The sequence below is a fragment of the Acinetobacter sp. BIGb0102 genome (assembly GCF_003815055.1).
Classification (GTDB): domain Bacteria; phylum Pseudomonadota; class Gammaproteobacteria; order Pseudomonadales; family Moraxellaceae; genus Acinetobacter; species Acinetobacter vivianii.
In genome coordinates this window covers 1-57,671 of sequence record NZ_RKQE01000014.1, presented here as the reverse complement: position 1 = coordinate 57,671, position 57,671 = coordinate 1, and the positions used below count along the sequence as shown (strand labels likewise).

At 41.2% G+C, this 57,671-nt stretch carries 44 protein-coding genes and 1 tRNA gene (1 of these 45 running past the window's edge); 19 read left to right on the top strand and 26 right to left on the bottom strand.

The genetic code is table 11. From position 1 onward, the window contains the following. Window positions 1-270, top strand: the 3' portion of a protein-coding gene (locus EC846_RS13590; RefSeq protein WP_123775479.1) for a hypothetical protein. The gene continues 39 nt to the left of window position 1, outside the view; 270 of the gene's 309 nt are visible here — the last part of the coding sequence; its start codon lies beyond the left edge, outside the window; it ends in the stop codon at window positions 268-270. A 225-nt stretch (window positions 271-495) separates the two neighbouring features. Here EC846_RS13590 and EC846_RS13585 read toward each other — a convergent pair whose 3' ends face one another. From EC846_RS13585 to EC846_RS13575, 3 genes are read right to left on the bottom strand one after another with little or no spacing between them, the layout of a single operon-like run. Further along, entirely contained in the window at window positions 496-1,734 is a 1,239-nt protein-coding gene (locus tag EC846_RS13585; RefSeq protein ID WP_123775478.1) for a tetratricopeptide repeat protein, read from the bottom strand. A gap of 35 nt (window positions 1,735-1,769) precedes the next feature. Beyond that, window positions 1,770-3,335 (bottom strand): CAP domain-containing protein, encoded by a 1,566-nt coding sequence (locus EC846_RS13580; RefSeq protein ID WP_123775477.1) that lies wholly within the window; start codon window positions 3,333-3,335, stop codon window positions 1,770-1,772. A 30-nt stretch (window positions 3,336-3,365) separates the two neighbouring features. Then, entirely contained in the window at window positions 3,366-3,974 is a 609-nt protein-coding gene (locus EC846_RS13575; RefSeq protein ID WP_123775476.1) for a hypothetical protein, read from the bottom strand. A gap of 1,048 nt (window positions 3,975-5,022) precedes the next feature. Between EC846_RS13575 and EC846_RS13570 the strand changes: the two genes are divergently transcribed. After that, complete coding sequence (locus EC846_RS13570) at window positions 5,023-5,358, top strand: hypothetical protein (RefSeq protein ID WP_123775475.1); 336 nt, start codon at window positions 5,023-5,025, stop codon at window positions 5,356-5,358. Between the two features lie 151 nt (window positions 5,359-5,509). Here the strand turns inward: EC846_RS13570 and EC846_RS13565 are convergent, their stop codons facing one another. Beyond that, on the bottom strand, window positions 5,510-7,939 hold the full coding sequence (locus tag EC846_RS13565; RefSeq protein WP_123775474.1) for a MobA family protein: 2,430 nt from the start codon (window positions 7,937-7,939) through the stop codon (window positions 5,510-5,512). Window positions 7,940-7,977: 38 nt separating this feature from the next. Then, a complete protein-coding gene (gene mobC, locus EC846_RS13560) occupies window positions 7,978-8,547 on the bottom strand; it encodes a plasmid mobilization relaxosome protein MobC (RefSeq protein WP_123775473.1) in 570 nt (189 codons plus the stop codon). A gap of 1,077 nt (window positions 8,548-9,624) precedes the next feature. On the opposite strand from mobC, the gene EC846_RS13555 reads away from it, so the two are divergent. Next, window positions 9,625-10,833: a site-specific integrase gene (locus tag EC846_RS13555; RefSeq protein WP_123775472.1), complete on the top strand. Its 1,209-nt coding sequence runs from the start codon at window positions 9,625-9,627 to the stop codon at window positions 10,831-10,833. Window positions 10,834-10,849: 16 nt separating this feature from the next. Here the strand turns inward: EC846_RS13555 and EC846_RS13550 are convergent. After that, window positions 10,850-10,939 (bottom strand) — tRNA-Ser (locus EC846_RS13550). 96 nt (window positions 10,940-11,035) lie between these two features. Beyond that, entirely contained in the window at window positions 11,036-11,524 is a 489-nt protein-coding gene (gene greB / locus EC846_RS13545; protein WP_004774855.1) for a transcription elongation factor GreB, read from the bottom strand. A gap of 376 nt (window positions 11,525-11,900) precedes the next feature. Here greB and EC846_RS13540 point away from each other — a divergent pair, with 376 nt between their 5' ends. Further along, window positions 11,901-13,010: a transglycosylase SLT domain-containing protein gene (locus EC846_RS13540; protein ID WP_005259142.1), complete on the top strand. Its 1,110-nt coding sequence runs from the start codon at window positions 11,901-11,903 to the stop codon at window positions 13,008-13,010. Between the two features lie 55 nt (window positions 13,011-13,065). Here EC846_RS13540 and EC846_RS13535 read toward each other — a convergent pair whose 3' ends face one another. Beyond that, window positions 13,066-13,449 carry an SCP2 sterol-binding domain-containing protein gene (locus EC846_RS13535; protein WP_004651955.1) on the bottom strand — a complete coding sequence of 128 codons (384 nt, stop codon included), beginning with the start codon at window positions 13,447-13,449 and terminating at the stop codon, window positions 13,066-13,068. 196 nt (window positions 13,450-13,645) lie between these two features. Then, on the bottom strand, window positions 13,646-14,551 hold the full coding sequence (ttcA, locus tag EC846_RS13530) for a tRNA 2-thiocytidine(32) synthetase TtcA (RefSeq protein ID WP_004774851.1): 906 nt from the start codon (window positions 14,549-14,551) through the stop codon (window positions 13,646-13,648). A 497-nt stretch (window positions 14,552-15,048) separates the two neighbouring features. Here ttcA and EC846_RS13525 point away from each other — a divergent pair, with 497 nt between their 5' ends. Both EC846_RS13525 and htpX read left to right on the top strand, forming a co-directional pair. After that, window positions 15,049-15,915 (top strand): lytic transglycosylase domain-containing protein, encoded by an 867-nt coding sequence (locus EC846_RS13525; protein ID WP_123775471.1) that lies wholly within the window; start codon window positions 15,049-15,051, stop codon window positions 15,913-15,915. 217 nt (window positions 15,916-16,132) lie between these two features. Further along, a complete protein-coding gene (gene htpX, locus EC846_RS13520) occupies window positions 16,133-17,038 on the top strand; it encodes a protease HtpX (RefSeq protein ID WP_005259145.1) in 906 nt (301 codons plus the stop codon). Between the two features lie 58 nt (window positions 17,039-17,096). On the opposite strand, the gene EC846_RS13515 is transcribed toward htpX, so the two are convergent. From EC846_RS13515 to EC846_RS13505, 3 genes are all read right to left on the bottom strand, one after another. Further along, complete coding sequence (locus EC846_RS13515; RefSeq protein ID WP_005259146.1) at window positions 17,097-17,690, bottom strand: DUF4112 domain-containing protein; 594 nt, start codon at window positions 17,688-17,690, stop codon at window positions 17,097-17,099. Between the two features lie 78 nt (window positions 17,691-17,768). Next, window positions 17,769-19,106, bottom strand: coding sequence for a magnesium transporter (gene mgtE, locus EC846_RS13510; protein ID WP_004774844.1), 1,338 nt, complete (start codon window positions 19,104-19,106; stop codon window positions 17,769-17,771). Window positions 19,107-19,397: 291 nt separating this feature from the next. Next, a complete protein-coding gene (locus EC846_RS13505; RefSeq protein ID WP_123775470.1) occupies window positions 19,398-22,505 on the bottom strand; it encodes an efflux RND transporter permease subunit in 3,108 nt (1,035 codons plus the stop codon). Between the two features lie 333 nt (window positions 22,506-22,838). On the opposite strand from EC846_RS13505, the gene EC846_RS13500 reads away from it, so the two are divergent. Continuing rightward, a complete protein-coding gene (locus EC846_RS13500) occupies window positions 22,839-24,446 on the top strand; it encodes a phosphoethanolamine transferase (RefSeq protein ID WP_123775469.1) in 1,608 nt (535 codons plus the stop codon). A gap of 183 nt (window positions 24,447-24,629) precedes the next feature. Next, complete coding sequence (locus tag EC846_RS13495) at window positions 24,630-25,769, top strand: glycerophosphodiester phosphodiesterase (RefSeq protein WP_123775468.1); 1,140 nt, start codon at window positions 24,630-24,632, stop codon at window positions 25,767-25,769. Between the two features lie 39 nt (window positions 25,770-25,808). Here EC846_RS13495 and pnuC read toward each other — a convergent pair whose 3' ends face one another. Then, window positions 25,809-26,381 (bottom strand): nicotinamide riboside transporter PnuC, encoded by a 573-nt coding sequence (gene pnuC, locus EC846_RS13490; RefSeq protein ID WP_213071318.1) that lies wholly within the window; start codon window positions 26,379-26,381, stop codon window positions 25,809-25,811. Between the two features lie 386 nt (window positions 26,382-26,767). Here pnuC and EC846_RS13485 point away from each other — a divergent pair, with 386 nt between their 5' ends. Then, window positions 26,768-27,706, top strand: a complete 939-nt coding sequence (locus EC846_RS13485) for a DMT family transporter (protein WP_123775466.1) — start codon at window positions 26,768-26,770, stop codon at window positions 27,704-27,706. Between the two features lie 134 nt (window positions 27,707-27,840). Further along, the gene (locus tag EC846_RS13480; protein WP_123775465.1) at window positions 27,841-29,439 is read left to right on the top strand and encodes an alpha/beta hydrolase family protein; all 1,599 of its coding nucleotides are present in this window, start codon (window positions 27,841-27,843) and stop codon (window positions 29,437-29,439) included. A gap of 33 nt (window positions 29,440-29,472) precedes the next feature. Here the strand turns inward: EC846_RS13480 and EC846_RS13475 are convergent, their stop codons facing one another. The 7 genes from EC846_RS13475 to rlmE all read right to left on the bottom strand — a co-directional run bounded on the left by EC846_RS13475 (window position 29,473) and on the right by rlmE (window position 37,359). Beyond that, a complete protein-coding gene (locus EC846_RS13475; protein ID WP_032870273.1) occupies window positions 29,473-29,787 on the bottom strand; it encodes a DUF5713 family protein in 315 nt (104 codons plus the stop codon). A 121-nt stretch (window positions 29,788-29,908) separates the two neighbouring features. After that, the gene (locus tag EC846_RS13470) at window positions 29,909-30,829 is read right to left on the bottom strand and encodes a pyridoxal-phosphate dependent enzyme (RefSeq protein ID WP_123775464.1); all 921 of its coding nucleotides are present in this window, start codon (window positions 30,827-30,829) and stop codon (window positions 29,909-29,911) included. Window positions 30,830-31,059: 230 nt separating this feature from the next. After that, the gene (locus tag EC846_RS13465) at window positions 31,060-32,700 is read right to left on the bottom strand and encodes a vWA domain-containing protein (protein WP_123775463.1); all 1,641 of its coding nucleotides are present in this window, start codon (window positions 32,698-32,700) and stop codon (window positions 31,060-31,062) included. Window positions 32,701-32,835: 135 nt separating this feature from the next. Then, complete coding sequence (locus EC846_RS13460) at window positions 32,836-33,594, bottom strand: SIMPL domain-containing protein (RefSeq protein WP_123775462.1); 759 nt, start codon at window positions 33,592-33,594, stop codon at window positions 32,836-32,838. 97 nt (window positions 33,595-33,691) lie between these two features. After that, window positions 33,692-34,540, bottom strand: a complete 849-nt coding sequence (gene folP, locus EC846_RS13455) for a dihydropteroate synthase (protein WP_123775603.1) — start codon at window positions 34,538-34,540, stop codon at window positions 33,692-33,694. 136 nt (window positions 34,541-34,676) lie between these two features. Beyond that, window positions 34,677-36,572, bottom strand: a complete 1,896-nt coding sequence (gene ftsH, locus EC846_RS13450) for an ATP-dependent zinc metalloprotease FtsH (RefSeq protein WP_004651936.1) — start codon at window positions 36,570-36,572, stop codon at window positions 34,677-34,679. Window positions 36,573-36,708: 136 nt separating this feature from the next. Next, complete coding sequence (gene rlmE, locus EC846_RS13445) at window positions 36,709-37,359, bottom strand: 23S rRNA (uridine(2552)-2'-O)-methyltransferase RlmE (RefSeq protein WP_004774825.1); 651 nt, start codon at window positions 37,357-37,359, stop codon at window positions 36,709-36,711. 229 nt (window positions 37,360-37,588) lie between these two features. Here rlmE and yhbY point away from each other — a divergent pair, with 229 nt between their 5' ends. Both yhbY and EC846_RS13435 read left to right on the top strand, forming a co-directional pair. Beyond that, window positions 37,589-37,915, top strand: a complete 327-nt coding sequence (gene yhbY, locus EC846_RS13440) for a ribosome assembly RNA-binding protein YhbY (RefSeq protein ID WP_004774823.1) — start codon at window positions 37,589-37,591, stop codon at window positions 37,913-37,915. Window positions 37,916-37,920: 5 nt separating this feature from the next. After that, window positions 37,921-38,457, top strand: coding sequence for a DOMON-like domain-containing protein (locus tag EC846_RS13435; RefSeq protein ID WP_123775461.1), 537 nt, complete (start codon window positions 37,921-37,923; stop codon window positions 38,455-38,457). A 57-nt stretch (window positions 38,458-38,514) separates the two neighbouring features. On the opposite strand, the gene EC846_RS13430 is transcribed toward EC846_RS13435, so the two are convergent. Further along, entirely contained in the window at window positions 38,515-39,093 is a 579-nt protein-coding gene (locus EC846_RS13430; RefSeq protein WP_004774819.1) for a hypothetical protein, read from the bottom strand. Between the two features lie 359 nt (window positions 39,094-39,452). On the opposite strand from EC846_RS13430, the gene carA reads away from it, so the two are divergent. The 6 genes from carA (at window position 39,453) to EC846_RS13400 (ending at window position 46,077) form a co-directional block, all read left to right on the top strand. Then, window positions 39,453-40,592 carry a glutamine-hydrolyzing carbamoyl-phosphate synthase small subunit gene (carA, locus tag EC846_RS13425; protein ID WP_004774818.1) on the top strand — a complete coding sequence of 380 codons (1,140 nt, stop codon included), beginning with the start codon at window positions 39,453-39,455 and terminating at the stop codon, window positions 40,590-40,592. Window positions 40,593-40,606: 14 nt separating this feature from the next. Then, on the top strand, window positions 40,607-43,840 hold the full coding sequence (gene carB / locus EC846_RS13420; RefSeq protein WP_123775460.1) for a carbamoyl-phosphate synthase large subunit: 3,234 nt from the start codon (window positions 40,607-40,609) through the stop codon (window positions 43,838-43,840). Window positions 43,841-43,931: 91 nt separating this feature from the next. Further along, the gene (gene greA, locus EC846_RS13415; protein WP_005231898.1) at window positions 43,932-44,408 is read left to right on the top strand and encodes a transcription elongation factor GreA; all 477 of its coding nucleotides are present in this window, start codon (window positions 43,932-43,934) and stop codon (window positions 44,406-44,408) included. Between the two features lie 97 nt (window positions 44,409-44,505). Beyond that, on the top strand, window positions 44,506-44,721 hold the full coding sequence (locus EC846_RS13410; RefSeq protein ID WP_123775602.1) for a hypothetical protein: 216 nt from the start codon (window positions 44,506-44,508) through the stop codon (window positions 44,719-44,721). Between the two features lie 64 nt (window positions 44,722-44,785). Then, window positions 44,786-45,406 (top strand): CatB-related O-acetyltransferase, encoded by a 621-nt coding sequence (locus EC846_RS13405; protein WP_123775459.1) that lies wholly within the window; start codon window positions 44,786-44,788, stop codon window positions 45,404-45,406. 233 nt (window positions 45,407-45,639) lie between these two features. Beyond that, window positions 45,640-46,077 (top strand): universal stress protein, encoded by a 438-nt coding sequence (locus tag EC846_RS13400; protein WP_123775458.1) that lies wholly within the window; start codon window positions 45,640-45,642, stop codon window positions 46,075-46,077. A gap of 63 nt (window positions 46,078-46,140) precedes the next feature. Here the strand turns inward: EC846_RS13400 and EC846_RS13395 are convergent, their stop codons facing one another. Both EC846_RS13395 and EC846_RS13390 read right to left on the bottom strand, forming a co-directional pair. Further along, a complete protein-coding gene (locus EC846_RS13395; RefSeq protein ID WP_123775457.1) occupies window positions 46,141-46,653 on the bottom strand; it encodes a hypothetical protein in 513 nt (170 codons plus the stop codon). A 99-nt stretch (window positions 46,654-46,752) separates the two neighbouring features. Next, window positions 46,753-47,070, bottom strand: a complete 318-nt coding sequence (locus EC846_RS13390) for an MGMT family protein (RefSeq protein WP_004774808.1) — start codon at window positions 47,068-47,070, stop codon at window positions 46,753-46,755. Window positions 47,071-47,161: 91 nt separating this feature from the next. Here EC846_RS13390 and EC846_RS13385 point away from each other — a divergent pair, with 91 nt between their 5' ends. Beyond that, a complete protein-coding gene (locus EC846_RS13385; RefSeq protein WP_123775456.1) occupies window positions 47,162-47,890 on the top strand; it encodes a metalloprotease in 729 nt (242 codons plus the stop codon). Here the strand turns inward: EC846_RS13385 and EC846_RS13380 are convergent. From EC846_RS13380 to EC846_RS13370, 3 genes are all read right to left on the bottom strand, one after another. Next, window positions 47,887-49,614, bottom strand: coding sequence for a CapA family protein (locus EC846_RS13380; RefSeq protein WP_123775455.1), 1,728 nt, complete (start codon window positions 49,612-49,614; stop codon window positions 47,887-47,889). The two genes, EC846_RS13385 and EC846_RS13380, sit on opposite strands and share 4 nt — an antisense overlap. 19 nt (window positions 49,615-49,633) lie before the next feature. Beyond that, window positions 49,634-51,298, bottom strand: a complete 1,665-nt coding sequence (locus EC846_RS13375; protein WP_123775454.1) for a poly alpha-glucosyltransferase — start codon at window positions 51,296-51,298, stop codon at window positions 49,634-49,636. Between the two features lie 115 nt (window positions 51,299-51,413). Next, window positions 51,414-57,671: BapA/Bap/LapF family large adhesin (locus tag EC846_RS13370; protein WP_213071317.1), on the bottom strand; the 6,258-nt coding region annotated here is incomplete at its 5' end.

Here is a 57,671-nt window from a genome sequence, read left to right as displayed (position 1 = left end):
GTTACTACTAAAAATGGAACAATATTATTTTTAGGTAATTCAAAATTCACTAAAATTTTAAGCGAATCCACTGCATCTGCCGCCGCTGGAATGCGTTCATTTGCTCAATCTATGGCTCGTGAATTTAATCCAAAAGGCATTCACATTACTCATATATCCTTAACATGGGATCAGCAACCATATAATACTAAAGCTGTTGCCGATATGTGCTGGCAATTACACCAACAACACAAAAGCACATGGACATTTGAAATAGATTTAAATTCTTAATTTTTAATATAACTTTAACTAATTGATAGGATTTCTAAATTTGAAATCCTTTCAATATTTAGATTATAAAAACTAAGTTAAGTTCATTCTTTTCAAATGAATATCCTGTTACATCTATTGGCCGTTTACACCCTACTTGTATCTTATTTCTCATAATATCCTCCAATTCCTAATACCCAGAAACAGAAGGATAGACATCAATATAGTTTCCCTGATTTAAGAGTATTATTTCGGCTTCGAATAAAACTTACTCTTACTATCATACTGATAAAGTAAAATTTTATTTACTTTAACCATCCGATTATTGTCGTTCATATCCGTTCCCTGATAATGAATCTGGAATGGATAAAATGGTTGTCCATTTTTTTTGACTTGGATTGCTGAAGAATAGCCATACTCTGGTTGTTCTGAAATTTTTCCTTCTTCAAACATTTGTTGAAAAATATAGCCTTCTTCATTTAACAGAAGAAGTGACCATACGCTTTCCCCATAACCATTGCCGTAATAACCATCAATGTTATAGCTTCCTAGTGTATTGTTTCCAAAAGCTTGTAAGTTCTTTTTAAATTCCTGGGCGTTCCATGAGGTTCGACCATATCCCTCAATACTTTCAACTCCCCCTTGAGCTGTTTTTGAAACCATTTGGAATTGTCCATTGTCCAATTTTTTAAAGAGATATAATTCCAAAGTACCTCGTGTAACATGTGAAGTTTCTATCCTGCCTTCGATTACTAAAGTCACTTCCACAGGGACTAAATAACGGGCTTCCCCCTGCATATTCTGGTAGGTAAAAATAGGGGCGATACTGATCACAGCGTCTGTGAGATCGTCCAAGTCGCTAGGCTTATTAACATAGTAGTATTTGCCACTTCCCCAGTAATCATCTTTTTCTCTTTCTCTGGATGATGCTACCTTGTAAAAACTTCGGGCAATGGTATCCGTACTCAGATTAGGGAGTACAACTTGCTTAAAGTTCTTAGGTTCAAGCTTGGATGTATCATAATATTTAATGGCAGTTGTGGCTGTTTGTACTGATGGCGTTTGAATAGCATTGAGCTGCTGTGCTTTAGCCTGCAATGTATTGTATAACTTGACCGCTTCAGGTTGTCCCTGCCGTGCGGCACTTTGCAACAAGGTAACGCCCTTTTCTGCATCCTGTGGTACACCATCCCCATTAAGATACATGACTGCTAATGCGTACTGTGACGGAGAAAAACCATTCGCTGCTGCCTTGGAAAACCATTCAGCCGCTTTTTTATGATCTACAGGTACACCCTTCTTTCCTAAGTAGTAAAGCATCCCCATATTATGGTTACTTTGATTATTATCTCCTTTGGTCACGACTTGTGACAGTACATATTTCAGTCCTGCCGACAAGTTCACTTTCTTAGTTTCAGCAGATACTGTTGAACTGATCCCGACAATACCAATGGCTACAACAAGGTGTAGTATTAATTTTTTCATCTGATTCTTATCCTTTATTTGTTATCGACTTTAAATCAGTAGGAATATTCTTTAGGCTGACCATTCACCAAGACATTGCTGAGTTTGACATCGTAAATCACGTTCAGTTTTAAATCGTCGAAGTTAAACTGAATATGATTGGGAACTCCGATATTTTCATAGCGGATATTACTGATCTTCTGTTTAACCCCACTACTTCGTTCAGTGACAACAACAATGGCTTTGGCATAGTCCACATTGCGATTGGCAAATAAATTCTTTTGATCGGTTAAAATGGAAATAGAGAGGATCGAACCTGCCATATAATATTTTGCAGGGTAGTTGTGGTAGGGATAGGCAATCACACCAAGTGGTGCAGTGGTTGTATTATTAAAGGGATAAACCACTTTATAGGACGTACCGACTACATATGGGAATCGAGTATCCTTAAATGATGGAGCATTAACTGAACCATACGCCGATTTTTGTAAGAATGGGTTGAGCATCCAGAGTCGATGTCCTACATCTCCTGCAAACAGATTTAATTTGTCATGCACCATATTGGTAATGCTTTCGGCAGGTGAATAATCATATTTATTCTGTCTTACCCCCATTTCCAGACTACTGGTTCTTGCACCAACTGCACCAATATCTGAATAACAGTCTGTGTTTGATTCTGGGTAATGCGTCAAAATATTGTTGGCAGCAAGAATCAGTGCCGTCTGCATCATCTCATCTTCACGGGCATCGTCATAACTCACATGTGGTAATCCATGCAAGGTACGAACCGTATTGAGCTCATTTAAAAATTCATTTCTAAACTTTGCACTGAGCTTACCCGCATAACAGTTGTTGATATCGGGTGCCTCGCTCATGGATGAGGCTTTATATACATCAAAGCTGATGGTCTGGCTCTTTGCTGCCAGTGTTTTAGCATCCCCCTCTTGAGTGAGTTTAAGGGTACATGCCCCTGCGCCAATCCCCTTGAGTTCTCCCTGACTATACGTACAGGTTGATGAAGAAAGGCTACTAATCGTGACAGGAAGTTTGGCACTGGATTCAGCATCCAGTGAATACACACTATCCGTCAGGATGTATTTCATTTTAAGTGGGGTAATGGTTTGCTTGCCCTTAGTTACACACACATTATTTTCTAGATATTGATCGGCAGCACAAGTCACATTGACGGTCATGCTGCTATTGAGTGGTAGAACTTTTGATGTCCCTGCCTGTGTCAGTGCCAGAGTACACTGTCCAACTTTAAGCGCTTTGAGTTCTTTGCTACTTACACGACAGATGTTGGGTGTGTTACTGCTAAAAGTCACTGCCAGCCCTTGATCTGTCTGAAGCGATAATGGATAGCTTTGACCTTGAATCAGCGTACTCAATGGAAGTGACTGAATATTCTGCACTGCCTTATTTTTACATGTCCCCTCTTCTAGATATTGGCTTTCAGCACAGGTCACTGGCTTAGGATTGGTATTGCCACTATTAGGATTTTCCGTTCCACCACCATTGGATGAACCAGAATCTCCTCCCGAACCACCGCCTCCACATCCGACCATTGCGGTGCTGATTGCCAACATCAGCACAGATGGCATGAACGATCTTGAAATCATCATGATTGACTGCCTTATATTTATATATTGTTGTTATTGATAATGATCAGCCGAAAGGAGTTGACGGATTTCACTGGCCATTTGGGGGCTACGCCAAGGAAACAGCACTTTAAGGCTATAATTTGGCTTAAATTGATCTCGTGTTCCAATATTGACTTGGAACTCACGTTTCATCGGTGTCCGATGGACTTGTTGGTTAACATGGGTTCCCATCATTGGGTTACTGATCACAGTGGTTGTGGTTCTGAAGCGGTCTTCAACCAGATTGTAATGTCCGACAGAAGTTATATAGTCAAAAGGATACTTAACTAGGCGTTGATCGGGCTGATCAAACAGGATGATGGTTTTGTCCTTGCTGTTAATCCAGACGCCACGGTTTTGATAATTAAAGCTTTCGCCCTGACGTTTCAGTTGTTCGGTCATCCCGTCAAAGTAGGTATTTCCGTATTGATAGAGGTAGTAAATGACCACAAACCAGAATAGGTCAAAACCAAAGAAAAAGTAGCCAAACCATCCAAAGGAAAAGAGTTTGGCAATGATCAGAAAGATCACAATCGGCAGCACCACACATTTTAAAAATAGCTTGGATTTTTGTGGACGGTTTTCGATTGGAATAATTTTAGGTTTAGTGAGTTCAGACATGGTTGTTTCCAGAATGTTCAATGCAATTCACAATCACCAGCAGATATAAATATAAAAAGGTCTATTTTTTATAGGCGTGATTTAGCCATCCACCGTAGGATTGTTCTTGTTAAAAAGTTTTTTAATACAGCCTAAAAATTAAATTAGCCGTATAGTCCCCGTTGCAAAACACAACAGAGTTGAACAGGTGGCGAGGCACAAATGAGAAAAGATAGATACAGCATAAGAAGCTCCTAGATGTTTATAGAAGTTCTACCAATTACTGCTAAATAATGGTGGCAGAACGAAAAGGGGTTAGCAGACTGATCATCTAGGAATCAGCACACCCGAAGGTGTCCCCCTTCCGTCCTACCATAGAAAAAAAGGGGGACGAGAGGATTCCCACACTCAATTTATATCCAAAAATATAAATGTCATGTGCTAGATGAATACGGTCTGCTAAAACCGACTGGCAATGTAGGCCAGCGTGCTCATATTAGTTTTATCCAAGAATTTAGTCAATTTCACCATGCGATAAAATTCACATTATCCTTTGGAAAGAATCGAGTTAAGTGGTTGATTTTTCCCATAGGCTCAAATTGAACCCATCGATTTTGCTTATTTTGATTTTATGGATAAGCCTAAAATATGTATAAGAATAAATATTAGGCTGACATATCCGTCAGCAGATACTTTAGACAAACAGTTTTCCAGCCGTCAGAACTTCAATATTTCTTCAGGATAATCAATAAATTATTTAATGTTAAGATATGTAAAAAGATCATATTGGATCGTTGACAGGCTAAGGTATACCCAGTTACTCTAGAATCACACAGCAAAATCTGTGTTCAGGCGTAGGAAACCTGATAATATCACTGAGTGCAAAATAAAATGTCGCACTAGCGGCTATTTTTTTGCCTACTGTTTAGCAGTCGTTTTGGCAGCTTGACAGGGCAGCCTTGTGCTGGCCGAACTCAGTGATCGGTATTTCCTACCCTTGTTAAGCTGCCACCATCACCGTAGGAAAGTGATGTTGGTAAGTATTTAAACTTATCACTGAGAAATGACTATGAACGCAATTCTTCATGGTGCAAACACTTGCACCACTAAAAAACAAGCTTCTCAACTTATTGTTGAACTTGGCAAATCTATTTCAAATCCGCAACGCCAAACATTGGCAAATCTTTATATTGCGGTTGATACTGCAAATTCCTTACTCAACGAGCTCGAACAAGCACATCAAATCATTCGTCAGTGTATGTATGAAATGACTGATAAACAAATTCTCGAAGTTGCCAAACTCAATCAAAAGAGTAATTTGTCTTCATTGTGGGCATTCCGAACACACCAACGTCAAAAGATGCTTGAACGGGCACAACGTGTTTTGGGAATCCGTTCTATTTAACTCGCTTAATTATTAATGAATTTTTAGCTTGCTACTGTGCACTGTATAAATCGACTGCGTGATTATCGATTAAACAGAAATAACGTTGAATGCAATCAGTGACAGTAGCAACGCTAAAATAAATACAACTCTTATGTTTAAAAGTGATTGCTTAAAATTCAGGACCATCGTCATTTGATTTCTGCTGTTTAGAGTCAACTTGTGGTTGACGTTGAATGTTATATTGCTGCCCCAGCATGGTAACAATTAAGTTCATGATTAACCTGACAATTTCTTCAACGAACTTTGCAAGTTGCAGTATTGTTGCTGTAAGTTCTGCTGAATGCTCTCTATTATATTGGTATTGCTGTTGCATTGTTGCTGCATGCTCCTGATCTGCATCTGCTTGTTCTCTAAGTCGACGCATATGTTGTTTAAACTGTTCATATTCTGAGTGCAGTTCAGCATCATTTCTTTTAAATTCTCGTTTTGTTGCTGGTGTTGCAATTGTAAATTTTTCAAATTCATCTCCTGGTTCTCTAGACCATCCAAGCGCTTGATCAAGCTGGCTGTTAAGAGCTGTAGTTTGTTGATCTGTGTAGCGCATGAAATGCTCTGTTCTTGAAGTCGCTGCTCTTTCTGATGCTGTAACTGCTGCTGTTGCTCTAACTGTTCTAATTTTTCCTGTCTCGATTGTAATTCTCTGATCATCAATCCAATATTCTGAAATAAACTGATCTCGGCCTGGCTCAAGTCTGACTGACTGCTGAAGCCTAAGATTTTCAAGATCTTGTTCATGTCGTCTCTGTTGTTCTGCTCGTAATGCTCGATCACGCTGAGCCTTTTTTTCATCTTCTCGACGTTTTCTTGCAAGTCTTGCATAGTACTCAGCGAGGATGGCGTCAAAGCTAAACTCATTTGTTCGAGTAAATCCAAAATCATCTGCTGTGTGTCGCTGCCGTTGTGATGCTGAATAGTCGTATGTTGCTGTTCTTTCATGACTTATTTCTCTACAATGCATGGAAAGGTCAGATGAATATTCGGTTCTGTTGGATGGACTTTCTTTTTGCTCAAATTCAGAGTATTGCAATCGATCCATTTCGAGGAAGTAATTGCTCGGAAACGATTGCCCTTGCCATCCGTCAAGATTTCCGTCTCGTTTTTGGTTAAGATCGGCTGTGTCATATAATGAATGGCGGGCAATGTTATTAAAATAGCCAGCAGCCCCAAACCAAGCATCATAAGAAGGAACATTTTCAGGAGCAATTTTGGATTTTGAGTGATCGACTGTGTTATCGCTTGATCTACTTGCGTCTGTAATAGTTGCTTCTGATCTTCTAATACCAGTGTGATGCTCTGAGTATTGTTCTGAATCTGGTTTTTGATCAGGTTTTGATTGTCTTCGATCGTTTGTTGTAATTGTCCTTTGCTCTGTTGAAGATGCTTTTGCATGATCTGATCGATTTCGTTGAGATGCGATAACAGCGTCATTTGTATATTGTCGATCTTCTGCTTCAGCTCTCCTCGATATGATTTCAATCCTCTTATTAAAATCTGGGTCTCGTTCTTCTGGTGTTGTAGCAGATGCATAACGTTGTCTGTTGTAATCTGCTCTTGCTTGTCGAGCTCCTTGCAAAGCTTGTTCTGCTCGATCTCGAAGTTGTGCACAAGGCGTTCGAGTGTATTTTGAAATCTGATTAACTGTTCGCTGCTCATCATTTCCACGTTCTCGATCTGCTGTTCGAACTTGTTCAAGAGATTTGATACGCTCTCGAATTGTTCTTGAACATTTTTCGATGTTGAATTGTCTTTCATAGATCTCTCCTTGAAAATAAATAGGTTTTTTGCCAAAAGGTGGAACTAAGCTAAACTGTTTTTCTCGAATTTTGACTACTTCACTTGCCAGCTTGTTGATTAATACGAACTGCATAAAGTCATCACGGTTTCTGACTAAAAGTTCAGCAGGAATTACTTGAGCATGTTTTTTTTCTAGTTGTTTCAAAGATATGGATAAAAGATTTAAATACAGGTTTTCGATGTACTGTTTATAATTCTCTCGATCTTTTCCAACCTTTTTCAGCGCAGCATGCAAATATGTCTCATGACCTTTTTTTGTAAATCGAGAACGCTCAGGATCCTTCGGATCTGCCCAACCGTATTCAAAATTCAACTTGTCTTGCAAGGTATGAAAATGCTTTTGGAAATTGCCGGGAGGTGCGATATTCATCGACCGTCCCGATCGAAGTTCAAGTCGAGGGACAAGAATATGAATATGTTTTGAGCCATTCGGCTCTTGGTGCAACACAGCCGTCATATGATATTGATCAGGTTCAAGACCGCTGAATGCCAATGCCTCGAACTGTTTTAAGACATCTTTCATTTCAATATTAGTAGGTTGATCTTCTTCGGCAAAAGCAATCACGGCAGACGTATATTTATGTTTGAAAGGAGAACTATCTGCAATTTTTGCAAAGAGATGTGGGTCGCCGCAGAGCACTTCGACATGCGGACGGATAATATTCATGTGATCCTTTTCATCGAGGACATAGGCCGCTGCACGGGCAGCACTGCCCGTTCCATGCCTTAACATCTTAATCAACATGAACTACCCTCCCGTTTAAAATAAAAATGGAAATAAAATTAACTTTCTAAATGGTCATCAGAAAGATCAGCGTCTGAAACTGATTCAAGTTCACCGTCTCCAACGACTTGCATTTGTCGCAATAAATCGGCGAGATATTTTTGTTCAATATGCTGATGTCGGCGCTGAACAGTTTCATCAGAACGATGCAGTGACGGAGCACAAGGAAGTGGATAAAGTTGATAGATTTTTTTTAAATAGTCTTCGACAAGTAGATAAGTTCGAAGCAAGTCAATTGGCTTTCCGATTTTGTTGCTAATGTGAATTGCACGGGTAATCTGATTGAGATTATTGCCAATTTTTGCAAGTTGGAATGCAATGCTTTTGCTATCTTCTTCCACTCCGCGATGGGATACTTGCTTGGCAACGACATGCGATTCACGAATTGCAGATTGATCAACATTCAAAATATTTTGAATATAGTGATTAACGGAAAACCGAATAAAATCGCTAGTGGTTTTATTCAATAACTTTGCCGATTTTTTAATTATCCCTAATTCATCATCATTTAAACGTAATTCAAGCCGACTTAATCTTTTTGACTTCACAATAACATTTGCATCAATCATAATCACACCAAAACCATCAATCTATTTTTAAGCTATAATATTTTTTAAAATAAAAAAAGTGTTTTTGACAATAATTTTAAATTAGAATAAATAGTTACTCTAAAAATTCTAAATAGCTCACCCATTAAAAGTAGCGGTTTGGCTGCAAGCCAACCAGATCCCATTCGTACATAATCACAACTTTTGTTGTGATTATGTACGTACATGGGTAATCTGGCTCGACCGGTTAAAATCATATTTAATGTACTTTAGACTATTAAGTGTTATATTAAATTTTATAAAGATTAAGAGTATCATGATCATCAAAGAATAACTAAAAAATCTTCCCAAAGGATAAATATCCAAAGAAAATAATTCTAAAATATTTTTCAAAAGCGTGCACTTAGTTAAAAAAATACTGAATAAATTATTTCAATACTAAAAATCTATAAAATTAGTAAAAAATAATTCCATAGAGACAAACCAGGCATTAAAATTTAATAAAAATTAATCCAAATTCAATGAAATATTTATCTAAAAATAAAAAACGATATTTAGATATAAAAAACCAAGCATCCTCAATTTAAGAACCCCAACTTTAAATTAAAAAAACAACCTCGATCATACAAAAGATTAATTACTATTATAATAAACATAAAATCAGTTCAGAAAATAAACCTATTTCTTGATCTTTTATACCAAAATCATTTTTACATAAAAAAATATGCTAGCTTTTAAAGTATAGAAACTTGTTTTACTCTTCAGATCCTAATTACCAAAATGGGGATTTTAAGATAACAAGGCTTTCTTCAACTAAGTTAAAAATTGAAGAGGTCAAAATGATCAAAAATCTTTATCTAATAAAATTAATTATTAGATATACAAAAAATGTAGCAAGACTTTCAAATAAAAATGCGGAGGTTCAACAATGAATAAACATTTTGAACTCGTTGACTGGGTCACCGCGGAAAAGTTTTGCGAACTCACGGGCGAACAGATCTCGAACCTAAAGAACCTTAGACCTAATTGGGAGGAAGGCAAAGTTTGGGTGAAAGTGTCTGATCGTAAAATTTTATATAGCTTAAAAGGTTATAACAGATGGGTCGAACATGCCGCACAGGTCTACCAACTGGCACACGAGCAAGATCGGGGAAAATACAGATTAACTTTAAATGGAACGGTAAGCGCGAGTGGTTCACCCTCGACCTCACCGACACACCAGCCAACCTCATTAAGGCGGCTAAGATTAGAGAAGATTTCGTAAACAAGGCTAAATATGGAATATTAAAGCCTGAAGACATCGAAGCAGTCACCGTCAAACCCATCAAAAAAGCTGACGCTGCGCAAGAATTATTGCCAGCGTCACATGACCCAACATTTGCTCAGTATGCCCAAGAATACCTCTACAACCTAGCTGACCATAAGCAAGGCACCAAAAAAAAGTATCTTTCCATTTTGGAACGGCTTTGGATGCCGTTATTTGCTGACATGCCAATTAATGCGATCACCAGCCAGATGTTGCGTAGCGCCGTCAATGGACGTGAATGGTCATCGGCTAAGACTCGAAATGATGCGCTCATTCCTTTACGTGGGGCATTCGAATTAGCCCATGATGATGAGGTTATTGATAAGAACCCATGTGATCGATTAAAGAATCAGAAAACGCAGGAAGCTGAACCTGATCCATTTAATGAGATTGAACGAGAAAGAATACTGAACTGGTTAAGAGAGAAATATCTTGCAGACTATCCGACTGTGTATTGGTATTTTGTGGTGGCATTTTGGACAGGTTGCCGTCCATCAGAAATTATCGCGCTCACTTGGCAGGATGTAGATTTTTTGAATAAGCAGATTCACATCAATAAAGGTCGTGTGAACGGCGTTCAGCAGGAAACTACTAAAACCAATAAGGCCCGATTTGTAGATTTGAATGATTTTGCATTTGAAGCATTCCAACAACTCAGATTACTAACTTATCTCAAATACGAGCATGTATTTATTTGTGATGAGACTGGTGAGGAATTTACTACGCAAAAATCATTGAGTGAAAAGTTTGTGGCTGCATTGAAAGCGAACGGCATACGCTATCGCCCTGCCTATAACACTCGTCATACTTATGCGACTGTATGCTTAATGAATGGACTCAATCCAGTCTACGTGGCTTCACAGTTGGGTCATAGTTTGGTGATGCTCATGAAGCGTTATGCGAAGTGGATTAACTCGGATAAGAACAAAGAAGAGATTGCTAAAATTTCGAATAGTGCCAAAATTGTGCCAAAGAAAAAGGGAATCAAACTATGTATTTGATTCCCTTTCAGATATTTGGCGGAAGCGGTGAGATTCGAACTCACGGAGGACTCACACCCTCGTCGGTTTTCAAGACCGGTGCATTAAACCGCTCTGCCACGCTTCCAATGGCGGCTATCATATAAATAAAAGTTCGACTTGGCAAATCTTTTATTTAAAAACCTGCATCAAATGCTCAAAATAAAATCAACAAGCTGTATTTTTACGAATTTTCAGGCTTTTCATAGCGAATTGAGTTGATATACCACAATTTTTTGCCCAATGGTGTATGCACTTCCACTTCATCATCAACCTGTTTACCCAACAATGCACGTGCCATCGGTGACTCAATCGAAATATGTTGCGGATGGTGGTCATAGATTTCATCGACACCCACAAGACGCAATTTTTTTTGCTCCCCAACATCATTTTCGATTTCCACCCAAGCACCAAAATAAACCTTGCCTTCTTGCTCAGGCACATAATCTACAATTTTTAATTCTTCCAGGCGTTTGCCTAAATAGCGGACACGACGGTCTATTTTTCGAAGCAACTGTTTATTGTACTGGTAATCGGCATTCTCTGAGCGATCACCTAAACTCGCAGCCCAATTCACCTTTTTGGTAATTTCAGGACGCTCATCATGCCAAAGTTTCTTGAGTTCGGCGACTAATAGATCATGTCCAGTACGTGTAATTAAATTCGATTTCATAGGCTTAAAAATACGTTAAAACAACATTCCACTTACAAGTTTTTGCATTGTATTCCTTATTTCGCCACGACTAAAGTGTATAAATTTTATTCTTTTTCGAAATCATGTATTTGTGATGCAATTCTCATATTTTTTTAATCCAAAATTTGACAATCACATTTTTGACGCTTAATATGCGCGCCTAAGTTTGTTTTTGTCTATTTTTTGTACGCTTTATAAATGTTGTGAAACATTTGCGTCTTTTTTTCCTTTAATCAATGTCATTTTGAATGACGTTCATGATTTGCCCACCCCTTATTGAATTTATCAACTTTTAAAAGTTAAGGCAGTGTATTGCTGAACTTTTAGGGCATAAATTACCTGTAGCGGAGACAACATGCACAGTAATTCAAGTTCTGGGTCTAGGCCTAGCCTTAACTCTTTATCTTCCACGCTCCCGTTTCAAGCATTAGCTTTAACTATTGCGGCTTTACCTTTCAACAGCTTGAATGCAGAAAAATCGCATCAATACAACACTGTTGTAACCACCAATGTCCTTACTGTCGTTGCAGTTGAAAGTCCAACAACAGTATTTAACGATGGTCAATTTTTACATGGCTTTGGCTATGACCTAGCGCGTAACTATGCGCAAAGCTTAAATGTAAAACTTGATTTTAAAACTGTCCCAGACAATGCTACTGCATTGAAATGGGTTGCTCAGGGCAAAGCCAATCTTGCCATGACCACAGCAAATCTCGCTGCAATTGAAAACAAACAACTTGTTTCTTTTTCAGCAAGTTGTGGCGATCAGGCTAGCCTGAGCAAGAATGGTTTAAATCCTGAATTAAACTGGGTATTTAAACAAGCAGACGATCCACTCACTTTAACAGCGAGTGGTTATGTATGTCAGAGTAAGCAGACGGGTACGACCCAACAGCTAGCTTCATTTTATAATCGTAATGTTGTAAAACCAGAATCATGGTCAACGATTCAGAAAGATCTGAAACAACGCTTACCGATTTATAAAGCTAGCTTTAAACAAAGTGCATCTAGATACAATTTAGATTGGCACTTACTCGCAGCGATTGGCTATCAGGAGTCTTATCTTAAACCGACCTCAGTCTCTCCCACTGGTGTTCGTGGTTTAATGATGTTGACCAATAACACAGCTCGAGCCATGGGTGTGAGTAATCGTTCTGATCCGAACCAAAGTATTCAAGGCGGTGCCAAATATTTTGATTTGATGCTAGACCAGTTCTCTAACGTTCCTTACCCAGATCGTAACTGGTATGCATTGGTAGCTTATAATATGGGCCCTGGCGCAGTCAGCCAGATCCAGAAGCGTATCCGTGCCCAAGGCAAAGATCCGAATCAATGGGTGAACTTATACGATCACTTGCAGCGCAATCAGGCGCGTAATGGCCGTTATAAGCAAGCGCTACAATATGTCACGCGTATTCGTACTTATTTAGAGCATATCAAAACCAATAGTCGTATTGATGTCTAAATTTAAGGCAATAAAAAAGCTTACCTCAGGGTAAGCTTTTTTATATGAAAAGAATTTAAGCAGTTTGCTCAAGTACTTTCTTAAATAAATCTTTTTGCTCTTGGCTTGGCTTCGCTGTTTGTAAAGCCATAAGCTGAGACATATCACCTTGAACCTTGATTTTACCCGTCATGAATGCTTGCATTGCAGCAGCCATGTCAAACTCAAGGAATACTTTACGTAAAGTTTCAGCATCCATGTTCAAAGTTGTTTTAGCATTTGAAGATAAACCTTTTTGGATTTTACCCGCATCTAAAGCTAACTCTGTATTACCAGCTGCATCTGTTACAACCAAGTTAATCGCTAAATTCGCAAGCGCAGGTGGCAAGTTTAAATCACCAGCTTCAGCAGTAAGTTTTTCAACAGTTGCAAACCAATCATCAGTTAAAAATGCAGCCATGATTATTCCTCAAATGTATTTGTTCAATTTCTTGTGTCATCTATCCAGACGACATCTCATGAAGCAATTTGCTTGTGCCCTGTTATAGCATGTAATTTTTATTTTAGGCTATGATTTTTTGTACGCGGGATTCAATTTTTAAATTTTTTATAAAAAAAAGGTACTTAACCAGTACCTTTTCAAAAAGTTTTACACTTTACTCTGCTGCAAAACTCAGGTTGACCACATCAAGACGGTTCTTCATCTCTTCTGGATCCTTCATATCAAACTCGCGTTGACCATCTAAAGCCTCAAAGTCGAATAACTCACGGTCTGCCAGTTGCGATGGAGAAACGTTCTGTAACGCACCGAAAATGCTGTGCAAACGTTTTGGATGTTGCTTGTCCCATTCACGTAACATGTCATTGATAATGGCACGCTGTAAGTTTTCTTGTGAACCACACAAATTACATGGAATGATCGGGAACTGACGTAATTCAGCATACTTGATGATGTCCTTCTCTTCGACATAAGCCAAAGGACGGATCAAGATATTCTTTTTATCAGAAGATAGAAGTTTTGGCGGCATCGCTTTCAAACTGCCACCATGGAATAAATTCAAAAAGAATGTTGCCATGATGTCATCGCGATGGTGACCCAACGCCACTTTAGTCGCGCCGATTTCCTGTGCAAAGCCATAGAGTGAGCCACGGCGTAAACGTGAGCATACCGCGCAATAGGTCTTACCTTCAGGCGTTAAACGCTTGGTAATGGTATAGGTATCTTTTTCCAGAATGTAATATGGAATATTGTTCTCTTCCATATAACGTGGCAAGACATCTTCAGGGAAACCCGGCTGTTTCTGATCCAGATTGACCGCAACAACATCAAAGTTAATTGGCGCAATACGCTTGAATTGCAACAAGATATCAAGCATGGTATAGCTGTCTTTACCACCAGACACGCACACCATGACCTTGTCACCCTCTTCGATCATGTTGTAATCACGAATTGCATGCCCCACCTGACGACGAAGTTTTTTCAACAGGCGATAATACGCCGAACTTGTCGGAAGCTCTGGCTTGAAATTAAATCCTTGGTTGGACTCCACTGGCGCGTACATAGACGTGATTTACTCATAAACAAAAATACCGCGCGATTTTATCTCATTCCGAAAAAATGCGCATCTAAAGAATTTTTCAATTTCTTTCAATCGTCATATTTCAGTTTCATACTGGTAAAATTCTGATCAAAATAATCCAGAATGGCCTAGATCGCTTATATTTCAAACTTTTCCACAGTTGTCCACAAAAGCTGTGGATAAATTTGTGGATTTCTTAGCTATTGACAAACTGCTTTTATCTTAAAATAAGGCTTCCCATTAAATTGATCATTTTTTAACCAATCATTTTATGCAATTAAAATCAATAACTTATATAAGTCAAGACTTACTTTTTAAAAAAAATTTTTTAATTTTTTTTGCTGAACATTCGAACAAATTGACTTGATTTTTGTCTGACACTAAAAAATAAAAAAATTGTAGCAAAAGATCTTTTTTTACATTTTTTTGTTAAACTGCCACATGAAACTTATGCTCATCCTTTCGCGAATATTATAACGATGAACAAAACAACTTATTTTTTTGCTGTTTGCTTGGGAACAATCGGTTTTTTTAATGGTACAGCATCAAGTTATGCTGGGCAGACGATTTATCAATTTAAAGATGATAATGGTACAACGCTACTCACCAATAAGAAGAAAGCAGAGTACAGTCATTTAAAAGTCGTTAAAGCAACTTATTATCCCGACAGCAATATTCATAGCTATAGTAACTGGGGTGCGAGTGAAGCCTCTGTACTGCCAAGCTATAGCCGTAATAAAAATGCATTTGACCAACTGATCCGTCAGGCCGCTCAACAGCACGGGATTTCTGAGGGCTTAATCAAAGCGGTCATGCATACCGAGTCTGGATTTAATATCAAGGCCCGTTCTCCCGTGGGCGCTCAGGGTCTCATGCAGCTTATGCCTGCAACAGCGCGCCGATTTAATGTCAGTAATGCTTATGATCCGCAACAAAACATTTTTGGCGGTGCCAAGTATCTAAGCTGGTTACTGAAACGTTTTAATGGTAATACCCAATTGGCCATTGCTGCCTATAATGCGGGTGAAGGCAATGTGGATAAATATGGCGGCATTCCCCCATTTCGCGAAACGCAAGATTATGTCCGTCGTGTCACCAGCCGTTATCAAAATCTTTATGCTTCTGGCTTAGGCACTTTTACAGATTCAAGTAACAACAACCAAGTACTGGCTCAATCAGCAAATTACAGCTCATCATCGAATAATATTGCTGAACGGCCCCCAGCACCCAAACAATATAACCGTCAGATCATTACCCTTGCAGATGGAACCTTTACCGATGCCCCATCTGGTACCTATACCACCACCAATGCCACTGCATCGGCCCGAATACGTCTCAGTAATTAACAATTCAGGCCATCCATTCTCATAGAATGATTTTGCCTGTTATTTTTTAGACAAAACAGCTTTTAAGTCCCTGTTTCACAGCCAGTTCATAATTTTATTGACTAAATGTATCTACGCCCATTTTTTTCTTGAATTTTTAGGGTTCGCCCTGCATATTAGCGTTATGATTTATAATTTATAAATCAGATCACTTTTTCTTTATAAGAGGGTTTTCTCAATGATGCGGATTGGTTTGTTCTTGCTAACCAACCTCGCGGTACTGGTTGTAGCTGGCATTATCTTGTCACTCTTCGGTGTCGGTAGTTACCATGGCGCGGGTGGCTTGAATCTAGGCAACCTACTGGTCGTCTGTTTTGTCTTTGGTATGGTGGGTTCTATTATTTCCCTATTCATGTCGAAGTGGATGGCTAAAAAAACCACTGGGACAGAATTAATTGACCCAAATGCACCCCGTAGTCAAGCAGAAGCTTGGTTATTACAAGAAGTGGCGCAATTATCTCAACGTGCAGGTATTAACATGCCTGAAGTGGGTATTTTCCCTTCTTACCAATCCAATGCATTTGCGACAGGTTGGAATAAAAATGATGCTTTGGTAGCTGTTTCAACAGGTCTACTCGAGCGTATGAACAAAGATGAACTTCGTGCTGTACTGGCTCACGAAATCGGTCACGTTGCAAATGGTGACATGGTGACCCTTGCGCTGATCCAAGGTGTCGTCAACGCCTTCGTGATGTTCTTTGCACGTATTGCAGGTGACTTCATCGACCGTAACGTATTTGGTCGTGAAGATGGTGAAGCACCAGGTCTTGCTTATTTTGCCATTACGATTGTACTCGACATCGTATTCGGTATTTTGGCTTCTACCATCGTGATGTGGTTCTCTCGTCAACGTGAATATCGCGCAGACGAAGCTGGCGCACGTTTAGCTGGTAAACAGGCCATGATTTCTGCACTACTTCGCTTACAAGCAGAGTCAGAAATGCCAGATCAAATGCCGAAAGAAATGAAAGCATTTGCGATTACGGAAGGTAAGGAACAAGGCTTTAGCTTAGCGGCTTTATTCCAGACCCACCCAACCATTGAACAACGTGTTGCTGCATTACAGCAATTAAACGTTCAATAATCAGTATCAGATAAACGATAAAGCCTCCACAATGGAGGCTTTATTTTTGCCTAATCATCTAGTGCGATTGGAAGGATTGATAAAATTGCCACAGATAACTAAAGCCAGCCCACACCGCCAGCACCAGTAAAATCACCACTGCAATTCCCAATAGATCTGGAATTCGTAACCAGATCCAGCTCACCACCGGATTACGCCAAAAGGCAGAAGTTTTCTGTTTTTGCTCAAGTGACTCATGTAGAAATGGATGAACCACATGAATATCGCTGTGTACCTGATATTCATCACGAATATGTGCATGCACAATCTCAAGTGTCTTGCGGCTCGGACGTATAAATACGTCAAATACGGTCCCGACAATCGGTACGAAACCGACCAGCATATCCATGATCGCCAGTTTCACCACGCCTTTGAGCTTATGTTGTGGTACGCCCACTTCTCTGGCTTTTTTAAAGGCATATAAGGTCAGGATAAAACCGGCAATATCTCCGGCAAATGGAATCGTACTCAATGCAGCATCCGCCCCCACGCCCTGCTTGGTAAATGGTATGCGAACCAAGCTGTCCATGGTGTTGGCGAATTTTGCCAAATCACGCTCTACTGCGATGGCTTGCTGCTGAGTTAGTTTTTTTTGTTCTGGATAATCAGTCATTCACTCAACCTAAAAACGATGTTTATCTTTGAGAATAAAGTAGTTTTTAGGTTTTGTCGGTACAATTATTATTACGGCCTAGAATAAAATCATCGAGGCAATAAATAAGTAAACAATTACCCCTGTCGCATCACAAATCGAAGTGACCAGAGGCGCTGAAGCACTGGCTGGATCAAGCCCTGCTTTATTTAAAATAAAAGGTAAGCTCATCCCGATCAGACACCCCATCAACACAATTCCCATCATACTTAATGCAAGAACTAGAGCCACCATTTCGTCACCGCGGAAATAACCCAGTAGTGAAACAGCCACCGCCATGGTTCCACCTAAACACAGGGCTACCAGACTTTCCCGACCTAGTAACGAGAACCAGTCTTTAAATTGAACATCTCCTGTTGCCAAAGCACGTACCATCAATGTGGAAGATTGAGAACCCGCATTTCCGCCACTCCCCACCAGCAATGGCAAGAAGAATACCAGTACTAAATTCTGCGCAATTACATCTTCATAGTGCGCAATCCCGATCCCAGACAATAAACTTCCAAACACCAAGAAAACCAGCCAGAACACGCGTTTCTGGTAAAGCTGTAAAATTGGTGCAGATTTAATGCTAAGTTTGGATGATGCATCAACCGCCCCGACTTTTAAGAAGTCTTCGGTGGCCTCTTCACTGGCAACATCCATCGCATCATCGTAGGTCACGATCCCGACCATCATGTCATGGTGGTCAATAATTGGTAACGCCAATAGATCATAACGTGCAATAGTTTTGGCGACTTCATCCTGATCGGTATCGACATACGCGGTCAGGACATTGGTTTCCATCAATTCATTAATATTCTGTTCTTCAGCCGCCAGAATTAATTGTTTAAGAGATAAAACCCCAAGGATTTTTCTGGCCTGGTCCAGCACATAGGCAAAATAAATCGTTTCAGTATCAGGCGCTTCCAGACGCAACATTTTAATCGCATCTTTCACGCTGATATTAGGCTTGAGCGTGGCGTATTCAGAACTCATGATCGCCCCTGCTGTTCCTTCCAGATAAGAAGAAAGCTGGCGAATATCTTCCCTTTCAGCCTGAGCTAAAGCAGGCAATAAGGTATTTTGTTGCTCCTGATCCAGACACTTGAACACATCGGCGCGCTTATCCGAAGACATCTCGCCAATAATTTCTGCCAGAATATGTCTCGGCATGGCTTTGGCAAGTTTGACCTGTTCATTGGGTGGAAGATAAGAAAAAACGTAAGCACGCTCAGGTAAATGGGTGAGCAATAGTTGGCTTTGCTCTACAGAGAGCTGGGTTAAGACATCGGCAATATCCACTGCCCGAAAAGTCTGTACAGATGCGAGTGCAAGTTCAATATGATTATTTTTGAGTGCGTCGCTTAATAGATATAAAAAATTATTGTAGCTCATGTCAGCCTCTTCACTACAAATGATCTGCAATGAAGAACTACAAGCAGCTTATTGGTTTACTGCTAAATAGAAAGCTTCATGCAGATTTTGATGAATATAAAAATGTGTAATCTGGGATAAATTACAACTCTGCGTGTCCATTTAGGCAATCAAACCTCATTAGACCGTTTATACGGCACGGCAATACTACAAATTTTTTTTAATATTCTCAACTTACTCAACAAAAATGAACAATTCCTGTCTCATCTTGATCAATAAATCATTCATTTCTGTTGAGGTACTGAAGCCATTTTATTTGATCGCTTCAACCTTTTGTTTAGGTTTAAACCAACTGGTTACCAGCACATACATAAAAGGAATGAAGATCAGTACCAGTATCGTACCAAAAACAACCCCGCCAAATACGCTATAACCAATTGCCTGTCGGCTCAATGCGCCTGCGCCACTCGAAAACATAAGCGGGATAACACCCGCACCAAAGGCAATCGAGGTCATCAAAATTGGACGTAAGCGTAAGCCTGCTGCACGTAAGGCGGCTTCCAACGGCGCTTGCCCCTGTTGTTGCAGACTGGCTGCGAACTCAACCATTAAAATGGCATTTTTACATGACAAACCAATCGTGGTGAGTAAGGCAATCTGGAAATAAATATCGTTGGCAAACCCAAATAGATAACTGAATAAAATCGTTCCACCGACACCTAGAGGAATTGCAGCCATCACCACAGAAGGAATTGACCAACTTTCATACAGTGCTGCAAGACACAGGAAAATAAAGGCGACAGAAATGAGATAGAGCCAGATCGCCTGATTGCTGGATTCCTGCTCCTGATAAGATAATCCGCTCCACGCCAATCCGACATCAGGCATTTTATCAACCAGTCCCTGAATGGCCTGCATCCCTTGTCCACTACTGAAACCATTGGCTGCATCCGCTTCGGCACTCATTGCTGGATAGCCCATAAAACGTTCTAGCATTGGTGGGGCACCTTGCCATCCAATCTGACTAAACTGTGAAAATGGCACCATTTGCCCATTGGCATTTTTCACATACCAGTAATTGAGATCTTCTGGCTTAGAACGATATGGTGCATCACCTTGTAAATACACGCGCTTGATCCGACCACGATCAATAAAGTCATTGATATAGCTACCGCTCCAGGCCGTCGATAAGGTGCGATTAATTTCACTGACATTTAGGCCATGGATCATTGCCGCTTTATGGTTAATCTTGATATTCAGAACCGCCTGATCGTCGTTGCCTTTTTTATCTAGGTTGTCGACGGAATCCAGTGCATTGCCCTGTTGCTGTAAATCCTGAAAAGAAGATAACAGACTTTGTCTACCTAAGCCTTTGGTATCCTGTAGCCAAAAATCGATCTTATCCGAGTTACCTAATCCGCGAATCACAGAAGGCATTAACACCATAATGCGTGCCTGATTATTCTGCGAAAAATACTTCATTGCACGCGCACGAATTTGCTGGGCACTATTTTCCACACCCTTTCGATCATCCCAATGTTTTAATGAAACAAAGGCCTGCCCAAGATTTTGTCCAGTTCCCGAAAAGTTGCGTCCATGAATCACCATCACCCCATTTAAGTTGGCTTTTTCATGTTCGAGAAAATAGTCGGAAATGTATTTGCCGACCTCTTCCGTTTTACTCATCGGTGTCCCTTCTGGTAAACGGAATTGTACCCCTAAAGTTCCCTGATCTTCTTGAGGTAAAAAGCTGGTTGGCAACTCACGATAGACCCAGACAAAGCCGCCAATCAGGATTGCGATACCAATCAAGGAAATACTTTTTACACTGATGACTTTCTTAGACACGTTCAGATAACGTGTTTTGATATAGTCGAGCCCATTATTAAACATAACCGCCCAACGCGCTTGCTTATGTTGGGGTTTCAGCAAAATGGCACACAACGCTGGTGTCAGGATCAAGGCCACCAATAAAGACAGTCCCATTGCAACCACTAATGTAATGGAGAACTGTCGATAAATAATGCCTGTCGCACCACTAAAAAAGGACATCGGGATAAAAACGGCGGTCAGCACTAAGGTAATCCCGACCAATGCGCCACTAATTTCCTGCATCGATTGAATAGAAGCCTCTTTGGCACTGAGCTGCTGTTCATGCATGAGACGTTCAACGTTCTCAACCACAACAATCGCATCATCGACCAGCAAACCAATCGCCAGCACCATGGCAAATAAGGTCAGTGTGTTAATACTCATACCTAAAACGGCCAATACCGCAAAAGTACCTAAAATCACCACAGGAACGGTGATCGCGGGAATCAAGGTCGCACGCCAGTTTTGCAAGAAGATGAACATCACCAGCACGACCAGACCGATGGCTTCAATCAGGGTGGACACCACTTGTGACATAGATTCTTTAACGAATGGCGTGTCATCCCGTGGATACATCACGAAATAGCCTTCTGGTAAAGTTTTTTCCAGACGGGCAACTTCTTTATACACCGCATCGGCGACCTGCGTCATATTGGCGCCAACACTCAAAGACAGTGAAAGACCAGACCCAGGATAACCATTCAAACGGTTAAAAACCTGATAATTTTCTGCCCCGATCTCAACACGCGCGACATCTTTTAAATAGATAAAACTGCCATCACTATTAGCTTTAATAATAATATTTTCAAATTGCTCAGGCGTTCGAAGCAACGAGCCTGCAGTGACTTTGGCATTCAAGTATTGATCACTTGCTGCAGGTAAATCTCCAATCGCACCAGCAGCCACTTGCGTATTCTGATTTTCGATCGCAGTTCGGACATCACTGACTTGAAGCTGATAACGTTCCAGTTGTTGCGGGTCCAACCAGATCCGCATGGCATATGGCGAACCAAATACACTGACTTCGCCAATCCCTTCGATCCGGCTCAGATTCAGTTCAAAATTATTGGTAATATAATCTGAAATATCAAGATTGGTTGATCGACCAGATTTGTCACCGACCCCAATCACCAAAAATGAATCACTCAAGGACTTACGAACATTGACGCCTTGTCGTTGAACATCATCGGGAAGACGGTTAATCGCCCCATTGACTGCATTTTGTACCTGAACCTGTGCCTGATCAGGATCAGTACCTTGCTCAAAGAACAAACTGATTCGGCTATTACCACTGGCATCACTGCTAGAACTAAAATAGAGCAGATGATCAATGCCTTTAATTTGTTGTTCTAGAACCTGCGTCACACTATCTTCAACCGCTTGGGCATCGGCACCACTATAGTTAGCCGCAACAGTAATTCGGGGAGGAGCAATATCGGGATAACGTTCTACTGGCAAATTCAAAACTGCAAATAGGCCAACAGCCATCACAATAATTGCCAGTACAGTCGCAAAGATAGGACGATGAATAAAAAACTTAGATAGCATGGCTGTTTATTCCATTAGCGAAACAGTCAATTTTTCAAAAAGATAGGCAAATACAGGCACTTTTCAGAATATGATCATTACCGAGCTGACAGGCAAACACCATCCCTATTAACATATCATTTCAAAAAGCGTAAATTACGGAGAAATAATGAATTTCAGGTTATTCGCAATAAAAATTAATGCGTTAGCTTTGCAATAATTCAACAGCTTAACTGTGCTAATCAATTTAATTTGCTGTGCAATCAAAGACTTCTTAATTTTGAATTGACACGCCCCCCACTTAAACCGATATTAGCACGCTTAGTTAATCTCCCCCCATTGTATTAGGCATATATGAAGGCCAGCTTAAAAAACTTGAATATTCTGCTGCTGATCTTACTGCCAGCCTTGATCACAGGCGGCTTATTGATTGCGGTTGGTAATCTATCTGATGGTTTAAGACTTGGCTTTTTATCATTGCCTGGTGTGCTTTTTATTTATCTGGCGATTAGCAGACAAAAAATCTATTGGTATATCCTTGCAATTATCTGGTGGTTTTTGGCTTGGTTAGATGCCTTGCTTCGCTCAAGCACATGGCTTTTATTTAATAGTGATAATGAAGCCTATTTCATTATTGAGGCACTTGCCAATACGAATCGTCAGGAGAGTCTGGAGTTTTTTCAGCTTCATCTGGGTACCATGCTCACTGTGGCGGCAGGACTATTTGCATTAGTCATCCTGTATAGTGTTGCTGTTTTCAAGCTGGTTAAACCAGTTCATTTTAGCCAACTCTGGCAAAGTCGAATTTATCGTGGTTGTATTATTTTACTGGTCTTACTGGCAACCACCAGTTATCTGATGAAACCATCACGTAAGGTACATCCGATTGTATTCTGGACTGACTATCAGGCCAAAATTCAGGATTTCAAAGATCGCATTAAACAACATAAAAATGTCCATCAACAATGGGACAAAAGTGCCAAGCAAAATCTGGTATTAACAGAACAGGCAAAAGGTAAACAGACCCATGTACTGGTACTTTCTGAAAGTTTAACCAGTTTAAATCTAGGCGTCTGCGGCTACCCTCGCAATACCACACCTGAGCTAGCAAAACGACTGGATGAGATTAAGGTCTTTTGTAATGCTTTCTCTCCTTCACCGTCTACAATCAATGCATTACGTGTACTGTTAACCGAAAGCCCTGCTTCAGAACATAATAAATATTCATCTGAAAGTGTATTGGCCTATGCACGAGCAGCAGGATATAAAATTTACTGGCTCAGTAATCAAGACGATACTTACTTATCTTCATTATTTGGTGCCTATGCCGATAAAGCAGTCTATAAAAATAAACGCTCTGGTCGTAGTAGTACCTCTTTAGATGAATCACTCATTCCAGATTATCAACAAGCTCTTGCTGATCCTGAGCCGAAGAAACTGATTATTCTTCATCTTATCGGTGCCCATCCAAACTATAAAGAGCGTTATCCAGCTGCATTTAACCGGTTTACAAGTGAAAGTAACGATGCCGTAGAAACTGATCTAAAAAATAGAGATATTGATCCGTGGATTCGTTCACTGCGTAACGATTATGATAATGCTGTCTTATATGAAGACTCATTACTCAGTCAATTCCTAGATGATTTAAGAGCAGATGCTACACCAGATTTTAGATCTTTTACGATGGTTTCTGATCATGGCAATGAAGTCGGACATGAAATTGATTATGCAGGTCATAGCCCAAATACCAAAGCAGGTTATCAAGTGCCTGTGATCATGTGGTCAGATCGCTTACAGAGTACCGGTGTAGATCAGGCAAAGACCTTAAATACCGCTGAACTAGACAATAATCTGATGCGCATCATGGGACTGAAAGACAAATCATCCCCATCTCACACCTATTGGCTTGATGACAATTATGATTTCACCCCAGAAGCCAACTGGCCTTATTGGAAGAAATAGCTCGTCATTATCTAATTGTTTTTGAATCCAGTTTGAATATAAGGCCAAACTGGATTTTTTATTTCAGTGTGACTGCTTTTAAAATTCTTAATATTTTCATAAAACCATCATCTCACTGTCATGTGTTTGATAACTTCCACACTCAAACTAGCCGCTTGAATATAAAAACACATGAGCTTATCTATGTTTAAAAAAGCAGTTCTTTGTCTAAGCCTGATCAGCCTTGCTGGTTGCAATGATGACAATAACAATCAAAACAATACCACACAGCCTGATTACCAACTTCCTAAAATTCTCGTGGTAGGACATCGCGGTGCCAGCGCATTACGTCCAGAACATACGCTTGCTTCGTATCAAAAAGCGATTGATGACGGTGCTGACTTTATTGAACCAGATCTGGTATCAACCAAAGATGGGATTCTGGTTGCCCGTCATGAAAATGAAATTGGCGGTACCACCAATGTTTCAACCCTGCCACAATTTGCAGACCGAAAAAAAACCAAAGTGATTGATGGCGTGACTTTAGAAGGTTGGTTTACTGAAGACTTTACATTAAACGAATTACAACAACTGAAAGCACGCGAGCGTATTCCACAATATCGTCCTGAAAACCAGAAGTATAATGATCTCTATACTATTCCGACATTAGAACAAATCATTGAACTTGTAGACGCACATTATAAGAAAACTGGCAAAATCATTGGTCTTTATATCGAAACCAAACACCCAACCTATTTTCAAAAACAAAATTTGGCAATGGAAGACACACTTCTTAAAACGCTATCTAAATATAAATATACTCGGGATATCGCACCGATCTATTTGCAGTCTTTTGAAGTGGGCAATTTAAAATATTTAAAAAACCAGTTAGATCTACACAAAAGCGTGAAACATGCTCAACTGATCCAGCTTTATGATGCGCCTGATACCCAACCTGCTGATTATGTCGCGGAAAATAATCCGAAAACCTATGCAGATTTGGCAACAGCAAGTGGTTTAAAAGATGTTGCTACATATGCCAATGGCGTCGGCCCATGGAAACCTTATATTATCGACCAAGAAACCATGCAAACCACGTCCTTTGTTAAAGATGCACATCAAGTCGGCTTAAAAGTACATCCATATACTTTCCGCCCTGAAAATAATTACCTACCAGCGACGTTAAAATGTAGTGCAGATAAAGCCAAAGAAGCAGAACGTTGCGCAACAGGCTCAATCAAGGAAATGCAGCTGTATTTCAAAGCAGGGGTGGATGGTATCTTTACTGATGATCCAGCACTGGGTCGCCAAGCAGTACAAAGTTATCAAGCCACTGCAAAATAAACCTTGCTTCAAATTAAGGGCAGCCTGAGCTGCCCTTGTTTATGCATGACCAAGTTGTTTTTGTTTGACCTGTTCCCATTGCCACCAGCCATAAGCAGCCAGTCCAACAAAGGCAGCATATAAAGCTGCGGTTAAAAACAGCTCTTTATAACTAAACATCCCGACATAGAAAATGTTGACGAAGATCCATAAGATCCAGGTCGCAATATGTTTACGACTGGTCCAGTAAGTTGCCAATAAACTAAATGCCACCAGTTGCGAATCCAGCATTGGTACCGCAGCATCAGTAAAATGCTTGAGAATAAGACCAAACAGGAAACCACCCAGCACGGCGAGGCCGAGTTGTAGCAGTACAGTTTTAGTGGCAATCGTTTCAATCCGAATCTCATGATCTTGGCGTTTACCTTTTAACCAATAATAAAAGCCATAAATATTCATCAGGATAAAGAAGAATTGTAGAAGTGTTTCTCCATATAATTTGACCGTAAAGAAAAAACAGGCATACAGCGCACAGGCAATAAAATTAAACCACCAACACCACATATTCCGTCGGATGGTCAAAGTTACACCAATAACACTAATAATCACTGCAATAATTTCTAGAGGAGACAAGAGCACACTTCTTTCATAATTGAATGGCATTATTATGGAAAAATATTCGATTTAAGCAATCACAAATTCTGCCTTTGCACTGATTATATTTTTATCTTTATTTGAGAAAATGCCTATTTTTCAAGCAGCCCCTATGCTATAAAAGATCATAACCATCTTCGAATGTCTTATATGTTTAAGCCTGAAGTTTCCTCTCTACGTCCAAATGCGATTGCGCATGACATTGCTGTCTATGCGGCATGGCGATGTGTCTACGCGTTACTGCGAGGGGACTTTATATATTTCAGATGATGACACTCTAAAACATCAATTGAACTCAAAGGTCGCCTCTGTAGCGACCTTTTTTATTGTCTTAATTTTACCGTTGTTATAACAGGAATCATGCCATGACACAGTTACCCGAAAAGAATATTCTCTCCATGCCACAGCTACAACCGGCTGTAGCCCCTGTCACCCCTCGCCTTGCTACAGTCGGTCAATTCATTGCCGTGGTGCTGATCTGGTCTTTCACACCTTTAGCTGCCGTCTGGACAGTGCATGAAATTCATTGGGCGTGGGGATTATTCTTGCGATTTAGTCTGGCTATTCCACTGGCATTGGCATGCCTGCTTTATTTTCGCTTGAAACTGACGATCAATAAAACTGCGCTGCTGAGTTATAGTGCAGGGGCAATTGGACTGTTCGGCTCCATGACCTTTTGTTATCTGGGCGCAACACGCGTGTCTTCCGGCATGATCTCGATTATTTATGGGACAGCACCGTTATGGTCTGGGCTAATCGCAGTCTTTATTCTAAAACGCGAACATTTCCTCAAACGTCAATGGTATGGACTTAGCCTAGCTATTTTTGGGCTCTTTCTCACCTTAGGGATTGGTGCAGCACATATCCAGCTAGATACGCTCGGCGTCATTTATGAAATCATCGCCGTATTGCTCTATGTCCTGTCCATGTTTGCAGTTGCACAGATTGGTGCGGGAATTCACCCGATTATTCAGACAACAGGTTCAACTATCGTTTCATGGTTGGGATATCTATGTTTATTACCATTTTTCCTTAGCCATGCCCCCACCCAGCTCCCGAGTCTACAAACAAACTTGGCCTTGTTGTATAGCGCATTATTTTCGTCAGTACTGGCCATGATTTTTTACTTTCATTTGATCCAGAGACTGAACCCGACCACGGTGATGCTAATTACAATCTTAACACCCGTACTTGCGACTTGTTGGGGGATATGGTTCAACAACGAACCTTTGAGTTCGCATCTGGTTATTGGACTAATTTTTTTATGCTTCGGCTTATTTCTTTATGCTTATCGTCGAAAATAAGGTATAGATTAGGTTTTAAAACTGGCAGGTCAATCAATACGGCCTGTCAACAATAGTATCTATCAACAAGGCACAGTAAACTATCCCGATCACATCGTGATTTCTCAAAGATTTGCTCAAGGATGAAATAATCTATGCGTTCTTACGTCTTCTGGCTCTGCTTCAGTTTGTTGTTTGTCTTGCAAGGGTGTGTATATGCCACTTCGCAATCATCATCTGTTACAGGCAAAAGCGTCGAGTTAAAACAGCGCTATTATCAGGCAAAAACAATGGCACCTGATGGAACTGTACTGGCCTTTACGGTTTATCAACCCCATTTAAAACCAGGCCAGACAGCACCTTTAATTCTACATACGCACGGCTTTGGTCTCTCCCGGATGAAACGACCAGAACTGAGCTTGTATGGTTTCCTCTTGCCAACAGGTCAGGTCGCGAAAACTGCATGGCAGAATGGCTATTGGGTGATGAGTTATGACCAGCGTGGTCACGGCGATAGCCAAGGGAAAATTCGTCTGACTGATCCAGAGAAAGAAGCCCAAGATGTCATCACCATGATGAATTGGGCAGAAAAAAACTTGCCGCAACTGGCGACAAACCAACATGGTGTGCGTACAGGCATGATCGGTGAGTCGTATGCTGGTGGCGTGCAATATATTGCTTCGGCGCTTGATCGCCGATTACAGGCCATCGTTCCTGTCACCACTTGGTATGACATCATGAATAGCCTTGCACCGAATGGTGTACCGAAAAGTAACTGGATCGGTTTTCTCAACCTGATTGGAGATTGGTGGAACTGGAATAAGTTTGATCCCGAACTCAAACAGGCTTATCTTGAAACGCAACAAGGTCAACTTAAAACATCGACCTATAATTTTCTAAAAACCCATCAAGCCAGCTGGTTTTGCAATCACGCACAGGCACCTCAAGCCGATGCACTGATTATTCAGGGTTTTAGAGATATCCTGTTTCCATTTAACGAAGGCGTAAAAGCAGCCCAATGTATCCAGCATGCTCAGCATGAAGTTCATTTGATTGGCGTACAGGGCGGGCATTTACAGCCTTTTGCACAGCATTCACCTCGAGGCAATACGCCATTTTGGTATATTGGTAAATCAGTGACCTGTGGTGATCAGCAATCCTATAACCTGCAAAAAACCATATTGGTCTGGTTCAACCAAAAGTTGAAAGATCAAGCACCCGTAACCACCCTACCAGAGGTATGTGTAGATCAAAGTCCTGTAACAACCTTAAATGATCTAACTGCAACAAACGCCTACACATTGAATAAAATATGGATAACGCCGACTGCAACTCAAGCAGTATTTGTGCCCATCCATACCGCGACCCAGCGTAGTTATATTACAGGTGCTCCACTACTCTCTTTAAAGGTAGAAGCACCATCTAAAGTAGATCCGACTCTATTTATCTCTGTTGCCATTAAATCCAAAGTCACAGGAAAATATGACGTTTTAAATGATCAAACTGCGCCGTTTAATGCTGTCCGAAAACAAAGTTATGATCAGATGATTCACGGCATAACTCAACTGGATGCACAACATTCCACGATTGAGTTACCCAGTATCAATGGGCAATTGAATCAAGGCGATACGCTAGGTTTACTCATCAATACACAGAGTATTTATTATCAGAAAATAAAACAGCCTAAAATTGAAGCATGGATTTCAGGACAAATTGTTTTACCTAAACTTTGGAGTGAAGCTGCTTCAAAATAATTATTTTTATCAAAAAACCAGCGAGAGTGAATTCTACCACTCTCGATTGGCAATCAATTCTTCCATTTCAATATCCAGATAACCGACATCTTGCACCACCATCATCATGGCTTCAGCAATATAATCTGCGGCAGTGTCATCTAAACTTGAATCTAGATCTTCAAATTGCGGTTTCATTTCGTTAATTTCGATCATGGTTTGATGCGCAAAACGATAGATTTCCGTTTCAGATAAGTCAGTACGGCTCACCTTTTTTGAAAACTTCTGGATATGCTGTTTCACTTCAGCAACGAGAATATCGGGATAATATTCATCGTCAAACATGGGGAGGAGTAAATCTTCAAACATAAAAAATAATATGCCAATAAAACGCCATGCTTATAACATAATCTAACCAAAATCACGATATTTAGACATAAAAAAAGCGGTTTTCCGACCGCTCTTTGGAACAATGCCTCTAACCCCTTATTTATAAAACAAGTTGCTGAGCATATTTCGAAAGCTGTTCAAAGCTAATGGAGGCGCCACCACAAACAATCACTAAAGCATTTTCCTGCGGCATAAAATTAATTTTTTGATCATATAAAATAGATAAGGTTGCACCGCAGGCGGGCTCAACCAGTGTGCGATGGTCATCCAAAAACTTCAAACATGCGTTCACTGCCGCTTGATCAGACACGGTGATCCCTTGAACATTGTGGTTTTGCGAAATCATAAATGCATTTTCACAGACTTGCTTCGCTGCCAATGTTGTCGCAACTCCCGTCACTTCATCTAGTTTTATATGTTTCCCTAACTTCATTGAGTTATTTAAAGAAGCGGTTCCATGGGTTTCAATCGCATAAATCGGAATATCTAAATGATTCTGAGTTAAACCTTGATGAATACCAGAGATCAAACTGCCACCGCCTACAGACAAAATAACCGCACTAGGATGAATGCCTTCAGCAATCACTTCATCAATAATATGTGCAACCCCATCCCAAAGATATTGATCATCAAATGGATGAATATAAACGGCCTTTTCATTGACATATGAAAGTGCCAACTCATTCGCTTCCATCCATGAATCATCATGAACAATGACCTCGGCACCCTGCTGCACCATCAAATCAATCGCTTTTTGCGAGGTTGTTTTAGGTACCACAACAGTGACGGGAATATTCAACATATTGCCCATATATGCCACTGAAATACCTGCATTGCCCCCAGAAGAACTAATGAATTTCTGCGCACCCTGTTCTACATATTTTAGACAAGCATTCCCGATACTACGCTGCTTAAATGAACCCGTCGGTTGTGATGATTCCATTTTCAACCAGACATTACAATTATTCAGTTCACTTAATTGACTCGACTTAATAAGTGGTGTTTTTATACTTAGTGTCACTTTTTATTCCTAATATAATGATTTTCCTATTAAATATAACATCGTTTTAAATCTTTCTTTAACCGTTTGATTCATTTCTCTGGGCATTTTTGATAGTGAATTTGACCAAACATTATCATTATTCAGCTCACTTAACTGAGATATGCTGAATATCATTCCCTTTAGCGGAAAATCGATATGAGTCACGGCCAGAAACATTACTGTTTCTGACCATTGCCCCAAAACAAGCTTTAGTCCTTTTTCGCACTTAAGCTTTTGGCAATCTTCGCCAACTCGACAAACTCCTCTCGCATTTGATAAGGATCAGGTTTCGCTGATTGTTGTGCCAATTGGATAATTTGATCCCATCCCAATGTACCATTGTACTGCCCGCCTTTTAACTGCTGGGCATAAGAAGCAACTGCGATCGCAAAACGTGTATCATTATTGGCTTGAGCAAGGGCCTTACTTTCAGCTTTTACAGTTTGGTTTAAAAGAATACTTTTTTGCTGATTTGGCAGCTTATAGCGCAGATTTACAAAAGCATACTCAGACTTTTTCGCTGGCTCTGTTTTTGCCGATGCCTGATAGCGTGAATCATTAAGCCAGCCCTGTTGACCGACTGGAACGATTTCATAAATAGCCGTGACATTATGTCCAGCGCCAATATCCCCTGCATCAACTTTATCGTTATTGAAATCTTCCTGTTTTAACATCCGATTTTCATAACCGACTAAACGATATTCTTTTACGGTTGCTGGATTAAATTCGACCTGAATTTTGACATCCTGAGCAACGGTTGCAAGCGTTGAAGAAAGCTGACGTTGTACCACTTTTTTCGCTTCATTTTTATTGTCGATATAGCTGTAATTGCCATCGCCTGCATCCGCCAGTTGTTCCATCAACTGCTCATTGTAGTTTCCTGTACCAAAACCTAATGTCGTTAAAGAAATACCACTTTTACGCTTCTCAGCCACCATGCCTTTTAAGGTACTAAAATCAGTAATACCGACATTAAAGTCACCGTCCGTCGCCAGTAAAATACGGTTAATGCCATTTTTCACAAAGGCTTTTTCAGCCTGCTTATAAGCCAGTTGAATAGCTTGCTCACCTGCGGTTGCACCACTTGCCTGTAATGCATTAATCACGGCCAATATCTTATCTTTTTGGTCACCAGCAGTTGGTTCCAGTACCAGCTTTTCACCGCTGGCATAAGTAATAATGGTGACTTTATCCTGCGCTCGAAGTTGCTCTGTCAGTAAACGCAAAGTTTGTTTAACCAAAGGCAGTTTGTCTGCTGCATCCATACTGCCCGAGACATCAACTAAAAATACCAGATTGGCAGGTGGCAATTGTTTAGTGCTTAAATCTTTGGCTTGAATCCCGATTTTGATCAGTTTGGCATTTTCTTTCCACGGCGAATCCACCGTTTCAGTCGTGACTGAAAATGGATGAATACTATTGGGTTGTGGATACTGATAATCAAAATAGTTAATCATCTCCTCGGCACGGATGGCATCGACAGGCGGTAAACGACCATCATTTAAGAAACGACGTGTGTTGGTATAGCTACCTGTATCCACATCGATACTAAAAGTTGAAACGGCTTGATCAGCAACACGGTGAACTGGATTGACCTCATTTTTTTGGTATTTTTCAGTGTTCTGTTCTAAACGTGGTCTTTCCATGGTCGGCATGACTGCAATATAAGATGCTGGTGCGATCATCTTACGCGTTTGTGCCAGTCGTTGATTTGACATGGTCATCGGTGCTGGCGACACAGGGATCGCAGTTTCAATTGCAGCTTGATCGTACTGTTTAACAGGTGTACTACACGCCGCCATCATACAGCTGAGTGCAGTTAAGAAGAATATTTTTGTTGACTGATGCATTATGAAAACTCCCCAATTCTAATTCGTTTTTTCAAATAAAGTCGCTATACAAAGAATTGTATGCAAAAAAAGAAAGATACACCGTATTCGAATGTATCTTTCAAGAATGGCTGATCAATGATCTAAACTGTTGTTTTACTCAATCGCATAATTGATGGTCACCACCACACGGGCAATTTTATTAATGGTGGCTTTGTCATAAGCGCCACCATAATCACTGTCATCATCCGAGCCACTTTCTGGCAGGATATAAAATGCACCTTGGCTGGCTGAACGCATCATCCCCACTTTCACACCACCCACTTTGGCAAACTCATTGGCACGGCTATAGGCATTCTTGGTGGCATTGGCAATTAAAGACATTTTGATTTCTTCCAGATTCGATACTAGATATTCAGGTTTCTGTTCAATTGCAATTCCTTTTTCATCAAGGAGATAAGCTTCTTTGGCCGCTTGTTCAATCTTTTTAATATCACGGCTCGCAATGACTAAGGATTGTAATGCCATATAGCCTTTAAACTCACGATTGATTCGCCCTTCTCCCATATTCACTTCTTCATAATAGGGCTGAGAACTTTTATTTCCTAGTTGCATATCAGCCGCTTTAAAACCATGCTCTACAAAAAAGCTTTGTAATTCTTTCATTTGTTGATCAAGCAATTGATACGCCTGCGGAATCGTGTCAGATGTGTGGCTTGTTTGTAAGTGAATCTCCCAGCGTGCTGAATCAGCCTGAATTGGTTTTTCAGCCAAGCCTTTGACTGTAATTGAATTTTTGGTGCTATTAAATTGTTTCAGTGCATAGCCCATGACACCAGCAGAAATAATAAATCCAAGACTCAGAATGAGTGCAAACACCCATAAACTTTTATATGTAATTGTTTTATTTTGCATTTTTAATATCACTTAGTTTATTTTATAGCCTTGTTATATTTAATCTGATCAGGCAAGTCAATAGAGCCCTTGCGCTCTACTGACATCTTAGTTGCTTTTAAGCCTGCATCATTTTCCAGACTTTTATCGCATCGCTCGTGGCTTTTACATCGTGTGCCCGAACGATACTTGCCCCTTGCTGAATACTTAAAAGGTGCCCTGTCACACTGCCCACTACACGCTCTTGAGCAGGTACACTATTTAAAGCTTCGCCAATAAAACGTTTTCGTGATAGGCCCGATAAGATCGGATAGCCCATTCGATTGAGCTTCCAAAACTCATTCAGTAATTGGAAATTTTGCTGTACATTTTTGGCAAAACCAAAACCTGGATCGATAATAATATTTTCAGGTTTAACTCCAACCGCAATGGCCTGATCCAGACGTTGTTGTAACTCCTGAATCACATCTTCGGTTACATCCTCATACTGATCCAACTGATTCATATTGGTCGGTTCACCACGCATGTGCATCATTACCACAGGGATATTTAACTCGGCAGCAGTTTCTAAGGCTTGTGGTCGGGTTAAGGCACGTACATCATTCCAGATATGCGCACCTGCTTGGATGGCAGCACGCATGACTTCAGGCTGACTGGTATCAATCGACATGATCACATCATATTTTGATAATGCCTCAACCACAGGAATGACACGGCGGAGTTCTTCCTCCAATGCTACAGGTGATGCATTTGGGCGTGTAGACTCACCACCAATATCAATAATGCTCGCCCCATCTTCAATCATTTGTAAGGCATGCTGAATCGCCTGATCTTTCTGGTGGTGCTGCCCGCCATCACTAAATGAATCAGGCGTAACATTCAAGATTCCCATCACCTGAGGTTGTGAAAGGTCTAAACTTAAACGACCACAAGGTAAATGAATTTGGGGTAATGGCATTAACTGCATCATCAAAACTCTTCGCACTTTAACCGGCCTAGTTTAACAACACAGATTATCGCGCGTTGCTGATTTATTTTCAGTTTAGCTCAAAATCCAGACAAAAAAAGAGCGACCGAAGCCGCTCTTTTTATCTAATCTTTGATTAGCCCATTGCTGGTAATGGTGGTGGTGTAGATGGACCATCTTTCGGTGGTTCAAATGCAGCCACTGGATTATCAGCAACATAAACTTTAGGTGGTTGCGGTTCACGACCTTCCATGATGTCACGGATCTGGTCACGATCGATTGTTTCCCAATCCATCAACGCTTTCACCATTGCATGTGCGATATCTTTGTTATTTTCCAAGATGTCACGTGCAACTTTATATTGCTCATCCAAGATACGACGAACTTCTTCATCTACCTTTTGTTGAGTCGCTTCAGAAATTGTACGGCTACCGACATTACCGAAGAAACCATTCTGGTTTTCATCTTCATAAACCATGACGCCAAGCTTATCTGACATACCATATTTGGTCACCATTGCACGCGCCATTTTAGTTGCACGTTCAAAGTCGTTAGATGCACCTGTCGACATTTGGTTAATAAAGACTTCTTCCGCGATACGACCACCAAACAAGATTGAAAGTTCATTCAACATCTTATCTTTATAGTGGCTGGTCTGATCTTGCTCAGGAAGCTGCCAAGTCACACCCAATGCCCAACCGCGTGGCATGATCGTTACTTTATGCACAGGGTCTGTACCCGGTAAAATCTCAGCAACAATCGCATGTCCCGCTTCATGGTAAGCCGTTGCACGACGTTCTTCTTCACGGATGACCATCGATTTACGTTCAGGACCCATGTAGATCTTGTCTTTAGCATCTTCAAAGTCATGCATATCAACCGTATTTTTATTACGGCGAGCAGCAAACAATGCAGCTTCATTGACTAAGTTTGCAAGTTGCGCACCTGAGAAGCCCGGTGTACCACGTGCAAGAACTTTAAGATCCACACCTGTCACTGAAGGAAGTTTCTTCAAGTGAACATTCAAGATTTGTTCACGACCACGGATGTCTGGTAAACCAACCATCACTTGACGGTCAAAACGGCCTGGACGAAGTAATGCTTTATCCAATACGTCTACACGGTTGGTCGCAGCAATCACGATCACGCCTTCATTGCCTTCAAAACCATCCATCTCAACAAGCATTTGGTTCAAGGTTTGTTCACGCTCATCATGACCACCACCTGTGCCCGAACCACGATGACGACCCACTGCATCAATCTCATCAATAAAGATGATACATGGCGCATGACGTTTCGCTTGTTCGAACATGTCACGAACACGAGAAGCACCGACACCGACAAACATCTCAACGAAGTCAGAACCAGAGATACTAAAGAATGGAACTTTAGCTTCACCAGCAATTGCTTTCGCTAATAATGTTTTACCCGTACCTGGAGGACCAACCATAAGCACACCACGTGGAATGGTTGCACCAAGGCGTTTAAATTTGGCTGGGTCTTTTAAGAAATCAACGATTTCAACCACTTCTTGTTTTGCTTCATCACAGCCAGCTACGTCACTAAATGTTAACTTGATTTGATCTTCAGATAACATTTTCGCTTTTGACTTACCAAAGCTCATAGGACCGTTTTTACCACCAGCACCACCGCCCATATTACGCATGAAGAACATGAATAATAAGATGATGAGTAATACTGGGAAACTTGCAATGAGAAGTTGCATCAAAATGCCTTGACGTTGCGGTGCTGTGCCCTCAACCACTACATTTTGTTTATTTAAGCTTGGTAGCAACTCAGTGTCTTCTACTTGTGGACGAACCGTCTCAAAAGAAGAACCATTGGTTTTTTCACCATTAATATTTAAACCGTCGATTGTGACTTGTTTAATTTGCCCAGCATTCACCGCTGCAACGAAATCAGAATATTTCATCGCTGCAGGCTTATTGCGGTCACTGACGTTGCTAAAAATCAAAATCAGAACACCGAGTATGATGAGCCACAATACGGCATTCTTGAAGTAATCGCTCAAGGCTTTATTCCCATATCAATCTAATTTGATCATACCTAATCTTGGCTGACCTTCACAAAAACAGCAATGAATTTGCGTTGCAAAAAACTTAAAAGGTACAAAATGCACAATTTTTAACAACTTGGCAAGTACACTTTTATTGCAATGCCTTTTTACGACCTTGACCAATCAAAAAAACTTCTTTCGATCGAGCACGTGATGCCGCAGGTTTGGCTGTTTTTAATACATCAAAACTATCGACCACCTGTTTTCGGAATTCGTCAAATCCTGAACCTTGGAACACTTTAACAATAAACTGTCCGTTTGGTCCGAGAACTTTCTGAGCAAAATCCAAAGCCAATTCACATAAGTAAATCTGACGCGGTTGATCAACAGCCCTATTACCTGATGTATTGGGGGCCATATCCGAAATTACAACGTCTACTTGACGCCCATTTAAAATATTTAACAATTTTTCGAAAACTTCTTCTTCACGGAAGTCACCTTGCAAGAAGGTCACGTCTGGAAGTGCATCCATTTCCAAGATATCTGATGCAATCACCAGACCATTGGCACCAACCAATTTACCTGCAATTTGTGACCAGCTTCCTGGCGCTGCACCCAAGTCAACCACGGTCATGCCGGGCTTGATCATTTTATATTTTTCTTGGATTTCAAGTAACTTATACGCCGCACGTGCGCGATAACCTTCCTTTTGTGCTTTTTTTACAAAGGGGTCATCTAAATGCTCTCTCATCCATGCACGACTGCTTTTAGACAATTTTTGATTGGTAATGCGTGTCGCCATAACTCACTAAATTTCAAAAAACTTCTGATGAGTCATTGTACGTGAAAATTACGCCCATTACAGTACGGATGTACTTCATTCACACGAACTTTTACAGATTTTTTTCGATCATCCTGATTGGTTATTTCAGCAATTTTTCACATATTTGTTTGAAGTGTCTGTCTGCTGAATCTATCTTAGAATCGGGATGCAAGTTATACTAGGTCGTTTTTCGAATCAGGTATTTTTAATGGCGGCTTTATCTATCCATGAACGTAAGCGTTTACGTCAAATCGGTCATGCACTTAATCCAGTTGTAATGATTGGTAGCCAAGGTCTTACAGAAAACGTCATTGAAGAAACAAATCGTGCGTTAAACGACCACGAATTGATTAAAGTGAAAATTGCGGGTGAAGACCGTGATGCACGTGGTGCAGTGATTGACGCGATTGTAGAAGCAACTGGCGCCGAATCTGTACAAAAGATTGGTAAAATTGTTCTGCTTTATAAAAAAGCGGCGAAACAAAACCAGCACTTGTCTAATTTAGTTCGTTTTGCTCACTTAAGTAATAAGTAATTACGATGGCGAGTTATGAACTATCCGCTTTTGATCGCTTTAGTGCCATTACGGTCGTTGGGGCGATTGAGCAACAAACACCAGCAACCTTAAATGTTGGTTTTTGGGTTCGTGACCCAAATCAATTTTTGATTTACCCAGATCAGGTTACGGCGCATCCACGCCATGATTTTTTATGGGAACAGACGTGCTTTGAAATTTTTGTGGGCGTGAAAGATGAAGATTTCTACCGAGAAATCAATCTTTCCCCTTCTCAAGCGTGGCAAGTCTATCAATTTGAAGAATATCGTTTCCCTGAAGATATGCCGCCTGTCGCTGCATATGATATTGAACTGAACCATTTGCAACGCACTCATTATGGTTTGAATGTCAGTCTGGATTTCTCCCAGTTTATGCGTCAGCATCAACTTAAATGGACTGACATTTATATCGGTTTAACCGCTGTATTCAATACCACTCAAGGTATGCATTATTTTGCAATGCAGCACAGCAGTCCTCAAGCTGACTTCCATAACAAGCGTGACTGGTTACATCAGTTTTAATATTTTAAGCAGAAAAAAAAGCGAGAAAAATTCTCGCTTTTTTTAATTTCCGAACAATTAGCTTGTACGGACTTTATTCCATGCTTCAACAGCCTGCTCTTTGGTACGCTTAAAACTACCGACCAATGTATCTTTATGCTTCACTGAAATCTGGCTAATGTCATCTTTCAGTTCTTTGCTGACTTTGGTTAAGTCTTCAATCAATGCATTCAATTCAGTTTTCAATGCATTTTTCAATTCAAGTAAATTGCCTTGAGATGAATTCAGTTGAGTTTTGATGACTTCAATACGTTCTAAAAGATCCTGCTTGATTTGGGCAAACTGGTTTTGAACATTTTGATTTAACTCTTTTGCTTCAGTCTCAATTTTTTCCTGAGTTTCCGCCAAAGCTTCTTTCACTTGACCTTGAGTTTCAGCGATCACTTCTTTCGCCTGTTCTTGCGTTTCAGCAATCACTTCTTTTGCTTTTGCTGTTTTTTCTGCGACAACTTCTTTCGCTTTCGCAGTTTTCTCAGCCACAGCAGTCTTCACTTCAGCAGTTTTTTCAGCAGCAACTTCTTTTGCCTTCGTTGTTTTCTCAACGATTGCTTCTTTCACTTCTTCAGCCGTTACAGGTGTCGTTTGATTCTCAGCCATTTGGATTCCCCTCTTTATTGATTGTTAATTTTGGCTGTGTATAGGATAAAACGGTCACTTCTTAAACACTAAAAAAATTGTTAGACAATTTGCATAATATCTCATGATAACCATATCAACGTGATAGATTTGGCAATAGACACCGATCTAACCGCATTGGAGAAGAAATCGTGTAATTCCTGATTTTAATAAATAAAAACACATAGACTTTTCACGCACTCATGCGTATAATGCGCTGTTAAGTTACAAGCGAGCAGACTGGAAGGAGGGGCATGTTTTTTTAAGACGGCCTGCCTTTTTTTATGTCTTCTCGCTTTTTTACAGCCTTATTTTTGTGGTCTTAGTTCAGGAGCTTTGGTTTGAGCACCCCCGCCATTTTAGCCCTCGCAGATGGAACGATCTTTAAAGGAACGTCTATCGGTGCATCGGGTAGTACGACTGGTGAAGTCGTTTTTAACACTGCCATGACTGGTTATCAAGAAATTTTGACCGACCCAAGCTACGCACAACAAATTGTGACGTTGACTTATCCTCATATTGGAAATACTGGCTGTAATAGTGAAGACGTTGAATCAGGTCGCATCCATAAGGTATGGGCGAATGGTTTGATTATCCGTGATCTTCCTTTATTGCACAGCAACTTCCGTTCTGAACAATCATTAAGTGAATACCTAGAGCAACATAATGTGGTTGCCATCGCAGATATCGATACCCGCAAATTGACACGTATTCTTCGTGACAAAGGTGCACAAAACGGTTGTATCCTTGCTGGCGAAAATATTACAGAAGAACAAGCTATTGCGAAAGCACGTGAATTCGGCGGTTTAAACGGTCTCGATCTTGCGAAAGAATGCTGTGATCCTGAAGGTTTTGAATGGACTGAAGGTTCTTGGACTTTAGGTCAGGGTTTCACTCAACCAGAATTAAAATATCATGTTGTTGCATACGATTATGGTGTCAAAACCAACATCTTACGTATGCTTGCAGACCGTGGCTGTAAATTGACAGTTGTTCCTGCACAAACACCTGCTGAAAAAGTTCTCGCTTTAAATCCAGATGGCGTGTTCTTGTCAAATGGTCCGGGTGACCCAGCAGCATGTGATTATGCAATCGAAGCAGTAAAAACAATTGTTGAAACGACAACATTACCTGTATTTGGTATTTGTTTAGGTCATCAGATTTTAGCACTCGCTTCTGGCGCAAAAACCATGAAAATGAATCATGGTCATCACGGCGCGAACCATCCTGTACAAAACCTTGAGAACGGTACAGTGATGATTACTTCTCAAAACCACGGCTTTGCTGTCGATGAGAGTACTTTACCAGCAAACTTGAAAGTGACACACCGTTCACTGTTTGATGGTACAAACCAAGGTATTCATCGTACTGACAAACCAGCATTCAGCTTCCAGGGTCACCCTGAAGCCAGCCCTGGTCCACATGACTGTGCTCCGTTGTTCGATCATTTCATCGAACTTATCGAAGCAGCTAAGAAGTAATTAAGGAGCGAATAATGCCTAAACGTACGGATATTAAAAGCATCTTAATTATTGGTGCTGGTCCTATTGTCATTGGTCAGGCGTGTGAGTTTGACTATTCAGGTGCGCAAGCATGTAAAGCGCTGCGTGAAGAAGGTTATCGCGTTATTCTGGTCAACTCTAACCCAGCGACCATTATGACTGACCCTTCAATGGCAGATGCAACGTATATTGAGCCAATCACTTGGCAAACTGTTGCACAAATCATTGAAAAAGAACGTCCAGATGCAGTCCTTCCAACAATGGGTGGTCAAACGGCATTGAACTGTGCCCTTGCATTAGATGAGCACGGCGTTCTTGAAAAATATAATGTTGAATTGATTGGCGCATCAAAAGACGCGATTGAAAAAGCAGAAGATCGTAAACTGTTTGATATCGCGATGCGTAAAATTGGTCTGGAATGTCCAAAAGCTGCCATTGCTGAAACAATGGAAGAGGCTTTGGCAATTCAAGCTGGTTTCGGTTTCCCTGTCATCATTCGTCCATCATTCACGATGGGTGGTTCTGGTGGTGGTATCGCTTATAACCGCGAAGAATTCCTTGAAATCTGTGAACGTGGTTTCGACCTCTCTCCTACCCACCAGTTATTGATCGATGAATCATTAATTGGCTGGAAAGAATACGAAATGGAAGTTGTTCGTGACAAAAACGACAACTGTATCATCGTATGTGCGATCGAAAACTTTGATCCAATGGGCGTTCACACTGGTGACTCAATCACCGTTGCGCCTGCGCAAACATTGACAGACAAAGAATATCAATTAATGCGTAATGCATCGGTTGCAGTTCTTCGTGAAATCGGTGTTGAAACAGGTGGTTCAAACGTTCAATTCGGTATTAACCCGAAAGACGGTCGTATGGTTGTGATCGAGATGAACCCACGTGTATCACGTTCATCTGCGCTTGCATCTAAAGCAACAGGTTTCCCGATTGCAAAAATCGCGGCGAAACTTGCAGTGGGCTACACCCTTGATGAATTGAAAAATGACATCACTGGTGGCGTAACTCCAGCATCTTTCGAACCATCGATTGACTATGTTGTTACCAAGATTCCACGTTTCAACTTCGAGAAATTCCCACAAGCTGAGCCTGTATTAACGACTCAGATGAAGTCTGTGGGCGAAGTGATGGCGATTGGTCGTAACTTCCAGGAATCTGTACAAAAAGCACTTCGTGGTCTTGAAGTTGGCGTGAGTGGTTTTGATGAAAAAATCGAAGCTGGTACTGCCAATGCCAAAGACATCATCCTAAAAGAGCTTAAAGTACCTGGCCCAGAGCGTATCTGGTATGTTGCGGACGCATTCCGTCACGGTTTCTCTTTAGATGACGTATTTGAAGCAACCAAGATTGACCGCTGGTTCCTGATCCAGATCGAAGACATCATTAAAACTGAAGCTCAAGTGAAAACTTTAGGCTTTGGTGATTTAAATGCTGACAATATCCGCTCGTTCAAACGCAAAGGTTTATCTGACCTTCGTATTGCAGACTTGATGGGTATTTCACAAAAACAATTCCGTAAACATCGTTGGAACTTGGGTGTATATCCAGTTTACAAACGTGTTGATACTTGTGCAGCAGAGTTTGAATCTGGCACTGCTTACATGTATTCAACTTACGATGAAGAATGTGAAGCAAATCCATCAAACCGTGACAAGATCATGGTGATTGGTGGTGGTCCTAACCGTATCGGTCAAGGGATCGAGTTTGACTACTGCTGTGTACACGCTGCGCTTGCAATGCGTGAAGACGGTTACGAAACAATCATGGTGAACTGTAACCCTGAAACTGTTTCAACCGACTATGACACATCTGACCGTTTATACTTCGAGCCTGTAACACTTGAAGATGTACTTGAAATCGTACGTACCGAGAAGCCTAAAGGCGTGATCGTACAGTATGGTGGTCAAACACCATTAAAATTGGCACGTGCTTTAGAAGAAGCAGGTACACCAATTATCGGTACATCTCCAGACGCGATTGACCGTGCAGAAGACCGTGAACGTTTCCAGCAAATGATCCAACGTTTACAGCTTCGTCAACCGAACAACAGCATCGTAAAATCTGCTGAAGAAGGTATTTCGGAAGCGGCTAAAGTAGGTTATCCGTTAGTTGTTCGCCCATCTTATGTATTAGGTGGTCGTGCGATGGAAATCGTGTATAACGAAGAAGAGCTTAAACGCTACCTTCGTGAAGCAGTACAAGCATCAAATGAAGCGCCTGTCCTGCTTGACCATTTCCTTGATGATGCAACTGAAGTCGATGTTGACTGTGTATCTGACGGTAAAGATGTTGTGATCGGCGGTATCATGCAGCATATTGAACAAGCTGGTATTCACTCTGGTGACTCTGCATGTTCGATTCCTCCGTACTCTCTTTCTCAAGAAGTTCAGGATGAGATGCGTCGTCAAACTGTTGCAATGGCAAAAGAGCTTGGCGTAATTGGTTTGATGAACGTTCAATTCGCAGTAAAAGGCGATGATGTTTACGTACTTGAAGTGAACCCACGTGCATCACGTACGGTTCCATTCGTATCGAAATGTATTGGTGATTCTCTAGCGAAAGTGGCTGCACGTTGTATGGCGGGCCAATCACTTAAATCTCAAGGTTTCACTAAAGAAATCATCCCAACCCATTTCGCAGTGAAAGAAGCGGTGTTCCCATTTGCTAAATTCCCTGGCGTAGATCCAATGCTTGGTCCTGAGATGAAATCAACAGGCGAAGTTATGGGTGTAGGCAAAACATTTGGTGAAGCATTCTACAAAGCAGTACTTGGTTCAAACGAACGTTTACCTGGCCTGCCAACTGAAGGCGAAGTGAAGCATGCATTCTTATCTGTTCGTGAATCAGATAAAAAATACATTGCCAACATCGCTCAACAGTTGATTGACTATGGTTTCAAACTTGTTGCGACCAATGGTACACACCGTGTATTGAAAGAAGCGGGTATCGAATGTGAAGCAGTCAATAAAGTGACCGAAGGTCGCCCACATATTGTTGACCGCTTGAAAAATGGTGAAATTCATCTTATTGTCAACACAACTGAAGGCAAACAAGCTCAGTATGATTCTGCCATGATCCGTCGTGCTGCCCTCCAAGGCAAAGTGTATTACACCACCACGATCAACGGCGCAGAAGCAGTTTGCCAAGCATTTGCTGTGAAATTGCCAATGGATGTATACCGCTTGCAAGATTTACAAACTGTAGGTTAATTCTCTACCGATAAAGTCCCGTCACCTTATCGGTGGCGGGCTTTTTCTTTTTTTAATCCTGTATTTTCCCAACCAATTTAGAGGGACTGAAATGCAACGTTATCCTATGACTCCCGAAGGCAAGGTTGCCTTAGAGAAAGAATTACAACAGCTCAAAACAGTTGATCGCCCACGTATTATCCAGGCGATTGCTGAAGCACGTGAGCACGGTGATTTAAAGGAAAATGCTGAATATCATGCTGCTCGTGAACAGCAAGGTTTCTGTGAAGGCCGTATTCAGGATATCGAAGGTAAACTCGGTGCAGTTCAAGAAATCGATGTTAGAACACTTGAGCAAAATGGTCGTGTTGTATTTGGTGTGACTGTTACCATTGAAAACCTGGATACCGAAGAACGTAAGACTTATAAAATTGTAGGCGATGACGAAGCAGATTTTAAAATCAATAAAATCTCAGTAAATTCTCCGATTGCACGTGGTCTTTTAGGTAAAAATGAAGGCGACGAAGTAAAAATTCAAACACCACAAGGTGAAGTTGAATACGAAATCGTAAGTGTTGAATATATTTAACGCTCTCGATTAAGTCTCCAAAGAACTCTTCATTTATTGAAGAGTTCTTTTGTTTCAGGCATGCTATTTTGAATGAAAATAAAAAATGAGATCACAAGTGCAGGATCGACTGATAAGTGCCTTTGTTTATGCGATTGCCGGGATTTTTTTAGGTCTTTTAATCACGGTGGCATGGGCTCATTATCTTGATAGCAATACCCATCCCGTTGCGATCATTCTAAAAACTACCTTCCTCTGTGCATTTATTGGTTTTCTATTTCCCAATCAGATTCAACGTCTGTTTACGTGGATGTGGAAATTTTTCTCTCATTAAAAAAACCACATTCACTTTAGTCGTTATAATGGCAGGGCTTTCTTCTAATTGTTATTGTTAAGATATGGATCAATTAATCAACTCTCCTGTTAAACACTGGTGTGAGTTCGAGTTTATTTCTAAGACGGTGAAAAACCCCAACATCCATATCAAGGGCAATTATTCTTATTATTCTGCTTATTGGGATCAGGGTTTTGAACGTTGTGTGGTGCGTTATCTACATGATAAGGCTTCCACACCAGAGAAACCGATTGATCAACTTTATATTGGTAATTTTGTCTGCTTTGGGGCCGAGTGCGTGATTATGATGGGTGGTAATCAACTGCATCGCCCTGACTGGATCTCAACCTTCCCCTTTGATACACGCAGCTTTCTGCCTGCTGGCGACACAGTCATTGCAGATGGTTGCTGGATTGGTAGTCGTGCCATGATCATGCAAGGGGTGAAATTGGGCGAAGGTGCTGTGGTAGCAACAGGCGCTGTGGTTACTCAGGATGTTCCACCCTATGCAATTGTTGGCGGTGTCCCAGCCAAAGTCATTAAATACCGCTTTTCTGAACAAGACATTGAAAAACTGCTTTCCCTCCAGCTTTATGATCTAGATGAAAAGCATATTTTAAAGATGAGGGAACAGTTGCAGACGGATGATGTGAAAGCACTTCTCGAATACTTTGAAAAAGATTAATCTGACTTTTTATAAATAAATCATGCTTATACCTCATGCTCTTTTTATATAAATTTCATGTAATTTTAATAAAATCGGCGCTTAACCATATTCCTATAAATAATAACTATCCCTATAAAAATGCTAGGTTTTATTCTCATCGCAACAGGTTTAGAATAGAACCATAGCTCATATATTAAGCAAATTTTATTGAATCAATTCAATGCAAAATCATAAATATAAGGAGTAACAACATGGCTTATCAAAAAATCTTGGTTGCAATCGATGACTCCGAAATTGCTGCAAATGTCATTCGTGAAGCAGCTCAACTGGCGAAAGCCTTAGACAGTGAACTGACCGTAGTTGAGGTAATGACACTCGATCCCTATCTTGCCGATGCTTATATTCGTATGGGCCAAAGCAATGATTTGATTGAACGTGTTCGTGGCTATGTTCAAGATAATTTAACCAAAGCCGAGCAAAAATTTGAAGAACATGGACTGACCGTAGCAACACAAATACTAGAAGGCTTTGCTGTACATCAGGAAATTATTGGCGCAGCGCAAAATCTGGGTGCTGACCTGATTATTATGGGTTCACATGGTCGTACTGGTTTCAAACAGTTTGTATTGGGTAGCGTGGCGCAGAAAGTTTTGGCTGAAAGCCATATTCCAGTATTAATTATTCGCTAGAAAATAAACTCTGCTGAATTGAAAAAAACATGGTAAATACTTACCATGTTTTTTCATTTTTCCTTATTGAGTTTTTAGCTCAATGGGTTTGGCTTTTTCTAAAATGTCATTCGAAATTTCATTTGTCGATACAATTGTTAATGACTGGCCATTGGCCTGAAGTTTCTCTTTATTCAGATCATTTAAAACAACATTTGTATCTTTAGTACTGAGACTATACATCGCACCTGTTGCAGGATCGATAATTAGCAAGCCAATTATCCCACCAAATAAAATATTCCCGATATACCAGCCATTCATGCTCGAAGTAACTTTGATTTCTTTCTTTTCATAGCCTTCTTTTTCAAAAATAACCGTATATCTTTCAGGAACAAAGAAACCAGCACCACGATTTAGGCTGACCGTAACAGGTGCTTTACCAACATGAATTTTTTTCCCATCACGATTTAAAATCGTGATGTCACTTAATTCAGGTGTGCTCTGAAATGTCATGGTTTGAGTTTTACCCGAAATGATGCTGGCACAACCAGATAAACTGAGAACTACAGCCCCACAAAGTAGAGAAATTTTTTTCATTTAAATACCGAAAACACTAATGTAATTTTATGTAATCGGAGTGTAAATAAACTGTAAAATAATTTCAAGATATTAATTTGGGTCTAAGTGGTGATTATTTTAAGGCTGCCAGCCAAAGGTTTTTAAACTCACCTTGCCATTCAATAAATAGATCCCCTCTTGTTCTAATAACATCTGTTGAACATTTTCACCGCGCTCATTGATTCGGGTCACACTGATTTTCCCTTGAGAATTAATGACACGATACCAAGGAATTTCACTTTGCTTGTCTAAATGCTTAAGTACATAACCGACTAAACGCGCATGTTTAGGCAAGCCCGCCAGCTTGGCAATTTGACCATAACTTGCCACTTTGCCATACGGAATCAAGGCAATCACTTCCAAGATTTGTCGATGTAGTTCATTGGTATCTTGCACAATACAACCTATAAAAATCTGCTAAAATGATAAAAATCATGCGAAAACGCTAAACACAATAATTAAAACTCTACGACTTGAGAGAACAAAAATGCGGTTAAAACTCACAGCGCTGACAGTATTATGTCTGATCTTTAGTGCGTCCTGTACAACTCAAAAATCACCTGTAAAAATCACACCTTATAAATATCATTATGGTTCTTCTGATGATCTACCCGTGGTCAATGTCAGTTTTATTTTTACCACCAATCGCCCAGAAGCCCAAGCCTTTGATACGAAACTGCAAATGTATAAAGAACTGGGGATCTTAAACCAGTATTTTGTCGATGAAGATAATCAAAAAATCTTTAAGTTCAAAATACACCGATATTATTCTTATCAGGACTTTAGTAAACGAAAATGTGATCTGGCCAATCAACTCAACCAGCCTAGAGCGTTAATTGCTGATCATATTCCTAGCGCCGTTAAAAGCTGTTTTCCCCGTCGCAAAAGCAAAGAAGTCCTCTTCATTATTTATGATTCATACGGCGATAAACTCAAATATGCCGACGTGACCAGTTGGGGTTTTAGAAATCGTGGTCAGCCTTTTATCCTGATCGACTGGGAGCGTCTGAATTATCAGATTCAAGCCGCCAGTGTGCACGAGATGGGACATGCTTTTGGCTTAAGCCATGTCTGTGCTCCTAAAGCGACCAAAGCCACACCAACCAATATTATGACCAGTTACGACTGTAAACTTGGTAGTGGTGGCTTACGTAATCTCGGCTTCACCAAAGAACAGCTCAGCATCATGCTCAATAATTACAACCGTTATCCTTAAAATTTCAGTTGTATATAAGCCCCTAATTGATCTTGTCCCAAAGTGTAATCTGCTGCGTTAAGTTGACCAGTTAAAAAATGCTGTGCCTGTTCAAACTGTGTTTCATTCACAGGATAAGGTTGCCAAAAGCTCTGTAAATTATCAGTCAAGATTGGATATAGCTGTACGCTTTGTGCCTTTAAATTAATTCGAACCACCAGCCCATATGGCAACGCCTGATATTTTTCAAACTCGCCATTGCTATTAAACACACCATTACCAATCCCGAAGATCACGGGTTTATGGTTCATCCGTTGAATAGGCTGGATGGTATGCGCCCCATGACCAATCACAAGATCAGCACCGATTTGGGTTAACACCTGCGCAAGCTTTTCCTGCTCAGAATGCGTGCTTTTAAAATCGATGCCCCAATGACAAATCACAATAATCTTATGCTGTGGATATTGCAGTCGATACTGCATGATTTGTTCAAATAGAATGGCATTGATACTCGCAACACCTGCACTCTGACCCAAGGCATAAAAATCATATTGCTGATAGGCCGTGTGCCGATGCCAATAGCCATTAAAAATCGCAACACTTTGCTGTTCATTATGGATTTGCAGGCATTGGTGGGCTTGCTGCTGATCATTGCCTGCCCCGATAAAATTGATCTCGGCTTGATCTAGCAATTCCAAAGTATGTGTGAGACTTGGTTCACCATAGTCCTTTAAATGATTATTGGCGAGGCACAAGGTATTCAAATATATCCGCTTAAATTCGTCCAGCGTCTGCTTAGGTTGTGCACCCAAAATAAAGGCTTTTTTATCTATTAATGGTGAGTTTTCATCAAGGTTGAACACGGCTTCAAAATTGGCAATATTGATGTCATCTTGGTGGAAAAAATGTTTGATCTTCTCAAAAGAATACGCATAGCCATAACGTTGTAGCGCATCCTCTAGCCCCTTATTTTTTCTTTTATTTGTATAGAACTCACCGAAATAGGTATCGCCAATAATATTGATCCATTCACTTTTTGCCTGAATCTGTTTGGCAGGCAATATCCCTGGTTCAAAATAGTGATAATAGGACACCAAATGATCAATCCGATGCAAATCATCCAAGAGATGAAAAATACCTAGACTCTGATTTTCATGGCGATAAGAGAAATAATAAGGGTGCTGCTGATGAGAGAAAATGAGAACTGCATCAAGCTGGTGACAGGTTAATACCGCACTGAATGGCGCGATCTCCCGTCCTGCAAGGTTGAATGTTTTGACAAATACCTTGTGCAATAAGGGCAAAGGCATTTCAAAAATGGCTTGTGCCAGACTTGCTAAATTTTGCAGGGTATTTTGCGCATAGAAGTCTGAATGAGGAAGCCGTAATCCAAATTGCTGAGTGGTCTGCTCGATCTGAATTTGAGCCTGCTGCCAATCTCCAAACAAAGTACAGCCAAGTGCCTGCTTATACTCAAGTGTCTGAGTAAAACTCCAATATTGCAATAGCGCTAAAACAGAAGTGTCCTGTTTCAAAAACTGCGCTTGTTGATCGCTCTGTTCAAACTGTTGCTCTATTACAATTCGATCCTCAAATTGCAAATGACCTGCGAGGATACGTTGCAAAGTCAGATAAACTAAAATCCAGTCACCACAGTCCCCTGCGATCTCAGTTTGCCAGAGCGGATGCTGAAAATTTTCATTGCCGATTTGGCTGATGATCTTGATCTCTTGAGGAAGGCTCATTTATTTCATCCTCAATAATTCAGTTTTCGAAATGCTGAACATAGGCCACATAACCAGATAGATTATGTTCCTGATCATCAATACGGACACGGAAGCGGTCATGCCGGACATAAAAGGCATTGAGGCACTTCTCAGGACATGCCATATACATGGCCACTTCAGGATAGAAAAACCCTGTGCGCTGAAAATCGCTACGAAATTCGATCAGTTTTTTTAGATCCTCAAACTGTGCTTTTGCAAATAGCTCATTCAAGCCCAGATCCCGAATCCGACATAGCATTTGATAAGCCGCCATCATCATTTCCAGCAAAGTGGCATAGGCCGTTTTACGATTGCGGATAAACACCAGATGCCTGAGGTAATTATTGATACCAAATTGAAAATATTTTTCTTCTGGACAAATTTTGGTGAGCTCATTGGTACAGTAACTCAGCCAATGATCATGATAACGATCATATTTTTGTTCGATAAAACGCTCGAACATACGCTTGACTGTGTTCAACAGCTTTTCATCGGCCTGTAGCTGATACAAACGTAACAAGGCCAAAGCTGCTTCACCATCATAATAAATAATGCGGAACTGCTCTTTCACACTATAGTCAGGATAATGAAGAACGTGCACGGTTTCCCCTGCTGCATTCACCATCGACAAAATGCCATTGGCCAAGGCTTGGGCATATCTCAGATACTGATCATCCCCTGTGATTTCCTGATATTTACTCAGCATTAAAATCGCAGCTGCATTGGCACCCAGTTTGATTTCATTGAGCTGGCTTAGATCTGTGCCATCTCGCATATAGGCCAGATCATTTTGCTTTTCGATATAAAAATGTTTTAAGGCATATTCAATGGCTGCTTGGATTTTTGCGATTTTTTGCGGTTGTGAATGGAGGACCAGTGTCTCAATCAAGGCATAGGTCGAAGTACAATGCCGCACCGTGTTATAGCTACGGATTTCACGGTCATAGGCGGGAAAAAAACCATAGATAAAACGTCCATCCGCCTGAATCTGCTGTTCAAGAAACTGGGCGTTGCCCTCAATCATCTGCGTGAAATGCTGTTTTTTGGACTCAGCTAAATAGCGGACACCATTTTCAGTGAATTGGCTGTGCAAGGGTAATAATTGACCATTTTCATAAAATACGGCATGGCTATCGAAGCTCCAAACCTGCTGGATTTGATTGAGCTGGACTGGATGCGCTTGATGCGGATATTTCTTTGAAATACTGGTATTCAGATTATCTTGATCAAAAAAGTTGGGCGTGTCATAGCTCAAGCCACGAATGATCGCCTTACCATAAAGTTCCTGCTCCAAAAAACAGATCTGGAAATCCTGATCAAAACTGATACCTTTGCGATAATGATTATTATGAAATTGGCATTTTAAGTCTTGCTCGATTTTCTGCCAGTGCTCTGACTGAATATTATAGGTCAGATCGAATTTTAAAAATTCTGCCAGTTGTCGCTGTGCCTGCAATTCTTGATCAAGAAAAACAAACAGCTCCTGTTGCGCATATTGAAACTCGGTCAAAGATGTATTCCAGACATGGCAACGTTGTGTTCTTTCACCATAAGACAAGAAAATAACCGTGTCGCTTAAACCCAAATGTTGCTGAACCTTTTCAAAGTAAGCGCTGAGTTGGTTTTTGAGTTGTTCAAGTGCTGAAATCGTCGTAATCGTCATAGATGCAGTTGTTAGAATTTTTAAGCGTTTTAAACAAGATAGCACAAATTTTTATGATCTTCTCAAAATGAAAAAGAGAACCCGAAGGTTCTCTTTTTATGCTAAAGCTTTAGGATTAGTAAATGATCTGGTTGTTATTTAACAGCGTATTCAGATCTGTTGTTACACCTTCAAGTACTAACAATGGTGTATAAGTACTGCTACCAAGAATACCAGGGTCACCATTACGATCGATTTCAATCGTTGTATTACCGCCACTTGTAGTTACGCGTAGGTATTCACTAATATTAAGCGCATTTTGATCCCCATCCAACAGATGCTGGATATCGATCTTGTCCGCCTGATCATTGTAATTCGCCGCACCTGTATTGGTGTTGCCAACAACAAAGTCTGTCCAGTGATCAACACCATTACCGCCTGTATTTGCACCATTACCAGCCGATGCAGCACTACCATTCAGGATTTGGAAGATCAAGGTATCTGATCCTGTACCAGTCGTGAAGGTATCGTTTGCAGCTGTACTGGTATAAAGCAGGTTGTAATCAGAATGAGTCAAGTCAATATTCAAGGTTGAAGTCGACTCAGTACCTGTTGCAGAAATGATCTTGTAATCAATACTATCCGCAGATGTTAAATGTGTGGTCACATTGACATCATTTGGACGGTATTCATACGCACCATTGGCTTGCATGATCAAGATACCGTTACCTGTATTAATGCTTTGTCCAACCGCATCTACATATGATCCAGCAACACTATCCCACACCTGAAGTTTGTAGCCCTCATGTGTTGGAAGTCCTGTATCTGCAACCCCACCAATATCATCTCCAAGTAACACGTTACCATTGATCCATTCAGAGCTGTATTGATCCAAATGAATCGCTGTTGTGGTGACACTTGTATCTAAGGTGGTTGCGCCTAGAGATACGCCTTGTAAAGTGTATTGAACTCGATACAGACCTGCTGCCAGATAATCAACATTATCCTGGAAGGCTACACTGCCCGCCTGAATCGTTGCCAGACTACCCAATGCAGTTTGTGAACCCGTATAGATGGTATTGGTCCATGTCAAACCGCCATCTGTACTACGTTGAATCACATAGCTGACCGTTGGCAACAAGCTCGCAAGTGGCTGAGCAGTATAGACTGCAGCGAGATCAATATTGGCTACTGTTCCAGCCGCTACTGTAAAGCTATTCGAAGTCACAGAAGTCGAACCGATGAGATTGACCGTAATATTAGGACTATCTACATCAACTGCTGCATCTCTGGCATTCGAGAAATCTGTTGTTGCGGTTGCAGTATCTGCATTCGCTGTGAATTGAACAACACCATCATTGCCCGGGTTGGCTGTATCCCAAACCACAGTTGCATCAGGTGAACCCACCTGAATATGCAATTGCGCTGTGTCCGTCGCACCCGTCAGAACATCACGAATGGTATAGGTAAAGGTATCGACTTTACCCACCGCACTCAAATCAGTGGTATTTGGTGTATAGGTGTACGAACCGTTAGCAGAGATCACCAAGGTACCGTAAGCCCCAACGATGGTTGTGTTGGTTCCAATCGTTTCAGTTGGCGCACCAGCAACTTCTGAAGTGACTGTTGAAACCTGTGTGGTCAAGGTAATTGAATCACCTGTTAACACATTGCCTTCAGCCTCAATCGCAGTATTGGTCGGTGCAACGGTATAGTCGAAGTCATCTTTCACTACACTCATGGTACCCAAGATACCGACGCCCACACCTGTGTAGACCATGAAGGCACGGTATTCGCCCTGACCTAGATCAGGTACTGTTACACCAATACCACCACTACCTAACAGACCGATGTTAAGCAATCCAGTGCTTGAACCACCATCAATGTTATGCCAAGTACCATCTGCTGCTTTTTCTTGCAGAACCACCTTGTAATCATTGAATAAAGACAGTGAAACTGTTGGTGCGTAAGAGAATGTCACATCCGCGCCATGTCCAGCCTCAATATTAAATTTCACACTCGGTGTACCCAGTAATGAAAGATTAAGGTTCTCAGACAATCCAACCAGTAACAGATAACTTGCTGAACCGACTGCAACACCCAACTGGCCTTGTGGAACAACATCAATACCCGCAGAAACCACATCATCAATCGCATCTACAGGTGTAGCCACGATATCAGCTGGTTGTGAAGGATCCGTTGGATTCCAGGTCATATCGACAGCATCACTATCAATATGGAAGTACAAGGTGGCTTGCGATGAATTCACACCATCCGTCAAGGTATAGGTAAATTGATCGACTTGGCCCACACCACTTGCATTGGCAGTTGGTTGATAGCTGTAATTACCATTTGCGTAAATCGACAATGTACCGTAGTCACCGACAATCGTTGTGACACCCGTCGCATTCACTGCATGTGCAACACCATTGAATTCAACGCTGGTGATACTACTGAAGCCTGAGGCTGTATCTGCATGTCCATTGAGACCAATGTCATGGATCACATTACCTTCCGCAGCTTCTACGCTGTAACCCGTAATGTTGGTTGCATCAAATACATCTTTCTGAACAGAAAGCGTACCCAGCAAGCTAACACCAACACCGCTACCCGCATAGGTCATAAAGGCTCTGTACTGACCTGCACCTAAACCATCTAATGTGATTGAATTACCACCAAAGGCTGCAAGGCTCAGTAAATCAGCATCGCCTGTACCATGTACAGCTACCCATTGATTCGTCGCAGTATCAAATTTCTGAACCACGAGTACATAGTCAGCAAGCAGGCTTGCATCGATTAATGCACTGTAATTAAACGTCACATCATTTAAGGTGTTGTCAGTCAAGGTAAAGCCGACGCCTTGTCCACCCAACTGGAAGTCAAAATTCTCAGTTAAGCTTACTAAGGCTAGATATAAGTAGCTGCCTACCGCAACATCGTTACCAATTTGCAGATATTCTGGATTAATCTCAGCAACTGCAAGGTCATCTACCGCAATCACTGGTGTACTGTTGCCAATCGTAAAGTCTAGACTTGCACTTGACGAGTTGCCGCCCAATGGATCTGACAACGTATAAGTGAAGTGATCCACCAGACCTAGATTTGCATTGGTATTATTCGGTGTATAGATATAATCGCCATTTGCAAATATTTGCAGTGTTCCGTATTGACCGACAATGGTTGCGCCATTGGTGAGATCAACCGTGGTTGTTACACCATTGAACGTTACAGAACCCACAACTGTGTAGCCTGTGACTGAGTCGGCATTGGTACCCACACCTAGACCCGTAATCACATTGCCTTCTGTCGCAACACCTGTGTAATCCACTAGTGTTGGATCAAAGACATCCATGGTGCCTGTCAATGTACCGAGAATACTCTTACCATATAGACCGTTATAGGTCATGAAGGCACGATATTGTCCTTCTTCCAGACCTTCAAGAACCACACCCGGAGTTGCATTCAAGCCGATACCTAACACGCTGAGGTTAAGTAAAGATGCTTCACTGCTACCCGTAATCGATTCCCAACGATTCGTTACGGTATTGAATTTCTGTACTACAAGCTGGTAATCGCCCAATGCACCTTCATTAATCAGACTGCTATATTTGAAGGTTGCTGTACCTTGCTCACCCGCAGCCACATTGAAGTTCACTGTGCTGTTCACGAATGGTAAAGGTGCTTGTAGGTTGATACCGGCCAACGATAGCAATGCAAGGTAAGTTGCGCTGCCCAGTGCACGATCATCTTCAATAAGATGCGGTTGTGCGCTAATTCCAGCATTCACGGCATCGTCTGCTGCAATAATCGTTACTGTTGCAGGTTCTGAAGGATCCGCTGGATTCCAGTTCATATCGACAACTTTACTATCGAGGTGAACATAGAAGGTCGCTTGTGAAGTGGTACCTGATGCTGGATCTCGTAAGGTGTAAGTAAACTCATCTACCTGTCCTAAACCAGCACTGTCAGGATTTGGTGTATAGGTATAGTCGCCATTTGGATAGATCACTAAAGTACCGTGATCACCTGCCACTGTAGTTGGAGAGCCAGTGATAGCAACGCCATTAATTTCACTAATCACGCTGTTCGGCGTCGCGATATCGATCGCACCATTGGTATTTGGATCAGAGATCAAGTTACCATGTGCTGCAACAACATCGTATCCAGTGATGACCGCAGGATTGTAGAGATCTACCTCACCATTCAAGGTCACACCGACTGCACCACCAACCAGACCATTGAAGGACAAGAATGCTCGATATTCGCCTTCGGTCAAGCCTGCAATTTGCGCTGTTGGTGTATTTCCTAACAAGGTCAGATTCAATAATGAACGATCGCCTGTACCATTCACTGCTTCCCATTGACCAGTCTCTTCATTGTATTTTTGCAATACAACATTGTAGTTACCGAGTGCCGATACACCAATCAAGCTGTTGAAGCTAAATGTTGCAACACCTTCTTGTCCAGCAGCGACATTGAAATCAACGGTATCCACAGTCAACAGTTGCAAGTCGACCAGATTTCCAACATTCAATAACACGCCATAGAATGCCGAATCTGTTTCTGTGCCCACCAATTGATATTGTGGATTGATTTCCACTTCAACCAAGTTGTCCGCAGCACGGATTGAATCGAACACAATATTCAGATTTGCTTCTGTCGTCGCACCTGTGACCGGATCGGTTAAGGTATAGGTGAATTGATCGGTTTGACCGACACCTGAACCATTCGCGAACGGAACATAGGTATAACTACCATCTTGATGGAAGGTAATCGTTCCATATAAACCATCGAAGCTTTCGCCATCGGCATCAATTGCATGACCATTCACAGAAGATACGATGGTTGTCGATGTAATTTGATCGACTTGTCCTGTTGGATCTGGATCAAGGATCACGTTACCTTCTGCATTGCCGACTTCATATCCGCCAGGGATCGATAGATCATAATCATCCATCGTCGCAGACAAGGTACCCAGTACACCAACACCCAATAAGCCATCGTAAGTCAAGAAGCCACGGTATTGTCCTGCTTCCAGACCTTCGAGTACGACACCTGGAACATTTCCGATGCCAAGACCGAGTAAGTGCAGACTAAGCAATGAAGCATCGCTATCGCCGTGGATAGATTCCCATTGATTCGTTGTCGTATTAAATTTTTGTACAACTAATTTATAGTCGGACAACAATGCAGCATCAATTAAGCCACTGTATTGGAAGGTCACAGTACCTTCATGGCCTGGATCTACCTCAAAGCCAAGTGAGTTACCACCAAGTTGAAGATCAATACCTGCCAATGAAGTTAACAATAGATATGAAGTACTACCTAAGCTCACATCATCTTGAACCAATGATGGTTGTGGGCTAAGGACAGCGTGTCCAATGTTGTCGTAAGCGATTAAGGTACCTGTATTCACAGTATAAGTAACATCGCTTGCCACATCCCCCACGTTACCTGCTGCATCCGTAGCCTTAACAGTAACATTAATCACTTTATCAGCATCGGCAACCAGCTCCGCACCAGCTACAGAGATACTCCATAGACCGCCCGCTTGAACTGTAGTGCTGATATCCACACCATTTACATTGACGATGACTGCATCACCAACTGTAAACTCTCCAGTGACCGTACCACTAATGGTTTGGTTCACTCCAGCTTCAGTTGAATCAACAATATTGTCTCCTGTAATCGGATCAATTGTGACCGTCGTTGTAGAACTATCTGGTGGCGTAATATCCACTGTATAGACTTGAGTATCGGTGATGTTACTGCTGTTACCTACCGCATCCGTGAAGGTTGCTGTAGCTGCGATAGTCTTGTCATTGTCAGCCAGCAAATCACTGCCCGCTACATCTGCAGTCCATGTACCCGCTGCTGCATCAATAGTTGCAGTGTAGGTCACACCATTGATGACCAAGGTCACCACCGTGGTTGCTGCATCTGCAGGGATACCGGTTAAGGTACCTGTCACAGTCACTGTGCCAGTTGATTCTGCGGCATTCAACACGTTGTCTGCAGTCACATCATCAATGGTTAAGGTTGCACCTGCTGGATTTGGTGGCGTGAGATCCACTGTTTCTGTACCTGGTACAGATGGGTTCCCTGCAGGATCGGTGGCAATTGCCGTGATGGTATCCCCATCCACCAAGCCACCTGGGTTTGGTACGGTCCATTCGCCTGTCGTTGGATCAGTCACCACATCAACGGTTGTGCCATCCGGGAAGGTTACCGTCACCGTTGAACCTGGTTCTGCTGTACCGGTGATTGGATCGGTACCATTGACCGGATCAATCTCTGGCGCTGCTGGTGCAGTCACATCCACCGTATAAGTTTGTGTGTCAGTCACTGTGCTGCTGTTGCCTGCTGCATCAGTGAAGGTGGCTGTTGTATCGAT

Bases quoted from the DNA above. Each gene is read 5' to 3' on its own strand.
- EC846_RS13585 (WP_123775478.1), bottom strand. From the start codon at position 1,734: ATGAAAAAATTAATACTACACCTTGTTGTAGCCATTGGTATTGTCGGG.
- EC846_RS13580 (WP_123775477.1), bottom strand. From the start codon at position 3,335: ATGATGATTTCAAGATCGTTCATGCCATCTGTGCTGATGTTGGCAATC.
- EC846_RS13575 (WP_123775476.1), bottom strand. From the start codon at position 3,974: ATGTCTGAACTCACTAAACCTAAAATTATTCCAATCGAAAACCGTCCA.
- EC846_RS13570 (WP_123775475.1), top strand. From the start codon at position 5,023: ATGAACGCAATTCTTCATGGTGCAAACACTTGCACCACTAAAAAACAA.
- EC846_RS13565 (WP_123775474.1), bottom strand. From the start codon at position 7,939: ATGTTGATTAAGATGTTAAGGCATGGAACGGGCAGTGCTGCCCGTGCA.
- mobC (WP_123775473.1), bottom strand. From the start codon at position 8,547: ATGATTGATGCAAATGTTATTGTGAAGTCAAAAAGATTAAGTCGGCTT.
- EC846_RS13555 (WP_123775472.1), top strand. From the start codon at position 9,625: ATGGGTCGAACATGCCGCACAGGTCTACCAACTGGCACACGAGCAAGA.
- greB (WP_004774855.1), bottom strand. From the start codon at position 11,524: ATGAAATCGAATTTAATTACACGTACTGGACATGATCTATTAGTCGCC.
- EC846_RS13540 (WP_005259142.1), top strand. From the start codon at position 11,901: ATGCACAGTAATTCAAGTTCTGGGTCTAGGCCTAGCCTTAACTCTTTA.
- EC846_RS13535 (WP_004651955.1), bottom strand. From the start codon at position 13,449: ATGGCTGCATTTTTAACTGATGATTGGTTTGCAACTGTTGAAAAACTT.
- ttcA (WP_004774851.1), bottom strand. From the start codon at position 14,551: ATGTACGCGCCAGTGGAGTCCAACCAAGGATTTAATTTCAAGCCAGAG.
- EC846_RS13525 (WP_123775471.1), top strand. From the start codon at position 15,049: ATGAACAAAACAACTTATTTTTTTGCTGTTTGCTTGGGAACAATCGGT.
- htpX (WP_005259145.1), top strand. From the start codon at position 16,133: ATGATGCGGATTGGTTTGTTCTTGCTAACCAACCTCGCGGTACTGGTT.
- EC846_RS13515 (WP_005259146.1), bottom strand. From the start codon at position 17,690: ATGACTGATTATCCAGAACAAAAAAAACTAACTCAGCAGCAAGCCATC.
- mgtE (WP_004774844.1), bottom strand. From the start codon at position 19,106: ATGAGCTACAATAATTTTTTATATCTATTAAGCGACGCACTCAAAAAT.
- EC846_RS13505 (WP_123775470.1), bottom strand. From the start codon at position 22,505: ATGCTATCTAAGTTTTTTATTCATCGTCCTATCTTTGCGACTGTACTG.
- EC846_RS13500 (WP_123775469.1), top strand. From the start codon at position 22,839: ATGAAGGCCAGCTTAAAAAACTTGAATATTCTGCTGCTGATCTTACTG.
- EC846_RS13495 (WP_123775468.1), top strand. From the start codon at position 24,630: ATGTTTAAAAAAGCAGTTCTTTGTCTAAGCCTGATCAGCCTTGCTGGT.
- EC846_RS13485 (WP_123775466.1), top strand. From the start codon at position 26,768: ATGACACAGTTACCCGAAAAGAATATTCTCTCCATGCCACAGCTACAA.
- EC846_RS13480 (WP_123775465.1), top strand. From the start codon at position 27,841: ATGCGTTCTTACGTCTTCTGGCTCTGCTTCAGTTTGTTGTTTGTCTTG.
- EC846_RS13475 (WP_032870273.1), bottom strand. From the start codon at position 29,787: ATGTTTGAAGATTTACTCCTCCCCATGTTTGACGATGAATATTATCCC.
- EC846_RS13465 (WP_123775463.1), bottom strand. From the start codon at position 32,700: ATGCATCAGTCAACAAAAATATTCTTCTTAACTGCACTCAGCTGTATG.
- EC846_RS13460 (WP_123775462.1), bottom strand. From the start codon at position 33,594: ATGCAAAATAAAACAATTACATATAAAAGTTTATGGGTGTTTGCACTC.
- folP (WP_123775603.1), bottom strand. From the start codon at position 34,540: ATGCAGTTAATGCCATTACCCCAAATTCATTTACCTTGTGGTCGTTTA.
- rlmE (WP_004774825.1), bottom strand. From the start codon at position 37,359: ATGGCGACACGCATTACCAATCAAAAATTGTCTAAAAGCAGTCGTGCA.
- yhbY (WP_004774823.1), top strand. From the start codon at position 37,589: ATGGCGGCTTTATCTATCCATGAACGTAAGCGTTTACGTCAAATCGGT.
- EC846_RS13435 (WP_123775461.1), top strand. From the start codon at position 37,921: ATGGCGAGTTATGAACTATCCGCTTTTGATCGCTTTAGTGCCATTACG.
- EC846_RS13430 (WP_004774819.1), bottom strand. From the start codon at position 39,093: ATGGCTGAGAATCAAACGACACCTGTAACGGCTGAAGAAGTGAAAGAA.
- carB (WP_123775460.1), top strand. From the start codon at position 40,607: ATGCCTAAACGTACGGATATTAAAAGCATCTTAATTATTGGTGCTGGT.
- greA (WP_005231898.1), top strand. From the start codon at position 43,932: ATGCAACGTTATCCTATGACTCCCGAAGGCAAGGTTGCCTTAGAGAAA.
- EC846_RS13405 (WP_123775459.1), top strand. From the start codon at position 44,786: ATGGATCAATTAATCAACTCTCCTGTTAAACACTGGTGTGAGTTCGAG.
- EC846_RS13400 (WP_123775458.1), top strand. From the start codon at position 45,640: ATGGCTTATCAAAAAATCTTGGTTGCAATCGATGACTCCGAAATTGCT.
- EC846_RS13395 (WP_123775457.1), bottom strand. From the start codon at position 46,653: ATGAAAAAAATTTCTCTACTTTGTGGGGCTGTAGTTCTCAGTTTATCT.
- EC846_RS13385 (WP_123775456.1), top strand. From the start codon at position 47,162: ATGCGGTTAAAACTCACAGCGCTGACAGTATTATGTCTGATCTTTAGT.
- EC846_RS13380 (WP_123775455.1), bottom strand. From the start codon at position 49,614: ATGAGCCTTCCTCAAGAGATCAAGATCATCAGCCAAATCGGCAATGAA.
- EC846_RS13375 (WP_123775454.1), bottom strand. From the start codon at position 51,298: ATGACGATTACGACGATTTCAGCACTTGAACAACTCAAAAACCAACTC.